Annotated in this window: 35 protein-coding genes and 1 riboswitch (1 of these 36 only partly in view); of the genes, 28 read left to right on the top strand and 7 right to left on the bottom strand. The window is 43.6% G+C overall.

Annotated elements, in window-relative coordinates:
* Positions 1–519: 519 nt before the first annotated feature.
* Positions 520–1,800: a sodium:proton antiporter gene (locus ACED48_RS05540; protein WP_017055921.1), complete on the bottom strand. Its 1,281-nt coding sequence runs from the start codon at positions 1,798–1,800 to the stop codon at positions 520–522.
* 168 nt (positions 1,801–1,968) lie between these two features.
* Between ACED48_RS05540 and metH the strand changes: the two genes are divergently transcribed.
* A complete protein-coding gene (metH, locus tag ACED48_RS05535; RefSeq protein WP_017055922.1) occupies positions 1,969–5,646 on the top strand; it encodes a methionine synthase in 3,678 nt (1,225 codons plus the stop codon).
* A 116-nt stretch (positions 5,647–5,762) separates the two neighbouring features.
* Here the strand turns inward: metH and lysC are convergent, their stop codons facing one another.
* On the bottom strand, positions 5,763–7,130 hold the full coding sequence (lysC, locus tag ACED48_RS05530; protein WP_017055923.1) for a lysine-sensitive aspartokinase 3: 1,368 nt from the start codon (positions 7,128–7,130) through the stop codon (positions 5,763–5,765).
* A 108-nt stretch (positions 7,131–7,238) separates the two neighbouring features.
* A riboswitch (Lysine riboswitch) is annotated at positions 7,239–7,416 on the bottom strand.
* Between the two features lie 176 nt (positions 7,417–7,592).
* Here lysC and ACED48_RS05525 point away from each other — a divergent pair.
* Positions 7,593–8,738 carry an alanine--glyoxylate aminotransferase family protein gene (locus ACED48_RS05525; RefSeq protein ID WP_017055924.1) on the top strand — a complete coding sequence of 382 codons (1,146 nt, stop codon included), beginning with the start codon at positions 7,593–7,595 and terminating at the stop codon, positions 8,736–8,738.
* Positions 8,739–8,994: 256 nt separating this feature from the next.
* Here ACED48_RS05525 and ACED48_RS05520 read toward each other — a convergent pair whose 3' ends face one another.
* The 4 genes from ACED48_RS05520 to ACED48_RS05505 all read right to left on the bottom strand — a co-directional run bounded on the left by ACED48_RS05520 (position 8,995) and on the right by ACED48_RS05505 (position 15,522).
* Positions 8,995–10,761, bottom strand: a complete 1,767-nt coding sequence (locus ACED48_RS05520) for a PglL family O-oligosaccharyltransferase (protein ID WP_017055925.1) — start codon at positions 10,759–10,761, stop codon at positions 8,995–8,997.
* Positions 10,762–10,857: 96 nt separating this feature from the next.
* A complete protein-coding gene (gene uvrA, locus ACED48_RS05515; RefSeq protein WP_017055926.1) occupies positions 10,858–13,689 on the bottom strand; it encodes an excinuclease ABC subunit UvrA in 2,832 nt (943 codons plus the stop codon).
* Positions 13,690–13,838: 149 nt separating this feature from the next.
* On the bottom strand, positions 13,839–14,711 hold the full coding sequence (gene galU, locus ACED48_RS05510; RefSeq protein WP_017055927.1) for a UTP--glucose-1-phosphate uridylyltransferase GalU: 873 nt from the start codon (positions 14,709–14,711) through the stop codon (positions 13,839–13,841).
* A gap of 163 nt (positions 14,712–14,874) precedes the next feature.
* Complete coding sequence (locus ACED48_RS05505; protein WP_017055928.1) at positions 14,875–15,522, bottom strand: LuxR C-terminal-related transcriptional regulator; 648 nt, start codon at positions 15,520–15,522, stop codon at positions 14,875–14,877.
* A gap of 278 nt (positions 15,523–15,800) precedes the next feature.
* Here ACED48_RS05505 and ACED48_RS05500 point away from each other — a divergent pair, with 278 nt between their 5' ends.
* The 26 genes from ACED48_RS05500 (at position 15,801) to tldD (ending at position 47,380) form a co-directional block, all read left to right on the top strand.
* Entirely contained in the window at positions 15,801–16,364 is a 564-nt protein-coding gene (locus tag ACED48_RS05500; RefSeq protein ID WP_017055929.1) for a single-stranded DNA-binding protein, read from the top strand.
* 175 nt (positions 16,365–16,539) lie between these two features.
* Positions 16,540–18,555, top strand: a complete 2,016-nt coding sequence (csrD, locus tag ACED48_RS05495; RefSeq protein ID WP_029626924.1) for an RNase E specificity factor CsrD — start codon at positions 16,540–16,542, stop codon at positions 18,553–18,555.
* A 2-nt stretch (positions 18,556–18,557) separates the two neighbouring features.
* Positions 18,558–20,000: an MSHA biogenesis protein MshI gene (locus ACED48_RS05490; RefSeq protein ID WP_017055931.1), complete on the top strand. Its 1,443-nt coding sequence runs from the start codon at positions 18,558–18,560 to the stop codon at positions 19,998–20,000.
* Positions 20,000–20,647 carry a type II secretion system protein GspM gene (gspM, locus tag ACED48_RS05485; protein WP_017055932.1) on the top strand — a complete coding sequence of 216 codons (648 nt, stop codon included), beginning with the start codon at positions 20,000–20,002 and terminating at the stop codon, positions 20,645–20,647. The genes ACED48_RS05490 and gspM overlap by 1 nt, the downstream gene beginning before the upstream one ends.
* On the top strand, positions 20,640–20,972 hold the full coding sequence (locus ACED48_RS05480) for a hypothetical protein (RefSeq protein ID WP_017055933.1): 333 nt from the start codon (positions 20,640–20,642) through the stop codon (positions 20,970–20,972). Before gspM ends, ACED48_RS05480 begins: the two co-directional genes overlap by 8 nt.
* A 15-nt stretch (positions 20,973–20,987) precedes the next feature.
* The gene (gene mshL, locus ACED48_RS05475; protein ID WP_017055934.1) at positions 20,988–22,625 is read left to right on the top strand and encodes a pilus (MSHA type) biogenesis protein MshL; all 1,638 of its coding nucleotides are present in this window, start codon (positions 20,988–20,990) and stop codon (positions 22,623–22,625) included.
* 53 nt (positions 22,626–22,678) lie between these two features.
* Positions 22,679–23,518: an ExeA family protein gene (locus tag ACED48_RS05470; RefSeq protein WP_017055935.1), complete on the top strand. Its 840-nt coding sequence runs from the start codon at positions 22,679–22,681 to the stop codon at positions 23,516–23,518.
* 2 nt (positions 23,519–23,520) lie between these two features.
* A complete protein-coding gene (locus ACED48_RS05465) occupies positions 23,521–24,678 on the top strand; it encodes a lipopolysaccharide assembly protein LapB (protein WP_017055936.1) in 1,158 nt (385 codons plus the stop codon).
* Positions 24,668–26,392: a GspE/PulE family protein gene (locus ACED48_RS05460; RefSeq protein WP_017055937.1), complete on the top strand. Its 1,725-nt coding sequence runs from the start codon at positions 24,668–24,670 to the stop codon at positions 26,390–26,392. Before ACED48_RS05465 ends, ACED48_RS05460 begins: the two co-directional genes overlap by 11 nt.
* A gap of 12 nt (positions 26,393–26,404) precedes the next feature.
* Complete coding sequence (locus ACED48_RS05455; protein ID WP_017055938.1) at positions 26,405–27,628, top strand: type II secretion system F family protein; 1,224 nt, start codon at positions 26,405–26,407, stop codon at positions 27,626–27,628.
* Between the two features lie 3 nt (positions 27,629–27,631).
* Positions 27,632–28,087, top strand: coding sequence for a hypothetical protein (locus tag ACED48_RS05450; protein ID WP_017055939.1), 456 nt, complete (start codon positions 27,632–27,634; stop codon positions 28,085–28,087).
* Positions 28,088–28,166: 79 nt separating this feature from the next.
* Positions 28,167–28,742, top strand: a complete 576-nt coding sequence (locus ACED48_RS05445) for a prepilin-type N-terminal cleavage/methylation domain-containing protein (RefSeq protein WP_017055940.1) — start codon at positions 28,167–28,169, stop codon at positions 28,740–28,742.
* Between the two features lie 35 nt (positions 28,743–28,777).
* Positions 28,778–29,248, top strand: a complete 471-nt coding sequence (locus tag ACED48_RS05440) for a type II secretion system protein (protein ID WP_017055941.1) — start codon at positions 28,778–28,780, stop codon at positions 29,246–29,248.
* Positions 29,249–29,400: 152 nt separating this feature from the next.
* Entirely contained in the window at positions 29,401–29,898 is a 498-nt protein-coding gene (locus tag ACED48_RS05435) for a type II secretion system protein (protein WP_017055942.1), read from the top strand.
* Positions 29,895–30,257, top strand: coding sequence for a prepilin-type N-terminal cleavage/methylation domain-containing protein (locus tag ACED48_RS05430; protein ID WP_017055943.1), 363 nt, complete (start codon positions 29,895–29,897; stop codon positions 30,255–30,257). Before ACED48_RS05435 ends, ACED48_RS05430 begins: the two co-directional genes overlap by 4 nt.
* Positions 30,257–30,979: a PilW family protein gene (locus ACED48_RS05425; protein WP_017055944.1), complete on the top strand. Its 723-nt coding sequence runs from the start codon at positions 30,257–30,259 to the stop codon at positions 30,977–30,979. The genes ACED48_RS05430 and ACED48_RS05425 overlap by 1 nt, the downstream gene beginning before the upstream one ends.
* On the top strand, positions 30,969–31,421 hold the full coding sequence (locus tag ACED48_RS05420; protein ID WP_017055945.1) for a hypothetical protein: 453 nt from the start codon (positions 30,969–30,971) through the stop codon (positions 31,419–31,421). Before ACED48_RS05425 ends, ACED48_RS05420 begins: the two co-directional genes overlap by 11 nt.
* Positions 31,422–31,632: 211 nt before the next feature.
* Positions 31,633–36,330 carry a DUF6701 domain-containing protein gene (locus tag ACED48_RS05415; RefSeq protein ID WP_017055946.1) on the top strand — a complete coding sequence of 1,566 codons (4,698 nt, stop codon included), beginning with the start codon at positions 31,633–31,635 and terminating at the stop codon, positions 36,328–36,330.
* A 150-nt stretch (positions 36,331–36,480) separates the two neighbouring features.
* Entirely contained in the window at positions 36,481–37,524 is a 1,044-nt protein-coding gene (locus ACED48_RS05410; protein ID WP_017055947.1) for a rod shape-determining protein, read from the top strand.
* A gap of 94 nt (positions 37,525–37,618) precedes the next feature.
* Positions 37,619–38,506, top strand: coding sequence for a rod shape-determining protein MreC (gene mreC / locus ACED48_RS05405; protein WP_017055948.1), 888 nt, complete (start codon positions 37,619–37,621; stop codon positions 38,504–38,506).
* A complete protein-coding gene (mreD, locus tag ACED48_RS05400) occupies positions 38,496–38,984 on the top strand; it encodes a rod shape-determining protein MreD (protein ID WP_017055949.1) in 489 nt (162 codons plus the stop codon). The genes mreC and mreD overlap by 11 nt, the downstream gene beginning before the upstream one ends.
* A 7-nt stretch (positions 38,985–38,991) precedes the next feature.
* Positions 38,992–39,573, top strand: coding sequence for a nucleoside triphosphate pyrophosphatase (locus ACED48_RS05395; protein ID WP_017055950.1), 582 nt, complete (start codon positions 38,992–38,994; stop codon positions 39,571–39,573).
* Between the two features lie 20 nt (positions 39,574–39,593).
* A complete protein-coding gene (gene rng, locus ACED48_RS05390) occupies positions 39,594–41,063 on the top strand; it encodes a ribonuclease G (protein ID WP_017055951.1) in 1,470 nt (489 codons plus the stop codon).
* A gap of 10 nt (positions 41,064–41,073) precedes the next feature.
* Positions 41,074–44,952 (top strand): YhdP family protein, encoded by a 3,879-nt coding sequence (locus tag ACED48_RS05385; RefSeq protein WP_017055952.1) that lies wholly within the window; start codon positions 41,074–41,076, stop codon positions 44,950–44,952.
* A gap of 150 nt (positions 44,953–45,102) precedes the next feature.
* Positions 45,103–45,915 (top strand): carbon-nitrogen hydrolase family protein, encoded by an 813-nt coding sequence (locus tag ACED48_RS05380; RefSeq protein WP_017055953.1) that lies wholly within the window; start codon positions 45,103–45,105, stop codon positions 45,913–45,915.
* 19 nt (positions 45,916–45,934) lie between these two features.
* A complete protein-coding gene (gene tldD, locus ACED48_RS05375; RefSeq protein ID WP_017055954.1) occupies positions 45,935–47,380 on the top strand; it encodes a metalloprotease TldD in 1,446 nt (481 codons plus the stop codon).
* Between the two features lie 108 nt (positions 47,381–47,488).
* Here the strand turns inward: tldD and ACED48_RS05370 are convergent, their stop codons facing one another.
* A protein-coding gene (locus ACED48_RS05370) for a PhoH family protein (protein ID WP_017055955.1) crosses the window boundary here: on the bottom strand, positions 47,489–48,550 show its 3' portion. The gene runs 318 nt beyond the window's last position; only the last 1,062 of its 1,380 coding nucleotides appear in the window; its start codon lies off the right edge, out of view; it ends in the stop codon at positions 47,489–47,491.

Raw genomic sequence — 48,550 nt, 5'->3', positions numbered from 1 at the left:
CCTTTTTACTTTTTGGTGTTGAAACATGTCATTAGCAGAGCAGCGGATTCCCCGATTTACCAAAACAGCGCGTGTTGGGAGTTCGAATTTCTCCACCCCTGCCATATTTAAGGCTCTAGTCGCAAGACTGGAGCCTTTTTACTTTTTGGTGTTGAAACATGTCATTAGCAGAGCAGCGGATTCCCCGACTTACCAAAACAGCGCGTGTTGGGAGTTCGAATCTCTCCACCCCTGCCATATTTAAGGCTCTAGTCGAAAGACTGGGGCCTTTTTACTTTTGGGGTTGAAACATGTCATTAGCAGAGCCGCGGGTTCCCCGACCTACCAAAACAGCGCGTGTGGGAGTTCTTGCGTTTAGCCCACATAGGCGCCTTTGATTGTTTTTATCATCCCTGTATATCTTTCATCTTGAGTTTTTTAATATATTTGTTTTGAGTGTGGATACTTGGAGTGGTTAGTTTTTAGCAGGCACAAAAAAGGCCACCTAAATTAGGCAGCCTGATTTAATATTTTTAGATGTTAATCTAGTTCTTTCTCAGCTTGTTTCGCCTTCTCTATCATTGGAGTAATGGTTGAGCCTTGAACTAGAATAGAGAATACAACAACGGCATAGGTCATGACGAGTATGATCTCTTTTACATCGATGAGCTTCTCTTCAACTACCCAAATACCAGAAGGGATTGAAAGTGCCATTGCTAGAGCCAAGCCACCACGAAGGCCACCCCAAGTTAGAATGTTAATTGACCATGGGTTATAAGTTCTAAAGCGTTTAAATCCGACATAGGATAAGAAAACACTTAGGTAGCGAGCGCTTAATACGAGGGGGACAGCGAATGCCATTAAGATCCAATCCTCTTGATGGAACTTAAATAGCAACATCGACATACCAATTAATAAGAATAATACGCCGTTTAAGAATTCATCTATCAGCTCCCAGAAATGGTCTAGATGATCCTCACTCTCTTTTGAAAAGCCAATGAACCTCGTCCAGTTTCCAATCATGATTCCAGAGACTACCATTGCTAATGGCCCAGATACGTGTAGAACCTCAGCGAAGGCATAGCCCGCAGTTGGTATGCCGAGCGTTAGCAGTAATTCCATTGAGTGATCATCGGTATTGCTGATTAGGTAGTGGAACAGTAAACCTAAAGCAAAGCCATAGACGATCCCCCCAATAGCTTCTTGGACGAATAGCATAGTTACACTACCAACTGTTGGAGCCTCTGTCCCGAATGCAATGGTAAATAGAGTAACGAATATAACTAAGCCAAAACCATCATTAAATAGAGATTCTCCCTCAATTTGAGTTGAGATCCGTTTTGGAGCATCGAGTTTTTTTACGATAGCTAAGACGGCGATTGGATCGGTTGGAGAGATTAAAGACCCAAAGAGTAAGCAATAAATCAGGTCAAATTGAATACCAATGAACTGACAGAACCCGTAGAGAACAAAGCCGATAAAGAATGTTGAAAACAGCGTTGCACCAAGAGCGAGTACTGTTATTTCCCACTTCTGGTCTTTTAGATTCGGTAATTTAATCCCCAGGCCGCCAGCAAAAAGTAAAAATCCTAGTATTCCTTTGAGTAGGAAGTCTTCAAAGTTGATACTGTCAACGGTTTCTGAGGCGATGTCAGCCAATTGGAACCAATTGTTTTGTCCTGCAATGATAATTAATAGAGATAACATCATCGAGCCAGCAGTGATGGCGATAGTTGTCTGCATTTTACCAATTTTACTATTGACGAAAGCAATCAGCATGGCTGCTGCAGACAAGAAACATAAGGTGTAGTAAACCGACATTGGGATTCCAATATGTAACAAAGTATAAACGTGAATTTTCGTTGTCTCATGCTCAAATAGCAAACACTTTTTGTTATTAGTCGGTAATCAATTTCCTGTTTTAGACGTCTAGACTCCTTTTTAATGTGTGATAGGATGGAGAGATAATTAAAGGAATGAGGTTGTACCGTGGGAAGTAATGTAAGGCAAAAGATTGAAGCTTTGTTGAAGCAACGAATTTTACTGATTGATGGTGGCATGGGTACCATGATTCAGGACTATAAATTGGAAGAACACGACTATCGTGGTGAACGTTTCGCTGAATGGCATAGTGATTTAAAAGGCAACAACGACCTATTGGTACTTACACAGCCCAATCTTATCAAAGATATCCATGAAAAATACCTGGAAGCAGGGGCGGATATCCTTGAGACCAATACCTTTAATGCTACAACCATCGCTATGGCTGACTACGATATGGAAGGTCTTAGTGAAGAGATTAACTTTGCTGCTGCTAAGCTAGCTCGTGAAGCCGCTGATAAATGGACAGCAAAAACCCCAGAAAAACCTCGTTTTGTCGCGGGTGTACTAGGTCCAACCAACCGAACTTGTTCTATCTCCCCAGATGTGAATGACCCCGGTTACCGTAATGTTAGCTTTGATGAACTTGTTGAAGCTTATTCTGAGTCCACTCGTGCTCTTATCAAAGGCGGCTCAGATCTTATTCTTATCGAAACCATCTTCGATACGTTAAACGCTAAAGCTTGTTCTTTTGCTGTTGAATCTGTTTTTGAAGAAGTAGGCATCACGCTTCCTGTGATGATTTCCGGAACCATAACTGATGCATCAGGCCGAACGCTTTCAGGACAAACGACGGAAGCATTCTACAACGCCCTTCGTCACGTTAAGCCTATTTCATTTGGTTTGAACTGTGCATTGGGCCCGGATGAGCTACGAGAATATGTCAGCGAGATGTCTCGTATCTCTGAATGTCATGTTTCTGCTCACCCTAACGCTGGATTACCTAATGCCTTTGGTGAGTATGATCTTTCACCCGAAGAGATGGCAGAGCATGTTAAAGAGTGGGCTGAAAGTGGCTTCTTGAACTTAATTGGTGGCTGTTGTGGTACCACGCCCGAACATATTCGCCAGATGGCTGAGGCTGTAGAGGGGGTAACACCACGTCAGTTGCCTAACCTATCTGTGTCGTGTCGCTTATCCGGTTTGGAACCTCTGACAATCACGAAAGAGTCTTTATTTGTAAACGTGGGTGAACGTACTAATGTTACTGGTTCTGCACGCTTCAAACGCTTGATCAAAGATGAGCTTTACGATGAAGCGTTGAGTGTAGCCCGAGAGCAAGTTGAGAATGGCGCTCAAATTATCGATATCAACATGGATGAAGGGATGCTAGACGCCGAGGCGTGCATGGTTAAATTCCTGAACCTATGTGCCTCTGAACCCGAAATCTCGAAAGTACCTGTCATGGTCGACTCTTCTAAGTGGGAAGTTATTGAAGCTGGCCTGAAATGTATTCAAGGCAAAGGTATTGTTAACTCAATATCTTTGAAAGAAGGCAAAGAGAAGTTTGTCGAGCAAGCTAAATTAGTTCGTCGTTATGGTGCAGCTGTCATTGTGATGGCGTTCGATGAAGTCGGGCAGGCTGATACTCGAGAGCGTAAAGTTGAGATCTGTACCAATGCCTACAATATTCTTGTTGATGAAGTTGGTTTCCCGCCAGAAGATATTATTTTTGACCCGAACATCTTCGCGGTTGCGACTGGTATTGATGAGCATAACAACTACGCGGTTGATTTCATTGAAGCGGTAGGAGACATCAAACGCGATCTCCCGCATGCGATGATCTCTGGTGGTGTGTCGAATGTGTCGTTCTCATTCCGTGGCAACAACTACGTTCGTGAAGCTATCCACGCTGTATTTCTATATCACTGTTTTAAAAACGGTATGGATATGGGCATCGTTAACGCTGGTCAGCTAGAGATTTACGATAACGTTCCAGAAGATCTGCGTGATGCCGTTGAAGATGTAGTATTGAACCGTCGCGATGATTCGACGGAGCGCTTGCTTGATATGGCAACCGAGTACCTAGAGCGAGCGGTGGGTAAAGTCGAAGATAAATCGGCGCTAGAGTGGAGAACATGGCCTGTAAAGAAGCGCTTGGAGCATTCTCTGGTTAAAGGTATTACAGACTTTATTGTCGAGGATACTGAAGAGGCTCGTGTTAATGCTTCGCGTCCTATCGAGGTGATTGAAGGCCCTCTAATGGACGGCATGAACGTTGTTGGTGACCTATTTGGTGAAGGTAAGATGTTCTTACCACAGGTTGTAAAGTCTGCGCGTGTGATGAAACAGGCGGTTGCCCATTTAGAACCTTTCATCAATGCATCTAAAGAAGTGGGCGCAACTAACGGGAAGATTCTGTTAGCGACCGTTAAAGGTGATGTACATGATATTGGTAAAAACATCGTTGGTGTGGTTCTACAATGTAATAACTACGAGATTATCGACCTGGGTGTCATGGTTTCTTGCGAGAAGATTCTTAAGGTAGCCAAAGAAGAGAATGTCGACATCATTGGCCTGTCTGGACTGATTACACCGTCTCTTGATGAAATGGTACATGTTGCTAAAGAGATGGAGAGACAGGGTTTCAAGCTGCCTCTTCTGATTGGTGGCGCAACCACCTCTAAAGCGCACACTGCGGTTAAGATTGAACAGAATTATTCTGAGCCAGTGGTTTATGTAAACAACGCCTCTCGTGCTGTGGGTGTGTGTACCTCACTACTTTCTGATGAATTGAAACCTGCTTTCGTCGAGAAGTTGGATATCGATTATGATCGCGTTCGTGATCAACATAATCGTAAGAAGCCTCGCACTAAGCCTGTCACGCTTGAAAAAGCTCGTGCTAATAAAGTGGCCATTGATTGGGATACTTATACACCACCGGCACCGGCGAAGCCGGGAGTTCACATCTTCAATGATTTTGATGTGGCGACTTTACGTAACTACATCGACTGGACTCCATTCTTTATGACATGGTCATTGGTTGGTAAATACCCTGCAATCCTTGATCATGAAGAGGTGGGCGAAGAAGCAAAACGTTTATTCAAAGATGCCAATGATTTACTGGATCGTGTAGAAAAAGAGAAGTTACTTGAAGCGCGTGGTATGTGTGCGATGTTCCCTGCCAACAGTGTCGGTGATGATATCGAAGTGTACACTGATGAATCTCGTACTGAGGTGTTAAAGGTTCTGCATAATCTTCGTCAACAGACAGAGAAACCAAAAGGCTTTAACTACTGCTTGTCTGATTACATCGCGCCAAAAGACAGCGGCAAAGCGGACTGGATTGGCGGTTTTGCAGTGACCGGCGGTATTGGTGAGCGTGAATTGGCTGATGAATATAAAGCCAATGGCGATGATTACAATGCAATCATGATTCAAGCCGTTGCAGACCGATTGGCTGAGGCGTTCGCTGAGTATCTACACAAAGAGGTGCGAAAGGACATTTGGGGCTACTCGCCAGATGAAGATTTATCGAACGATGATTTGATTCGTGAGAAATACCAAGGTATTCGTCCTGCTCCAGGTTACCCGGCTTGCCCTGAACATACCGAGAAAGGTACGTTGTGGGAGTTAATGGATGTTGAGAAAGCGATTGATATGTCTTTAACGACGAGCTACGCGATGTGGCCCGGCGCTTCGGTATCCGGGATGTACTTCTCACACCCAGATGCTCGATACTTTGCTATTGCACAGATTCAACAGGATCAGGTGGAGAGCTATGCTGAGCGGAAAGGTTGGGATATGTTGGAAGCTGAGAAATGGCTAGGTCCAAACATTAACTAGCTTCTAATCTATGACGAGTTTTGATTCGTAAAGTAAAAGAGAAAGGGTTGCTTATTATAGCAACCCTTTTTGTATTTGTGATTTAGTCATCTATCAGTCGATGATAAACGGACGATCTATTCAAATAACTCTTGATGAAGTTTTTGAATTGCCAGTTTAGACACTGACTCATTCAGCAGGAAGCACAGGTTGTGAGGGCTTGCTCCGTAACAAATCATACGTAGGTTGAAATCTTCAAGAGTACCGAATACCTGCTTTGCATAGCCTTTGCTTTCACTCATGTTATTACCAATAAGAGCAACGAGACAAAGATCGTGCTCAATATCGACAGAACACAGCTCTTCAAGCTCAATACGTGCGGCTTCTGGTAATTCAGGAGCACCACCTGATGTGTCAGTTTGATCTAAAGTCAGTGAAACACTGATCTCTGATGTGGTGATCAGATCAACAGAGATCTTATGTTTAGCAAGGATCTCGAACACTTTCGCAAGGAAACCGTAAGCATGGAACATGTTAGCGCTACGGAGCGTCACCATGGTTTGGTTGCAGCGTAGGGCAAGGGCTCTGAATAGAGGAGAGCTTTCCACCTGCTGACGAATCCATGTACCACCTAATTCTGGCGCTTTTGAAGAACCTACAAAGACAGGAATTTGATGGCGTAGTGCAGGAACCAGAGTCGAAGGGTGTAATATCTTCGCACCAAAGTTTGCCATTTCCGATGCTTCACTGAAGCTGATCTCCGGGATAGGCGAAGCTTTAGGTGCAATACGAGGGTCTGTAGTGTAGATACCCGGAACATCAGTCCAGATCTCTAAACCAATCGCTTGTACTGATTCTGCAATGAGTGCAGCTGAATAATCACTGCCACCGCGACCTAAAGTCGTGGTATTGCCTTCGCTATCAGCACCGATAAAACCTTGAGTAACGACAACTTGTTGTTGGCAAAGTGGAATCAGTTTCTGTTTTGCTAAGTCTGCAATATCTTCTAGTTGTGGTTCGGCTTTACCAAATTCATTATTGGTGCGCATGACTTCTCGAATATCAAAGCGAACCGCTGGTGTGCCACGTTCGCAGATAATCTGAGTAAGGATATGTGTCGACATCAATTCACCACACGCAACAAGGTGATCGGTTAACTTGGCACTCGTTTGGAAAGATGCCGCTTCGGCTGCGTTTGCAACATCATCGAGAATGCAGTGTATATCTTTTTCAATACTGATTGGGTCGGCGAGTTGGTCAAGAATGGCATTATGGATATCAGCTAATTGCGTCATCAATTGTTGGCGACGAGCTTTGTCTTGAACTCCATTTGCGAGTTCTACCAGCAAGTTAGTCACGCCAGAGCATGCACTGCTTACGACCAGTTTTGTATTTGAGTTGTTTTCAATAATGGCAGCACAACGGCTCATTGCTTCAAAGTTGGCAACACTTGTGCCACCAAACTTAGCGACATTAAAAGAACCAGCTACATTAGATGCACTCACGATATATCTCCCACGACTTCCTAAAATAAAATTACGGTTGGGTAATCCAACGTCCGATGTTTTTCGAAGAGAGTTTTAGAGCAAAAAGAGAGGAATTATTAGAATAGTAACCTCAGAAGCTCTTCACCATATAGAAATGGTGACAGTTGACGGGATTCAGCCCGCTCAACCGATAATAAAGGTCCTGCATCCTTTTATTATCTCGGCACTGCTCCCCATAAATGCTTTGTATTGGAAATGCGGTTCCACAAAACATCTGCCTGGGCAGTGCTCCTCTTCTGCTAGATAGCCGTTTCATTGAACGTTTTTGTGGTAACAATGTCAATCCGTAACTTGAGATAATTGAAAAATAATTTTAACAATAATGTGACAGTGGTTTGACCTCAATACTTATGGCTAATTGCTGAGGTAATCAATTTGCTTTAGGGTGGATTGTTCACAACATTAACGTAAGGGATGTACATGTCTAATTTAACACTAACTACTGCTATCGATAGCTTTTATCCACCACACCGAACGTTAATGGGACCAGGTCCTTCTGATATCTCGCCGCAAGTGCTACAGGCTTTGAGCCGTCCGACAATTGGTCATCTAGACCCGTTGTTTATTGCGATGATGGATGAGCTTAAACAACTTCTTAAGTATGCATTCCAAACTGAAAACGAATTTACGATTGCCGTTTCTGCACCGGGCAGTGCAGGTATGGAGACCTGTTTTGTTAACTTGATTGAGCCTGGTGAAAAGGTGATTGTTTGTCGTAATGGTGTCTTCGGTGAGCGTATGCGAGAAAACGTGGTGCGTTGTGGTGGCGAAGCCATTCTTGTTGATGACGAGTGGGGCAAGCCCGTTTCTGTCGACAAGATAGAACAAGCATTGGCGGAAAATCCAGAGGCGGTGGCGGTAGCATTTGTGCATGCAGAGACATCAACCGGAGCGCTATCGGATGCTCAAGCGATTTCTGCGGTTGCTCGACAGTTTGATGCACTCACAATTGTGGACGCGGTGACATCACTAGGTGGTGTGCCATTGCTGGTTGATGAGTGGCAGCTTGATGCGGTTTATTCTGGTAGCCAAAAGTGTCTGTCTTGTGTGCCAGGGCTATCTCCGGTGACTTTCTCTCAGCGTGCCGTTGATAAAATGAAAGCCCGCCAAGCTCCCGTACAAAGTTGGTTCCTAGACCAGAGCTTAGTATTAGGCTATTGGAGTGGCGAAGGGAAGCGTAGCTATCATCATACTGCACCTGTAAACAGTCTTTATGCGCTACATGAGTCTCTTGTACTATTGAAAAATGAAGGCTTAGATAATGCGTGGTCTCGTCACCATGCGATGTATCAAGAGTTGAAAGAGGGTGTCGAAGCATTAGGACTCAAGTTCGTCGTTGATGAAGAGAGCCGCTTGCCGCAACTTAATACACTTTATTTCCCTGAAGGGATTGATGAAGCTAAGGTAAGAACACAGTTGTTGGAAGAATATAATCTTGAGATTGGTGCGGGGCTTGGTTCATTGGCTGGTAAGGCTTGGCGTATTGGTCTGATGGGTTATGGTGCTCGAAAAGAGAACGTCGCCTTATGCTTAAAAGCGCTCAAAGATGTCTTATACCAATCGTAGTAAATAACTGGTCATCCTCGCTTGTTAAAATACTCGATAACATCGTTAGAAATTTTGATTGTAGAATAACTACTTATCGAAAATTTCTGCCTTGTTCTCAAGCCTTTTTCCTACGCTATTTATGACCATCTACTTACTGTGATTGGTATTAAAATAACCTTTCTCTATATGGATTAAAAAAGCGCACGATAGAACGTGCGCTTTTTTTGTGTCGCCTAAACCTCAATCCATGAAATTGGTTTTAGGTACTTTGAAATTATTGAGCAGAAGAGATGTTATTTTTAGCTTCTGAAGTTTTCTTATAATGTACCTTTGAGAAATCTCTATTTGGGAATAAAAACTTTGCTTCGCTACGAATCTGCTCAGCTTTACTTTCCTCCCCAATCCCTTGGTACGCCAGAATTAGGTTGCTATAGAAAGCCGGTCTTGGCTTACTCTGGATGATTTCTAACGACCAATCGATATAAGGCTGAATAAGGCTCGGCTCGGCTTTGTAGAGACCAATGTTTAGATAAGTACTGTATATATCCCAGTCATATCGATCCTTCCAAACCACAGGATTTGTCACTTGTTTGAGGATATCAGGATTTTTAGGCTTAGACAGTTCGAACTTAGTCAGTACATAGTTGGTGTGCAACGCACTCAACATATAAAAGCTTACCAAGATTGGTATCACTAAACTCGACACTCTAAATAGAGTTTTACTGATGAGACTAAACGGCTGTTGATAGTAGTGTCGGGAAGATCGTTGGTCGATCCAGTAAATCAAAATAATGAAAGTGATCCAGTGAATCGCTGAATGATAAAAAGGGTATTCAAGCTGTGAGTGTAACAATATTGGAATGAACAGTGCGAGCAGTGCTAGACGCGTTCCTTTCGCTGCACTCATGATGCGTAACACCACCAATGCCGCGGCCATTAAGAGCCCAAGGATCGGAACAATTCCACCTTCAACGCCCCAATACAAAATTTCATTGTGCGGGTGGTCCATCGAAGGAAGGCCTGGATGGTAATTTGAGTTTAGTTGGTGCTGGCGAGCAGTATACAGCGTATATTCGGATTCGAACTTTCCGTAGCCATAACCTGTAAAGGGCTTTTCTACCATCATGTCCAGTGCTTGTGGGAAGGTATAAGCTCGTGGGCTTTCTAAGTGAGTTCTTTTACTCGCTAAACTATCAGTGGCACTGAGATTAATCACTGAAAAAGCGACAACGATACCGACCAAAACCGATCCACACCAACCGTAAAACCGCTTCTTAGTCGAGAACTTGTAGAGATAAGGCAGAATACATATAAACCCTATTACAGCAGCTAACCAACCAGTACGTGATGCGATGATAATCAATAACGGCACGGTTAAGGTTGGGGTCAAATACAGTAGAATTGACTTGCTAATTTTATGATTATATTTAGCCGGCTGCCTGGCTAACAGATAAGCGGAAAGTACAAAACCAGTCGCTAGGAAGCTGGCCATAACGTTGGGTTGTTGGAAGATCCCGTAAGGCCTATTGGTCGCAGTGTTATAACCAAACAGGTTGCCTGGTTCTAATAAAAAATATTGCACATACCCAAATAAGGCTTGTAGGACGGTGGCTAACACAATGAACCACAGCATGCGCTGCTTATGCTCATTGCTGAATTTGAATTGCTGAAGCACTACGAATAAGGCAAAGCCTGCCCATAATCCAAGTAAACGCCCTGATGCCCCTTGAGGAGCGGCATTGCTGTATAAAATTGGTAGCGTGAGTATGATACAGCTTATCAACAAGCCAATCGTTAATTTGGAATACTTGAGTACTCGGTTTGTAGCGAGTTGGTAAAAACCAATGGCTAGCGTGAAGCTAAGAGCTAACCAAGTTGTTGGGTTAAAGGATAAAGAAAGGCCTGAACCACCAGGGTTAGGCATGAAAAAGTGCATGGCCAACAAGAATACGACAGCTAAAGAAGCAATAAATGCTCTGTTAAGCGGTAGCTGGTTTATCTGATTTTCTAGCTGGGTGCCGCTAGTATGTATTGTTGCCATAGATCCCTAACCTTATAAAAACAGAGCTTGTTCCTTATGAAACAAGCTCTGTTACTTTAACATTTTTATGTCTGTTCGTTGGGGGCTATTTTACACCTAGTTTAAATTTAACATAGGCTTAAGGAAGTGGGCAGTATGCGAACTTTCGACTAACGCCACATCTTCAGGTGTACCTTCTGCAACGATTTCACCACCGCCTTGACCACCTTCAGGACCTAAGTCTAAGATCCAATCTGCGGTTTTGATTACGTCAAGATTGTGCTCAATCACCACAACAGTATTACCGTGATCTCGCAGTCTATGCAGTACCGTTAATAGCTGCTGTATATCGTGGAAATGAAGACCTGTTGTTGGCTCATCGAGAATGTATAAGGTTTTTCCTGTATCGCGTTTAGACAGCTCACGCGCTAATTTAACTCGCTGTGCTTCACCGCCTGATAAGGTGGTTGCTGCTTGACCCAAGCGAATGTAAGAAAGACCCACATCCATTAGCGTTTGCAGTTTACGCGCAATCACAGGCACTGGATTGAAGAACTCGCGAGCATCCTCAACAGTCATCTCTAGAACTTCGTCTATGGTTTTGCCTTTGTAGCGAACCTCTAGAGTTTCACGGTTATAGCGCTTACCTTTACACACATCACAAGGCACATACACATCGGGTAAGAAGTGCATCTCTACCTTGATTACGCCATCGCCCTGACAAGCCTCACAACGACCACCTCGAACGTTAAAACTGAATCGCCCCGGCTTATAACCACGAGAGCGTGATTCCTGAGTGCCTGCGAACAACTCCCGAATTGGAGTGAAGATTCCAGTGTAGGTCGCTGGGTTTGATCTTGGCGTACGACCGATAGGGCTTTGGTCAATATCGATCACCTTATCAAAGTGTTCTAACCCTTTAATTTTCTTATGTGGCGCAGCGACCGCTGTGGTTGCACCATTGAGTAGGGTGTGAGCTATTTTAAAGAAGGTATCGTTGATAAGCGTTGATTTACCCGAACCTGATACACCCGTAATACAACTGAACAAGCCAACAGGAATCGTAGCGGTCACATTCTTTAGATTGTTTCCTGTTGCGCCAACGATCTCTACGACCTTTTTCTTGTCGATAGGTGTTCTCTTTTCTGGCACTGCAATTTCTTTAACGCCGCTTAGATATTGGCCTGTTAAAGAATTCGGGTTGTCTATGATATCTTGCATGGTACCTTCGGCGACCACGTGACCACCATGAACACCGGCACCTGGGCCGATATCGATAACATGGTCGGCACAACGGATAGCATCTTCATCGTGTTCAACGACAAGTACGGTATTACCTAAGTCTCTCAGATGTACTAAGGTTTGAAGGAGGCGTTCGTTGTCGCGCTGGTGGAGGCCGATAGACGGTTCATCGAGTACATACATCACGCCAACTAAGCCCGCACCTATTTGACTTGCTAAGCGAATTCGTTGTGCTTCGCCACCTGATAGCGTTTCAGCACTGCGCGATAGGTTGAGATAATTCAAACCAACGTTAACTAAGAAGTGCAGGCGGTCATTGATTTCTTTCATCACCTTTTCGGCGATCTGTCCACGTTGACCGCTGAGCGACAAGGTTTGGAAAAATTGCAATGCGTCGGCAATACTGAGCTCAACGATCTCTGGCAATGTAGTGTCACCAATAAATACATTTCTAGCTTCTAGCCTCAAGCGAGTTCCACTACAACTAGAGCAAGACTTGGTCGAAATGTATTTCGCTAAGTCTTCACGCACCGCGCTAGACTCGGTGTCATGATAACGACGCTCTAAAGTATTGAGTATACCTTCAAATGGATGACGCTTGACTCGAATATCACCACGATCATTGATGTATTTGAATTCCACTTCGGTGCGGCCTGAGCCTTTAAGAATGATCTCTTGAGTCTTTTTAGGAAGGGAATTAAACGGTGCATAAAGATCAAAACCATAATGTTCTGATAGTGATGTGAGCATCTGAAAATAGTAATAATTCTTTTGATCCCAACCTTTAATTGCGCCTTCTGCAATGCTTAGGTTTTCATCTAAAATCACTCGGCTTGGGTCAAAATATTGTTGAATGCCAAGGCCATCACAAGTGCCACATGCACCGGCAGGGTTGTTAAATGAAAATAGACGCGGCTCAAGCTCTTGCATACTGTAGCCACACTTAGGGCAAGCAAAGTTTGCAGAGAACACGATCTCTTCTTGTTCTTGGTCATCCATCCAACCAACCACGGCAATGCCACCAGAAAGCTCTAGTGTTGTCTCAAATGATTCCGCTAAACGTTGCTGAAGGTCTGGACGAACTTTGAATCTATCTACCACGACTTCAATGGTGTGCTTTTTATGAAGCTCAAGGGTGGGCGGATCGGATAAATCACAAGTTTCACCATCAATTCGAGCACGGATAAAACCTTGAGCTGCTAGGTTTTCCAATGTTTTTACATGCTCACCTTTGCGCTCTTTGACGATAGGTGCCATTAGCATCATCTTTGAACCTTCAGGGAGATCCAACACTTTATCGACCATTTGACTGATGGTTTGCGCTGCTAGAGGTGTGTTGTGGTCAGGACAACGTGGTTCACCAACTCGTGCATAAAGTAATCTGAGGTAGTCATACACTTCAGTGATGGTGCCGACAGTGGAACGAGGATTGTGAGAGGTCGATTTTTGCTCTATTGAGATGGCTGGAGATAACCCTTCGATGTGATCGACATCGGGCTTTTCCATAAGAGAAAGAAACTGACGAGCGTAAGCTGACAGGGATTCAACATAACGACGTTGTCCTTCTGCATAAAGGGTGTCAAACGCAAGTGACGATTTTCCCGACCCTGATAGTCCTGTGATAACAATGAGTTTGTCACGAGGAATGGTTAAGTTGACGTCTTTTAGGTTATGCGTACGAGCGCCCCTAATTTCTATTTTATCCATCTCAATAGACCGTGTAATTTTCAGTGGCTAAAGTATTACATAGAGTGAGATTCGTGCAAAGTTTTACTGGATAAAAAAACAGTAAACAAAAAGGGTGACTCAATGAGTCACCCTTTTATAATTCGAAACGCTATGTATTACACCAGTAGTTATACTTCTTTCTTCGTTGAGTGTTTACCTAACTCGATTTGCTTTTGGTCTTTCTTGTATAGGTTTTCAAAGCAGTAGTTGGTTGCTTCTATGTAACCTTCAACACTGCCGCAGTCAAAACGTTGACCTTTAAATTTGTAAGCCAATACACAACCTGCTTTTGCTTGTTTTAGCAATGCGTCGGTAATTTGAATCTCGCCGCCTTTACCAGGTTCTGTCTGTTCGATTAACTCAAAGATATCTGGAGTGAGAATATAGCGACCAATGATCGCTAGGTTACTTGGCGCCGTTCCTTTTTCTGGCTTTTCTACCATGTCATCGACACGGAATAGATCGTCTTTAATCATTTCACCAGAAATCACACCGTATTTGTGTGTCTCTTCTTCTGGAACTTCTTGTACTGCAACAATTGAGCAGCGGAATTGCTTGTATAAAGCAACCATTTGAGCCAACACGCCTTGTTGCTCATTGACACAAAGGTCATCGGCAAGCACAACTGCAAATGGTTCATCACCAACGAGTTCTCGACCGGTCAATATAGCGTGACCGAGGCCTCTCATTTCACGTTGGCGAATATACGTGAAGTTTGCAGCTTCGATTGTCTCACGAATATTGATCAGCAGGTCTTCTTTATTGGTACCACTAATTTGGTGTTCAAGCTCGTAGTTCTTGTCAAAGTGATCCATCAATGAATGCTTACCACGGCCGGTAACAATACACATTCCATCCATACCCGCTTCGATCGCTTCTTCAACACCGTATTCAATCAGAGGTTTGTTTACTACAGGCATCATCTCTTTCGGCATTGACTTAGTTGCAGGTAAAAAACGTGTACCGTAGCCAGCTGCCGGGAAAAGGCATTTTTTGATCATGGTAAGACCCTTTATCTATAATAATAATTATTATTAACTCAACTTGAGTAGTTGGTATTTATGAGGGCAACTCTAGCATAAGTTATGCATGCAATTCAGCAACAAAACGTATGGTTTACTAGAATTTACCTCAAAACTATCATCAGCTTAATCGCCCGCCTCATTATGCAAGTAAGTTCTGATTTGCCCAAGCAATGGCTTGGACTCTATTTTTAACCGCTAACTTGCGAAATATCTGATAGAGATGAGATTTGACGGTGAACTCGCTAATAAATAAATCATCGGCTATCTGAGTGTTTGATGAACCTGATTGAAGACAGCGAATAACTTGGATCTCTCGGATGGTTAAATCGACATTAGTGGGTGTTGTGTTGGTGTTGACCATGTTGCGGTAATAAAACAGCAGTTGGTTCGTTACCTTTCTCGGTAACCAGTTATCACCATCAATGACCTCTCGAAGACCTTTTGCTATTTTGATTTTTTTCTCGGAATCATAAAATAACCCTTTTAGTACGCCATAGTTAAGGAGCTCCGAGGTAGGAAGCGGCTGCGGAACATTAAATAAAAGGATCTCATTATTTTTCCATATAACGTACAAGTTAGGGAATATGGCAAGTAATTGTGGAACCGCTTTGTAATCGACGAGTAGAATACGGTTGCTCTGTTTCCTATCTACCAGCATCAAATCGTCCGTTGTCATTTTGTAGAGAGGAATAGACAAATGCTTTTCTATCGCTTTTATGTGTAGGTGAGTGTCGCTGGGATCGATGCACAGAAAGTGTAAAGTGCGAGCATATCGAGATTTTCTCATTGAAATACCTTGTATTAATGGAATGAGATTTAACGTTGTCATGCACGCATAGGCTTCTCTAGCGACATCGTTGTGTCTTGCGTTGAATATCAATTCTAAAAGTAAATGAGTGGTTTGTAAGTGGAGAAAAAAGCAACATCGCTCTGAATATCATGATTTGTTACGTTTTTATTCTTTGTTGTCGCGTGAGAATAGGAATGCGATTTATCACTGCAGAAAAGCATGCTATTCTTGTGCGCTAAAAATTTCTGATACTATGAATTTAGACGGAGCAAATCATGGCTAGCCGTGGAGTTAACAAAGTTATATTAGTGGGTAACCTAGGTAATGACCCTGAAATTCGTTACATGCCAAGTGGCAGTGCTGTAGCGAACATTACCATTGCAACGTCAGAGTCATGGCGTGACAAAGCAACTGGCGAACAGCGTGAAAAAACAGAATGGCACCGTGTTGCTCTGTTTGGAAAGCTGGCGGAAGTTGCTGGTGAATACCTGCGCAAAGGGTCTCAAGTTTACATTGAAGGTCAACTTCAGACTCGTAAATGGCAAGATCAAAGCGGTCAAGATCGCTACACGACTGAAGTGGTTGTTCAAGGGTTCAACGGTGTCATGCAAATGCTTGGTGGCCGTGCTCAAGGCGGTGCTCCTGCTCAAGGTGGTATGGGTAACCAACAGCAAGGTGGTTGGGGTCAACCACAGCAGCCACAACAACAGCAGCAATCACAACAACAGTACAGTGCTCCTGCTCAACAGCAGCCTAAAGCACCCCAACAAGCTCCTCAGCAGGCTCAACCTCAATATAATGAGCCGCCAATGGATTTTGATGATGACATCCCATTTTAGTCAACGTTTTTAATATATTATAAAGACAGTACTGAATTGGAAAAAGCCGCGTTTATCGCGGTTTTTTATTACCTGCTTTTTATTAACTATAATTATCAATGCTTTATTTAGAACTTCAATTTATAGTATAAGTAGCAATACGGTATAATATGAGTTGAAAAGGATTTCGTTATTCATGAGATATACCCCCACACTAAAATTGAGCACCCGACTGGTCGCATTTGTCACAGTGATAGTAATCAGTGCGATGTTCATTCTTTTTATAGGTGGCACCCTTTCGTTTAAGCGTCTTGGGCAGGACTATCTAGACCATTATTTGGTGGGTATTGTCGACGTTGTCGATCGAGAGATGGAAGAACCAGACGCCGCGTATTCGATGCAACGTTGGATGCCTAAGATGTTGCAAGCCAGTAATATTGTTGAGATGAAACTCTCGAATAAGAGCGGCATCGTCTATCGTTTCAAAGATACCTCCCCACAAATTGATCCTAATCGCCTGTATGAGAAAACCTTTGTTTTAGAAAGGAATGAAGGCTATCGAATCGAATTTAAATCCCTGCCTCCTTACATCGGTTATAGCTACTCAATGGAGGCGATGTGGTCGATTACTTTAGCGGTTGTTTTGATTATTTTCTGCTTGGCTCGTGGTGTTCGATGGTTGAAAGAGCAGTTAATGGGTTCTGAAATGTTGGAAGAGCGAGGAAGAATGATCCTCGCAGGGCAGGTTGAAGCTCATGCAAAAGGAGATGAACGTGAATGGCCTTATACGGCAAGTGAAGCTTTAGATGTATTGATAGAAGAGTTGCAAGATGCTCGTCAAGAAAGAAGCCGTTTTGATACCTTTATTCGTACGCATACCTTTTTAGATAAACTCACAGGAACGGCAAACCGAGTCTTATTTGACAATAAGCTGGAATCAGCACTGCATGAAAGCGGTGCTCGAGGAGGGGTTTTATTGATTCGTATCGACGAATGGGAACAGGTATGTGATGTTAATGACAAGCAAGTGACTGACGGCTTTATTATTGAGGTTGGCCAGGTACTGTCTAATATTGTTCAACGCTATCCTGATGTCATTTTTTCTCGCTATTATGAAGCGGACTTCGCTGTGTTTATCCCTCATCAAGGAACAAAAGACATCGCTACACTGGCAGCTCAATGTTTGAGGCAGTTAAGCAAGCTAACTCCCCCCGAGCCTCTTGAGCCTGATAATTGGTGTCATATTGGTGTAACCATGTACGTAGAAGGTGAGCGACATAGTCAGGTTATGGATGAAACGGAAACAGCACTAAAAAGTGCCCAGTTGGAGCGTATTAACAACTGGAGTCGCTACCCTAAGTTAAATAAAAATGAACTTGATAGAGGCAGTGTTCGTTGGAGAACATTACTTGATAAAGCTTTGCTTCCTGAAAATTTAGTAATCTTTGTTCAGCGATGTTATCTTATGTCAGAACGTGGTCAAGCTAATGAATTGCATAGAGAAATATTTACTAGAATTCAGGACCCAGATAAAGGCTTATTGAAATCCTCTCGATTTATGCCTGCGGTTGAGCAAGTGGGTTATCAAGCTCTAATGGATCAATCGGTTCTGAAGGTTGTGTTGACCTCGTTGAAAGAATCGACCCAACCTATCAATTATTCGGTTAACTTGAGTGTCCCTCCCTTTGCTAACAAACAGTATTTTAAGTGGTTCAGGAGCGAACTATTACAGCTTTCCACTCAGCATCGGGCTCAGCTTGCTTTTGAGTTTTCAGAAGGGCATCTCATTGCTCATCTTGATTATATGAGACCAGTAGCAAAGATGTTGAGGGGGTTAGGGTGTAAAGTTATTGCTGGTCAAGCTGGGCGAACCATCGTTAGCACTCACTACATCAAAGATTTAAAGGTTAATTATATTAAGCTTCATCGAAGTTTGATTAAGAAAATAGATCAACGGCATGAGAATCAATTGTTTGTCCGCAGTTTAATTGGGGCATGTGGTGACTCACCAACTCAAGTGATTGCGGTGGGAGTCGAAACAAAACAAGAAAAGAATACCTTGATAGAGTTAGGCATAAACGGCTATCAAGGGCGATATTTCGACGAAGAACAACAAATTATCCCTTTACCTGATCAAAAAGCAAAGGCAGTGAAAACTGAATCTGTTGTGAAAGTTGGTCGAAGAAACCGATGGCGCAAGAGTAATAGCTAAGCATGAATTTTAAAGCGATTTTAGACAAGATTAAGCCAACGAATAACAAAGGCAGCTCTCAAGTTGTCATGTTAGGTAATGATGCTGTTTATGTTTCAGTGACAGGGCAAGCACCGCAAGTAACTAGCACCCCTCTGGTGAATGGAGATTGGGAAAGTGCGCTGAAAGAATCGCTTAGCAGTAAAGTCTTTGATAGTAATAGCGTCCAATTAATTGTTTGTGCTAATTATTATCAAACTTATCAGATTGATAAACCGGATATTCCAGAGAGCGAATGGTCGGTTGCACTGCCTTTTTTACTGAAAGATCTTGTCTCTGAAAGAGTGACAGAGATTACGGCGAGTGCGGTTGCGCTGCCCACGTCGAACAAGTTACAAGTCTATGTTTTGCCCAAAAAACTGTTAGACAAGCTAGTGAAGATTACTCTTTCAGCACAAGTTGAGCTGAAAGGTGTTGTTCCTGAAGATGAAATCTGGGGTGACAGTGCCGGTGAACTTTCTAATTTTCTTCTTTTGCAGCGTAGTGCTAATACGCATTTTAAGCTGGGCGCATTTGTTGAAAATACCGTTTGTTTCCAAAGAACAATCCGTAGTGTAGTCCCACCTTTAACCGGTGTGGCATCAAGTGCCCTGCAGTTAGATGGGCTTGCTTTAGAGCTTCAACGCTCGATTGATTACCTTTCTTCTCAAATTAAAGGTACCCAACTTCATCAGCTAAAAATTTGCTGTGATGAAGAGGATGAAGCGGAACTACGAGACGCGTTAAACAATACACTAAGTTCGACGGTTTCTTTATTAGTTGAAGAAGAACGCGAAAATTCAGAAAGCTTACTGGTTAAACTCGCGGCTGAAAAAGAGGCTTTTAATGTCAATCTTTACCCTGAACACCTCAAGCCTAAGAAAGAATACTTTACGCTGACGAATGTTGTTGCGAGTTGGGGACTTGTTTTTGTATTGCTGCTTGGTGGTTATTTTTTGATGCAATATAAAACGTCAAATTTAGATAAAGAGCTTACGGTTTTACAGCATCAATCGAAGCAACTTAACCAACAAGTTAAGCAATTGAATAGTAAGTTGATTCAGCATAAACCGTCTCCTGATAAAGTGGCGGCCGTTGCTCGTCTCAAACGTGAGACTCAGGCAAAGAAAGAGGCGTTGAAGGCGGTTGGGCAATACGACCAATCACAACAAGTCGGGTATTCTGGCGTCATGAATGCCTTAGCCAAATTGGGCCGAGATGACATCTCGCTTTCGCAGATCTACATGACTCACAATACTTTAGATCTTAGTGGTTTTGCTCGTAACGCAAAGGTCGTTCCTAACTGGATTGGTCAGTTTAAAAGTGAACTGAATCTTGTTGGGCGTGCTTTTGAAAAGTTAAAGATAGGCCGCAATGACCAAGATGTTGTTACGTTTGAATTAAATACTCGCAGGGAGAGTAAATAGTGCAACAGTGGAATCAGCTTAGCGATAAGTTTCTTGCATTAAGTCAGAGAGAGAAATGGCTACTTTTTGTGTGTGGTTTTGTTGGCTTATTCATGTTGCTATTTAGCTTAGTGGTTGAGCCAGCTTATAACGAGTTGCAAGCTAAAGAGAATCAATTAATGAGCCTTAGCCAGTCGAATCAAAGACAGCAAGGTGAGTTGCTTGTGCTACAAGCGAAACTCAATAGAGACCCCGACAAAGACATTAATCTTGAGTATAAAAAGCTGCTGGTGGAGAGCCAAGAACTGTCGCTTCAGTTAGCAGAGGTTGTGGATGGACTGATCTCTCCCTCTCAAATGTCGCAGTTGCTGGAAAGTGTTCTCAATGCAGGCAATGGGCTTAAGCTAGAATCTTTAGAATCGTTAAAACCAGAAGCAATTTCAAACAATCAAGAAACCAGTGAATACTCTGGTTACTTTCTTCATCCTGTGAGAATGGAACTGACGGGCAGCTATTTTGATATTTCAGCTTACCTTCAATCGCTTGAGTCTCTCCCTGTGAGCTATTACTGGCGCACATTTCAGTATTCGGTCGAAGAATACCCTAAAGCTCGACTGGTGTTTGAGGTTTACACGCTAGGCACAAGACAGGAGTTTATCGGTGGTTAGAACGTTATTGTTGTCCTTACTTTTTAGTAGCCCAATGGCTTGGGCCGAACAGGATCCTACAGCGCCATTAGGTTGGCTAACGCCACAGCAAAAAACAACGCCAACTAAAAAGGCGCCAACTCATTACCGCTTGCCATCATTGGAAAGTATTGTTTGCAAAGGGGATACGCCTTGCTATGCGGTTCTGAATGGTCAGATTCTCGGCCAAGGGGAAACGATCACAGGGTATCGAGTTAAGAATATAGATCCAGAATACGTCACTCTGCAGAGAAGCTCTAAGCAGTGGAAATTAGAGATGTTCTCTTTAGATATTAAGAATAATTAAGGTTTGAGTGAAGACATGCGTAAACTTGTAGTAGCAATCTTAGTGTCCTCTTTAGTTGGTTGTTCGATGGGGCACCGTGATCCTGTTGAGATAAAAGAGTCTTTGAACGAATCGATCAATGCAGCGAATAGTAAAGCGCTTCATGATCTTCCTTCGTCGGTACAAGATGACCTGATGCCTCAGCTTAACTCTGATGCTATGTTACCGGGAATGGAAACGGCTAAACGTTTCCGTATTCAGGCGAAAGGGGTTGAGGCGAGAACCTTTTTTGCTAGCTTAGTCAAAGGCACCGAATACAGCGCGGCTATTCACCCAAGCGTTACCGGGAGTCTCACTTTAAACCTGACAGATGTGACGTTAGATGAAGTACTGTCTGTTGCTCAGGATATGTATGGTTACGATATTGAAAAGCGTGGCAAGGTGATTCAGGTATACCCTGCCGGCCTTCGCACTGTGACTATTCCTGTTGATTACTTACAAGTGAAGCGTTCTGGTCGATCATTGACGACCATCACTACCGGCACGATCTCCAACTCGGACAACAGCTCGTCGAACTCTTCAAGCTCCGACTCTAACTCGTCGAATTCATCAAACTCTTCTAACACATCAAACTCGACATCGAACGGTGGTACAGAGATTGAAACGACCTCTGAAAGTGATTTTTGGCCGCAACTTGAAGCGGCGGTTGCTCATTTGATTGGTTCGGGTAATGGGCAAAGCGTTGTCGTGACCCCGCAAGCGAGTGTGATTACGGTACGCGCTTACCCTGACGAGATTCGTGAGGTTCGTGAGTTCCTAGGTATTTCTCAGAAACGTCTGCAACGCCAAGTTATCTTGGAAGCTAAAATCATGGAAGTCACCCTGAGTGATGGTTATCAACAAGGTATTAGCTGGTCGAATTTATCTAAGTCGATTGGTAGTGGTGGTGTGGTTATAGACCGTCCAGGAGGAACATTACCTCCATTGGATGCCATCAGCTCTTTGTTAGGTGGACAAACCAACGTAACGATATCAGACGGTAGCTTCGAAGCGGTATTGAGCTTTATGGATACACAGGGTGACTTGAACGTGCTATCGAGCCCACGAGTCACGGCTGCAAACAATCAGAAAGCGGTTATCAAGGTGGGTACAGACGAATACTACGTGACGGATTTATCAAGCGCGGTAGGCAGTGGTGATAATGCTAATGTTGCTCCCGAAGTTGAGTTAACGCCGTTCTTCTCTGGCATCTCTTTAGATGTGACCCCTCAGATAGACGATAAAGGCAGTGTCTTTTTACATGTTCACCCAGCCGTTATTGAGGTAGAGGAAGAAGTGAAAGAGCTCAACCTAGGTTCAACAACGGGCGTGGTTCAACTTCCGCTGGCGAAAAGCTCTATTCGTGAATCAGATTCCGTGATTCGAGCGCGAGACGGCGACGTGGTTGTTATTGGTGGGTTGATGAAATCCAACACCAGTGATGTGACGTCTAAAGTTCCATTCCTCGGTGATATTCCTGCATTAGGCCATTTATTCCGAAATACCAACCAGTTGACGCAAAAAACGGAGCTCGTGATTTTGCTTAAACCAACGATCGTGGGTGTGAATACTTGGCAAACAGAGTTAGAGCGTTCTCGAGATCTTTTACAGCAGTGGTTCCCTGATGAAGAGTAATTGCTTACTTTCTCAATATAGAGTGGCAGTGTCTCACTAAGCTGGAGCGTCGAATGTATCAAGCTCACTTTGGTTTTGAACAACTGCCATTTACACTAACGCCGAATACCGATTTTTTTTATGGTTTAGCGCCTCATTTCGAGGCCATTCAAACGGTAATCTCGGCGTTAGAAATGGGGGAGGGCGTGATTAAGGTGACGGGCGAAGTGGGTACTGGTAAAACCATGGTTTGCCGGATGTTAGTCAATCACTTACACGACTGTACCGCCTTAATTTACCTGCCAAATCCGGTACTCTCTGGTGCAGACTTACGTCAAGCTGTTGCTAAAGAGCTTGGTTTGACCATCGATAATGAGGCCACTTTAGTCGATAACATTCAACATAAGTTGATTGAGTTGCACAATGCCGGGTTAAGAGTGGTCGCGATTCTCGATGAGGCTCAAGCGCTATCGGATGAAGCTCTCGAAACATTAAGGTTGTTCGGCAATCTTGAAACTGAAGACAAAAAACTGCTACAGATTGTTCTACTAGGGCAGCCAGAGTTGGATATTCGATTAGAGGCTTACCACCTCAGGCAATTTCGTCAGAGAATCACGTTCAGTTCGACATTGAGAGCGCTTACGCTCGATGAAACCGTTGCGTATATTGATAATCGGATCGTTAAGTCTGGCGGTAACCCTGGGCTATTCAGTTTGAATCAAAAAAAGGCGATTTGTCGCTCATCGTTAGGTATTCCTAGATTGATAAACCAACTTTGTCACAAGGCTCTGTTACTTTCGTTTAGTGAAGAGAAGAAAAGTATTGATAACCAACATCTGTTTTCAGCCATGCATGAAACGTACGATGTGTGTAAGCCTAAATTTAAAACGCCAATACTGTGGGGTTGGAATTAATTATGAGCGTCATTAACAACGCCTTGTCTGAATTGGCAAAGAAGAAATCAACAACTTCGATTGAAGCGGCCGTGGTACCTAAAGTCCGCTCGCGCTCCCCTTTGGTGTGGATAGCCGCGGGTTTTACTCTCAGTTTAGCGATGGGCGGTTGGGCTATCTCGCAAGGCCCTAGCGTCGACAGGTCAATATCGACTCGAGATTCACAAACCCAAGTGGCGCTTTCTGATAGCTCGGTAGACGTACAGAATGTGGCTACTCAAGCGATATTATCTCCCACCAAAAAGTTGGTGACGCTAGAATTAGTTAACCATTCTGTAGAAAAGGCAGCGACGGTAAATAGTGTTCAAGCTAAGGCTGTTTCATTTGATGTGGCAGATACTCATCAAGCAACACAGCGACAAACGGCACTTAAACCTTTGAATGCGTCAAAAGCAAATAAGCCAGCAATTCCCAAGCCGGTGTATGTTGCGAGTGTGGCAAAAAACAACTCGACGTCTATCCCTCGTGAGCACGAAGGTTCTGATGGATCCGAAAATAGTGGCATGCTGATTGAACAAGTGAATCTGACGCATGAACAATTATCACACAATGCACAAGGGCGCGCTCAAAAAGCCCTTGATGCAAACGATCTTACTGGTGCCTTGAAAGGTTATGCCGAGGCGCTGCGTTATACTCCTCAAAATGAGGACGTTCGCCAGAAACTCGCTATTCTCTATTTTGGTAAAGGCGATACTCGTAAAGCCTACGAACTTTTCCAGTCGGGTATTAAGCTTAATACTAACAGCGAGAAATTACGCTTAGGTTTATCTAAATTGTTAGTTAAAGCGAATCAAGCTGAAGCCGCATTGAGCCCATTAGTCCATCTGCCGCCGAACCCTACCCAAGATTATTTAGCAATGCGTGCGGCATTGAGTCAAAAATCTCAACAAGAAGAGATTGCATTAGAGAGTTATCAAAAGTTGGTTGAGATTAATTCGGATAATGCTCGCTGGTGGCTAGGTTTAGCCATCCAGCAAGAGCGTCAACTAGATTTGACCGCTGCAAAACAATCATATCAAGGTGCCTTAACCAGAGTCGGAATCTCATCTCAATCGCAAAACTTTGTCCGCGACAGATTAAAAATAATCGATGCCTTAGAGGAGAACGACGATGCAAATTAGATTAAGAAAAAGGCTTGGTGATTTGCTCGTAGAAGAAGGCATTATTACCGAAGATCAAGTTGCACAAGCCCTTGTCGCTCAGAAAAGTACTGGTCGCAAGCTTGGCGATACACTTATTGAACTTGGTTTTTTGTCTGAGCAACAGATGCTGAGCTTTTTGTCGCAACAGCTTGCCATTCCTCTTATTGATCTTAGCCGTGCAAATATCGATGTAGAAGCGGTTCAGCTTTTACCCGAAGTGCATGCTCGCCGCCTTCGAGCATTAGTTATTGGGCGCCAAGGCGATACGTTACGTATTGCAATGAGTGATCCTGCGGATCTATTTGCACAAGAGTCACTGCTTGGCCAGTTAGGTGATTACGCTTTAGAGTTTGTTGTCGCTCCTGAAAGGCAGCTTGTTGATGGTTTTGACCGTTATTATCGAAGAACCAAAGAGATCGCGTCTTTCGCCGAGCAGCTTGATGCTGAACACCAAGTCCATGATGCCTTCGATTTTGATATAGCCGAAGAGGACAGCGACGAAGTCACCGTCGTTAAGTTAATTAATTCGTTATTTGAAGATGCAATCCAAGTGGGCGCGTCAGATATCCATATCGAACCCGATTCTAACGTCCTACGTCTTCGTCAACGTATCGACGGTGTATTGCATGAAACTTTATTAAACGAAGTCAATATCGGTTCTGCACTGGTACTGCGTTTAAAACTGATGGCAAACCTCGATATCTCAGAGAAACGTCTTCCTCAAGACGGCCGCTTTAATATTCGCGCGAAAGGTCAATCTGTCGATATTCGTATGTCGACTATGCCAGTTCAACATGGTGAATCGGTGGTGATGCGTCTGCTTAATCAATCAGCAGGTTTGCGTAAATTAGAAGCATCAGGCATACCAAGTGATCTGCTGGTTCGCCTTCGTCATCAACTACGTCGTCCTCATGGCATGATTTTAGTGACCGGGCCAACTGGCTCAGGTAAAACGACGACCTTATACGGTGCGTTAAGTGAATTGAATGAACCAGGTAAAAAGATCATTACCGCAGAAGATCCGGTAGAGTATCGTCTTCCTCGTGTAAACCAAGTTCAGGTAAACCCTAAAATTAACCTCGATTTCTCAACTGTTTTGAGAACTTTTTTGCGTCAGGACCCAGACATCATTCTTATTGGTGAGATGCGTGACCATGAAACCGTTGAGATTGGTTTAAGGGCCGCATTAACGGGTCACTTAGTCTTAAGTACGCTGCATACTAATGATGCCGTAGACAGTGCGCTGCGCATGATGGATATGGGAGCGCCGGGTTACCTAGTGGCGAGTGCGGTTCGAGCCGTGGTCGCTCAGCGATTGGTTCGTAAAGTGTGCACCGATTGTCAGGTTGAGGATGAATTAGATGAACCTCGCAAGCAATGGCTAAGCGTACGCTTTCCGAATCAAGTGGGTGTGCCATTTATGAAAGGGCGTGGCTGTCAAAACTGTAACCTAACGGGGTACCGTGGACGTATTGGTGTCTTTGAAATGTTAGAGCTAGAACAGAATATGATGGATGCCCTTAGAGCCAATGATGCGGTTGGTTTTGCTCAAACTGCAAGACAGTCCAAAAATTACAAACCATTATTGGCTTCAGCTATGGAGCTGGCTCTGCAAGGTGTGGTGAGTCTTGATGAGATAATGCATCTTGGCGAGGGTGATGCGTCCGGTGCCACTGACCCAATTTATCTGTAGGGGTAGAATGATATGCCAACGTATCGTTATGTAGGTCGCAGCTCTGATGGGAGCCAAGTAAGTGGGCAATTAGATGCGAATAACGAAGATCTTGCTGCTGAAAGCTTGATGAACAAAGGGATCATTCCAACCTCTATCAAGCTAGGTAAAAGTGGCGGCTCTGTATTGGATATGGATGTATCTAGCCTGTTTTCGCCCAATGTCCCTCTTGAGGTGTTGGTTCTGTTCTGTCGACAGTTATACAGCCTGACGAAAGCCGGTGTACCACTATTAAGGTCGATGAAAGGTTTGACCCAAAATTGCGAAAATAAACAGTTGAAAGCAGCGCTAGAGGAAGTCGTCGCTGAGCTCACCAATGGTCGTGGATTAGCGGCGTCGATGCAGATGCACCCCAAGGCATTCAGTCCATTGTTTGTATCGATGATTGGTGTTGGTGAAAACACGGGTCGTTTAGATCAGGCTCTGTTACAACTCGCTGGGTATTATGAACAAGAGGTAGAGACTCGTAAGCGAATCAAGACCGCGATGCGTTATCCAACCTTCGTGATTAGCTTTATCTTGATCGCAATGTTCATTCTTAACATCAAAGTTATTCCACAGTTCTCTAGTATGTTCGCCCGTTTCGGGGTCGATCTTCCGCTGCCTACTCGTATCTTAATTGGTATGTCGGAGTTTTTTGTCAATTACTGGGGCCTAATGCTCGGCGTGATCTTTGGTCTTATCTTTGCTTTTAAAGCCTGGGTTAAGACAGGTAAAGGGCTAGAGAAGTGGGACAAAATGCGCCTAAGAATACCGGTAATCGGCGGTGTCGTTAATCGAGCATTGCTGTCGCGATTTTCACGTACCTTTGCATTGATGCTCAAAGCAGGTGTACCACTAAACCAATCGTTAGCTTTGTCGGCGGAAGCTTTAGATAACCGTTTCCTTGAGCTTCGAGTTCAAGCCATGAAATCGGCCATAGAGGCGGGTAGTACGGTCTCGTCTACGGCGATTAATAGTGAGATTTTTACACCTTTGGTGATACAAATGATTTCAGTGGGTGAAGAAACCGGTCGTATCGATGAGTTGTTGCTTGAAGTGTCCGATTACTATGATCGAGAAGTCGATTATGACTTAAAAACATTAACCGCTCGAATCGAACCCATTCTGTTGGTCATCGTTGCCGGTATGGTGTTGGTTTTAGCTCTGGGTATCTTCCTACCAATGTGGGGAATGTTGGATGCAATCAAAGGCTAATCAATGATAAATAACCTACAGCGCTCACGTTTTGCTGTCTGGAGTGTGGTTATTCTTTTTCTGATTGTAGGATTGCTCTCTGCGTGGGAAACGGTGGAAGAAGAAGCGGCCAACACTGCATTGATCGTGGCGAGTAAACGAATTGTAGAGCAAGCAAATTTGTACAAACAACAGTATCTGTTGAAGGGAAATAAGCAAAAAAACAGCTCCGAACAATCAAAGGCTTATAGTCAGACGGGATGGCTTATGCCGATTCAAGGCGAGTCGCGAGATTGCCGTTATTGGTTGGATCAATTATATCCCCAAGAGAGCATTTTAGGGCTAAGCTCTCCAAGTATTGAGGATAAAAGTGATAACATACAGTTTCATTGTCGTTATCATTATAGTGAACAGTATCAGATAGATATATTGCTTAAAAAAGAACGGTTTAGTGTTAAAGCCAATATTTTGGCTTTGTGAATATATTGACACTGTTTTTATGGTTTTATACGTGTGCAAATGTATAATGCGCGTTAGTGATTAGATGGGTAGGTAGAAAATGCTTAAAAATCAAAAGGGTTTCTCCCTTGTCGAATTAGTTGTCGTAATTGTCGTTGTTGGTTTATTGGCAGTGGCTGCTTTACCTCGCTTCTTAGATGTGACTGATGAGGCTAAAAAATCAAGTATTGAGGGCGTTGCGGGTGGTTTTGCAACCGCAGTGTTATCAGCAAGAGCGCAATGGGAAGCCGAAGCAAGACCCTCAGAGAAGATCGGCGCTGAAACATACAATACTGTAGATTATGATGGTGTTGATTTTTGGTTAACAAGATCAAAGAACAGTAGCAATGAAGATACTGACTTTCGAGACGGCTACCCATGGACTTTGAATAGCGATTCTTCAGTCGCACCTGGAGATATTTCTTCTGAAACTTGTGCGGAATTGATGAGAAACTTGTTGCAGAATCCGCCAGAAGTTGGCACGGTTGATGAAATTGATGACGACTCAAATTACAAATATTCAGCGCAAGCGAATTCTGGTGATGCAACCTGTACTTACATTCAATTAGAAGGTAATACCGAGCACCAATTTGTTTACGAAATTAAAACTGGTCGTGTGACCGTAACTTTGCAGTAAGTCTGCGTAAAATTAAACATAGAGAGAGCTAAACTATGAAAAGACAAGGCGGTTTCACCCTAATCGAACTAGTGGTTGTAATTGTTATTCTGGGTATTCTTGCTGTAACAGCGGCACCACGTTTCTTAAACCTGCAAGATGATGCGCGTGAGTCTTCTCTGCAAGGCTTAAAGGGCGCTATTGATGGTGCTGCGGGTATTACTTACGGTAAAGCCGCTGTAAAAGGTTTAGAAGCGGTATCTTCAGGAGAAAGTGTTGAAGGTATTGATATTGCTTTTGGTTATCCAACGGCAACATCTACAGGTATTGGAGCTGCGGTTGTTGGCTTAAATGAGGACTGGGAAGACGTTACTAGTGGTGGTTCAGGTACTATCTCATTCAGTTTCTCTGGAGCTGCTGATGGTGAAGATGAGTGTATTGTTACTTATACACAGGCTACTGGTAAAACAGCGGCTTCTGCTGCATCTACATCTGTGACTCTTGGTGCTGGTTGTAATGGTAACTAAATAGCTTGCTTCGGTAAGCTAGAGGCCAGCATTTGCTGGCCTTTTTTATTCAAATCATAAACTAGAATTAGTATTAAAACTCATATTAGAAACCTTCATTATTTTGAGTCTATCTTGTAATGTAGAGTCATAACTAGCTACTTTGGGTATATATGAATACAAAGCCAAACAGAGGTTTCACTCTTGTAGAGTTAATCGCAGTGATTCTTTTATTAGCTATTATTTCAGCGACGGCTATTAGTCGTTTTGGTGGACGCCAAAACTATGAACTTTATGCTCTTCAAAATCAGGTTTCTTCTGTCGTTCGGCAAGTTCAGTTGAATAGAATGCAATCGAATATAGACATGTCTGTGTCAGGCGCTGAAAGCTTACGTTTAGTGGCAGCGAACAATTGTATCGGTTCGCAATCTGCTTGTGACAACACATCTGAAACAAGAAGTGATGCTATCGCTAGTGATGATTATAGTTTCGCGTCTGTACCTACCTCTAGCTATTCTTCTCCAATCGAATTCAACCTTTTAGGTAACCCTGAAAACAGTGCTTCATCTGGTGTTCAAATTACTATCTCATCTAATAATAGTTCCGGCAGAGCTTGGGTTTGTATCAATTCTCAAGGTTTTGTTTATCCAAGTAATCAGGTATGCCCATGAAGTACGTAAATAGTGGCTTTACGCTTATCGAGTCGATCATTGTTATTGTACTACTTGGTTTTGCAATGCTCGCATTTTCTACTTTTCTTGCACCACAATCTGCGCTTTCAGGGCAAGTGAATTATTCCAACCGAGCTTCGGCATTAGGTCAAAGTATTATGACTGATCTGTTAGCTCGAGATTACGGAACGGTGAGCTCTGGTACTCCAATTGAACTCGGCAGCACTTATACTAATTTTGATGTGGATTTGGTCGTTGCCAACGATACGCCAACAGCTTCGATGCAGAAATTTACGTTAACAATCACCGCAAGCAATAATCCCCCTATCACCTTAGTTGCTTATAGAGGGGAGTATTAATGAAAGGGAAAGGGTTTACGCTTATAGAGATGATTCTAGCTATTGTGATCTCAAGTATTGTCTTGCTTGGTGTTGCGAACTTTACTGAGCTTGGAATGAGAGGCTATTTTGGTTCTGTAGAGCGCTTTCGACTCCAAACCGAAGCTAGATTTGTATTGGAAAAGCTTTCTCGTGAAGTGAGACATGCTGTACCTAATCTGTTTCCTGCTTCTGTAAGTAGCGGTTGCGTATCATTTTATCCAATTGTTGATTCAGGTTTTTACGCTACCTCGGGGGCAGATATTAATTTCTTAGTTAGTGATACTGGAGCGACAAGTAGTTCATTGCAATCTATGTCATTGGCTATCAATCCGACTAGGCCACATACAGATATCAGCAACCTCAATAATATATACCCCCTTGATAGTGTGGTTCCTCCAAGCGTATCTGCTGCTTACTTTTCTATTCCAAATGGAGCTAACACTCTTGTCAGTGAATCTGTAGGTAAAAGGCACTACATTTTTGACTCAAATAACCTTGTGGAGTATTGCCTTGCGAATAGTAATTTACTAACTCGTAATGGTGTCACAATAAGCGATCGAGTTATGAGTGAGAATAGTACTCTGAGTTATCAACCTGCGGATGTTCAGAGTAACGGTGTTGTTGAGTTGATTCTCGAGTTTGCAGAAAATAATGAGTCCACAGTGTTTGAGCAAGATATACAGGTGATTAATGTCCCGTAAATCAACCCAAAAAGGTAGTGCGCTAGTCATTGTCATCTTTGTTATCGTGGTGCTTGGTTTTTTAGCGACAAGTTTGAGTCGAACTAGTTGGTCTGATAATGATTCAAACACTCGAGTTGTGCTTGGCACACAAGCTTGGTTGCTCAGTCACTCTGTTAATGAGTATGTTATGACTCAGTTTTATCCGGACCTTGATCCTCAGGCTTCTTCTGCCGTTGCTAGTGTTTGTAGCAGTAATGATCTCCAACCTGGAGGTGGGATCTTTACGGTAGCAAGCTCTATGGTTAACACAGCTCCGGTGAATTGTTCTCTTGATCGAATACAGTGTTCCAATCGAGGAGAGCTTGATGGCTTTGTTTTCTATGTTCTAGAGTCTTCGGTAATTTGCGGTTCTGGTGTGAGCCAAGTACAGCGTATTCAAGAAGTTTGGGTGAGGGAGTAGTGACATGAATAGTATAAAGTTTCTAAGGTATTCTCCTCTCGTTTTTTTATTTTCGTGCTTGTCTTTTGATTCTTACGCTCAAACTAATTACAACTTAAATAATAGAGGGCACTTCGACTTTCTATGTTCTGGTAACACAAGTGTCAGTGGTGGAAATCCCAAAACCTATTCCTGTAACGGGGTGTTTGACGCGGATAATGCATATATAAAAATGAACAACAATGCAACATTGTGGGCGAGTGGTGGATTTAAACTGATCAACAGTGATATCACACACAATAACAATAAAGTTTTCTTAGAAGGTGGTGCCAACGGCTCTAGTTATTTTGAAAACTCAGACCTGCGTGCTGATATCGTTGTAAACAATAAGGTGACAATTAAAAATTCGATAATTAGAGGTTTAGTATCCAACGTTAGTAATCATGAGATTGTTTTAGAGTCGGATTCATGGGTTACAGAAAACGTTGATGGTGGTACTAAAATTACTATCTCTGATTCTCAAGTTAATGGCAGGGTTACTAATAGAACAAATAATGAGATAGAAATAAAAGATGAATCTGTTGTTTGGGGGCGTGTCGATGCGGGCTCAAAAATTACTATTGATGATTCCACCGTTAATAGTGATGTATCGAATCGAACTTTAAATGAAATAGAAGTAAAAAATGACTCTACAGTTCAAGGAGATGTCGACGGAGGATCAAAAGTTACTATTGATGATTCTGAAGTGGCGGGTGACGTCTCAAATAGGAGTAATAACGAGATAATAATTACTGATGAATCTCGCATCGGTGGGAGCGTTGTTGCAATTGGACAGTTAAGTATTTCCGAGTCAGAGATTATTGGTAATATTGATAGTACAAATCATAATATTAACTTAGATGATGACACTGTTATTCGCGGAAATGCGACTGCCGCTAATAATAATTGGGCAACGATATACTTTAAAGATAATGACAGTGTGGTTCATGGCACTTGCCTGTATAGAACAGATCCAGTTGATGCATGTTCAGGAACTCCCCCTGTTAATCAAAACCCTCAATTCGAGTTTGGTACTCTTACGGATAACAATTGTACGATTTCATCTCCAGGGCCTGAGAACAAGCAAGTCGTGACTTGTACGCTGAATTTTAATAATACCTATGACATAGCGAAACCTAAGCCGCTTGTGTTTGTTATGCCAACCATTGATGCAAGCTTATCCGTTAGAAGTAATGGGACAACAGAGCTTCCTTCTACAGCGTCTGTAATCAATACAACTTGGCAATCTGCGACAATAGTCCAGGAAATAGCACCGAATGCTAAGAAAAAGACAAACAACATTGCATATCTAGATGCTCCTATGAGTGGGCAAGGGAATCCTTTAAAAAGTAGTAATTATATTGATTATTTTGTTATCGAAGAAGGCGTTATCTCTTTAAATAATGGTGAAAGTCAAATTGTTGCTGGTCTTGTAGATACAAACACCGCCGCGTCTCAAACTTCTGGAGAAAGAAACAATGCAGATATTATTCGCTATGAGGATTATGGTTTAGACTCTTTTAATTCTAAGCCAGGAGTTTTAGTTCAACCTCAAACAAAAAATAACACATCGGCGTGGTTTACCGGAATGGCTCGCGGTGTGGGAGTTGAAAGCTTTTCCTTGGCATTAGAGAAATCTGAAGTCATCAAAAAGAACTCTATATCATCTAAAGAGAATGTAGCTTTTGTGGCTGGTGAAGGTTCAGGATTTATTCAAGGTGCTCGTTTTTTCCTTGGCAATGCTGAAACAAGAGTTACGACTACATTGAGTGAAAGAGTCATTTCTCCAATAGAAATCGGTTGTAAAGAGTTTACTTCGATAGCTGATGCAAGGTTTGATGCTCCTCCGATCTTAGTTGCTAATAAGAACTCTCGTGACGGTAATAATGGTGGCTGGATTCGTCGTTGTGATATCACGAAAGATAAAGTTTACTTTATTGTTGAAGAGGATATGGATAAGGACAGTGAAAGGTCTCACGTTGCTGAAGATGTAGGCTTTTTTATGTTTGATCGGCCTAATGACATCGGTATTTGTGAGGGCTTCAATAATAAAAGTCCAGTACAAACATGGAAAGGTTCGAATGGGAGTTTGGAAATCAATGGCTCTCCCAAAATAGTAGGGGCGCTCAGAGATAGCGGGAATCGTTACGTAGGCTTTTTAAATTCGAATACCAATGACAGAACTGGTTCCGCTTGTGAAGGCCAGGAATGTTACGGCTTGGATGACTTACTTATCGATAAAGAAGCATTAGAAGATGTTCCAGACAACTTAGGTAACTCATTAGATATCCCTTACACCCACAATGTCACTTCCTTACCTATCACTGTTGGTGGTGTGAAGATTTACGAATATGACAGCATCTCAATTGGTACTGGTGCAGTGGTTGAAATAGAGTCTGGTAAATATAAAATTGGCTCACTTAATATCAATGGTACAGGTAAATTACACGTAAAGAGTGGTGATACGGTTACGATCTTTACTAAAAACTTTTCTGTTAACAATGATGGTTATGCTGGAATTCCAATTGTTCGTTGGAATGGTGATAAACCCGTGCTTGCGGGTGACACACATTTTAGGGTGAACGTATTACAAAATGGTGGCCAACTTGTCAGCCTAAATGGAAGTGGCACGCTGGTCGGTTTACTTTACAGTGAAAGAAATGTTGATATGAGCGGAGCAGCTAGAGTATATGGTGCGGTATCTGCTAAATCAGTGAATATGTCATCAAGCGCTTTAATTCATGCTGAGACCAGTTGTATTGTGCCTGTTGATGACTATGAAATTGATATTTCCCCCGCAACCGATTTAGCTTTAATGTGTGGCGACGATTCCCCTCAATTTACCATTAATACCTCTAATAATGGTGTGGCGGAAAGTCTAGGTGTTACCGTAGGTATTGCGCCAGACGCTGATGAGTTCGACATTTCTGTACAGCAAGGTTCAGGTACAGGTGCATACCCGAATTATTTTTCTAATAACGATGGTGAATTAACTTTAAAAATTGTCGCTAAAGAGACTGCCAATATTGATTTTGACTCTGATTACACACTCACTGCAACATTAGTGGATGACTCTGGCAAAGAGGTTGAAAGTCAGTTCAAGTTCGTGCCGTTTAAATTCTCATTAGTGGATGGCAATACTCCAACCAATCGTCTTGACGTTATTGCTGGGCAGGCTACACCTACGGTAACTAAAGTTTTAGCCTGTGACCTAGGTGATTCTATTGTGGTTGCCGAAAACTATGTAGGTGAAGCCGAGAAGGAAGTTACCATTGCTCATGAGCTGGATAGTTCGTGGAATGGCTCTGATGGGGTGTTAACTTACTTGCCTGAATTTGAAAGTGGTAGTGCTACAACTGACTTAACTGTTTCTGAATCAGGTCTTTTCAACGTCACTTTAAAAGACAGTAGTTTTGATTGTACTGGTTTTGCTGGTTGTCCCGAAGATGGGAGTTACGATGTAGAGGGAAGTTTCTCTGTGTATTCTCGCCCTTGGAAATTTGCAATTTGTACTGATAATAACTCTGATGGTGATAGCATTGGTGGTGCTGCATTTGTTGCCGCTGGTGAGGCGTTTGATGTCTACGCTCGTCCAATCAAGCATACCAACTCATCTGATGTTTGTACTGATGATAACTTATTGACGAATAATTACTTTAAGTCTACAGCAAGCGTGCAAGTGACAACGACTTTAGAGACACCTTCAACTACGGATTACCCAGACGCTGAGTTAGGGGATTTAACCCCTGAAGTTCAACTAACTAAGCAAATTTCCCCGAATGATCAGACTAATAAAGGCTATAAATTCGAGAGTTTAAAATACTCAGAAGTGGGTAGCTTTAACTTTATTGCGACAGAGGCCGGTAGTTTTTATGGTTCAATTTTAAGTGGCTTTTCTGGTAGTAAATCGATAGGGCGTTTTTACCCTAAATACTTTGTCCAAGATACTCCTGAGTGGAATGTTGCAAATCAAAGTGATATTGCATACTTAGACCAACCTTATGATTCTGCAGTTCATCAAGTGTACCCAATGGCATCAGGTGAAAGCAGTGTTGACAACGTGCTTAACAATTATCGTTTCTTCCATCCAGACTTACAGGCAGAATTTGGTGTTCTAGATGATACTGCTGTCGATAATAGATTCTTGCTAGATACTGGATCAGGTACTTGGTCTACTGATCGCAAGCATTGGTTGTTGAACGATAGTGCCGCTGTTCTTGAGCGAGTTACGGATTCTGATAGTGTTAGCCGCAAGGATAATCCTTTTAATACATCGGATGCTAATTCTACTGTTACCCATTTCGGTTTGACGGTAGACGGTGTTGACCCTGTGTCATTTACTGATTCAGATACTTTGACAGACTCTGTAGAGTTTCTGGTTCAGCCCCCAGCTCGATATGGTCGAATGGCGCTAGATGATATTGGTGGCAATTCCGATACAACTTTAACGATTCCACTGCGATCTGAGTTCTGGGATGGTAATGAATTTGTTGTGAATGAAGATGATGACCGCAGTACCTTCAATGGTGCAAATGCCTGTAAGCAAGTCATTTGGCACAGTGAGGGAGCGACAACCACATTAGCTTCACTTAACGGCAGTGGCAGCGTCGATGATGGTGAGGAAAAGGTTACCGCGAATCAAAATACACCAACAGGTACAGATTCGCCACGTGAACAAGTCCGTCTGTGGCTAAGAATGGATGATTCTGAGCCTGAGAGTGATGATGGAAATAACATCTCATGTAGTGGCAGTGATCAAGATCAACCATGGTTGCGCTACAACTGGCGCCAGCTAGGTGATGAAGATCCCTCCACCGTCGTCACATTTGGTATCTACCGCGGTAACGATCGTGTGATTTACCGAGGTGAAAGTGGTTTAACAGGTCAGTAATAATATAATATTTGCCTCTTAAGTTAGGAATCTGTAAGAAATTGCGGGTTTCAGTCCATGTTTATACTTCAATGCCTTGCCGTGACAGCAAGGCATTGGTACATTTAGTGCAATTTTTGTCTTCTAATTCTTGCAGGATGAGCGAAGAATATGTTTAAAAAACTTCGTGGCATGTTTTCAAACGACCTATCGATTGATTTAGGTACCGCCAATACCCTTATATATGTAAAAGGCCAAGGCATTGTTCTTGATGAGCCTTCAGTTGTCGCTATTCGTCAAGATCGTACAGGGTCTGCAAAAAGTGTTGCTGCTGTTGGTCACGCAGCTAAGCAAATGCTTGGTCGTACGCCTGGTAACATTTCAGCGATCCGTCCAATGAAAGACGGTGTGATTGCCGACTTTTACGTAACGGAAAAAATGCTTCAGCACTTCATCAAACAAGTGCACGATAACAGTGTTCTTAAACCAAGCCCTCGTGTTTTGGTTTGTGTTCCTTGTGGTTCAACGCAAGTTGAGCGCCGTGCTATCCGTGAATCGGCGCTAGGTGCTGGTGCTCGTGAGGTTTACCTTATCGATGAGCCTATGGCTGCTGCGATTGGTGCTGGCCTGCGCGTATCTGAACCAACGGGTTCTATGGTGGTTGATATCGGTGGTGGTACAACTGAAGTTGCCGTTATCTCACTCAATGGCGTGGTTTACTCATCTTCTGTTCGTATCGGTGGTGACCGTTTTGATGAAGCTATTATCAACTATGTTCGTCGTAACTACGGCAGTTTGATAGGTGAAGCGACAGCAGAGAAGATCAAACACGAAATCGGTTCAGCTTACCCTGGCGATGAAGTGGAAGAGATCGAAGTTCGTGGTCGCAACCTTGCTGAAGGTGTGCCTCGTAGCTTTAGCCTAAACTCAAACGAAATTCTTGAAGCACTTCAAGAGCCTCTATCTGGCATTGTTTCTGCAGTAATGGTTGCACTTGAACAGTGTCCACCTGAACTGGCTTCTGATATCTCAGAAAACGGTATGGTATTGACTGGCGGTGGTGCATTACTAAAAGATCTAGACCGTTTGTTAACTGAAGAAACCGGCATCCCTGTTGTTGTTGCAGAAGAGCCATTAACGTGTGTTGCTCTAGGTGGCGGTAAAGCCTTAGAGATGATCGACATGCACGGTGGTGACCTGTTCAGCGAAGAATAATATTTAGTGTTAGGCTCTTTTCTTATCTAGTTTTATGTGAAGAGCCTAGGACCTTGTCTATAGGAACAAATGTAGCTCTAGGACCAAATATAGAATGAAGCCAATTTTTGGTAGAGGTCCCTCTCTACAATTGCGCCTGTTTTTTGCTGTAACTTTATCAGCCAGCCTTATGCTGGCTGATAGTCGTTTAGATGCTTTCTCAAATGTTCGCTATCTATTAAACAGCGTGGTTGCCCCTATTCAGTATGCAGCCAACTTGCCTCGCACTATGTTCGATGGTGTATACGACCGTTTTAGTACTCGTAAAGTGCTAGTCGAATCTAACCATAATATTAAACGAGAAGTCTTACGATTGAAGAGTGAGCTGATTCTGCTTGACCAATATCAAGAAGAAAATAAGCGCCTTCGTAAACTGTTAGGATCGCCGTTTATCCGTGATGAGAAGAAAGTTGTCACAGAAGTGATGGCAGTCGACACTTCACCATACCGTCATCAAGTCGTGATCGACAAAGGTCAGATTGATGGGGTGTATGAAGGGCAGCCGGTGATTAACGAGAAAGGCATTGTCGGCCAAGTGACGTTTGTTGCTGCTCACAATAGCCGTGTTCTACTGCTTATTGATGCAAACAACGCAATTCCTGTGCAAGTTATTCGAAACGATATTCGGGTGATAGCTTCGGGTAATGGCATGATGGATGAGATCCAGCTAGAACACATTCCAACCAGCACCGATATCCAACAAGAAGATCTATTAGTGACGTCTGGTTTGGGTGGGGTTTATCCTGAAGGGTATCCAGTGGCTCATGTTTCTTCGGTTGACTACGACCCGAAACGCGAGTTTGCCGTTATTAAAGCAGAGCCAGTGGTTGAGTTTGATAAGCTCAGATACTTGCTTCTTGTATGGCCTGATGAAAACAAACAGATGAAAGCAGAGCAATCCAGCATTGAACAAGTATTGTTAGAGGGTGAAGATGGCCAATAGTGTTTTAAGAAGTAAAATAGTAATTGGCTGCTCATTTTTGATAGCACTTATTCTGCAAACTATCCCTTGGCCTGGTAGTTTAGATCTTTTTAGGCCATCTTGGCTACTACTGGTTACCTGTTACTGGGTTTTGGCTATGCCTCATCGTGTTAACGTGGGTAGTGCTTTGATTCTTGGCTTATTGTGGGACCTCTTGATCGGTTCTACGCTAGGGATTAGAGGAATGATGATGGCAATTGTTATGTACATAATTGCGCTTAACTTCCTTGTCATTCGTAATATGGCATTGTGGCAGCAAGGCATGATCATTGCAGCGTTAACGGTGTTATTTGAAGTATTGATATTCTTTGGTGAATATTTGATTCAAGATGTCGTATTCAATCCATTGTCGTTATGGAGTGCACTGATAAACTGTATACTTTGGCCTTGGATGTTTTTATTAATGAGACGAGTTCGTCGTCATTGGCATGTAAGGTAGCGTGACGATGGAAAAGAAGTCTTTAGTATTAGCATCTGGTTCCCCGCGCCGCAAAGAGCTGCTATCTCAACTTGGTTATGAGTTTTCTGTTCTTGTGACTGATGTGGAAGAGTGTAAACACGCTCAAGAAACCGCCGAAGAATATGTTAAGCGGCTATCATTGGATAAGGCTTTAGCTGCTTTGTCTTTGTTAGGTGTTAGTGATCCTGAAAAGCAGCATGTCGTTCTAGGTTCTGATACCGTAGTCGTCAGTCAAGGGCAGGTACTCGAGAAGCCTGCGGATTTTTCTGATTCTAAGCGAATGCTTACTCAATTAGCTAATCATCGCCACCAGGTGATGACGGCTGTCTCTGTTGTCTCGGCTACACAACAAAATACAAAAATCGTTATTACCGACGTATGGTTTAAACCCCTCAGTGAAAAAGAAATAGAACAATACTGGGAAACAGGGGAGCCATGCGATAAAGCCGGTAGCTATGGGATCCAAGGTTTGGGTGGACGCTTTGTTACCCGAATCGAAGGTAGTTATTACGCCGTTGTCGGCTTACCTTTATTTGAAACGGACCAGCTACTGCAAGAATTCTTATAATTACAGATCTGAGGTGCACCATGAGTGCTGAATTGTTGCTGAACGTGACCCCGAGTGAAACTCGTGTGGCCATGATTGAAGGGGGAACTCTTCAGGAGATCCATGTCGAACGAGATGCTCGACGCGGCATCGTAGGAAATATCTATAAAGGACGTGTCAGTCGTGTTCTGCCAGGGATGCAGGCAGCTTTTGTGGATATAGGTCTTGAGAAAGCAGCTTTTTTACACGCCTCTGATATTGTTCCGCATACTGAATGTGTCGCTGAAAATGAAAAGAAACAGTTTCAAGTTCGTGATATATCAGAGCTTGTTCGCCAAGGGCAAGATATCGTGGTTCAAGTCGTCAAAGATCCCCTAGGTACCAAAGGGGCCCGGTTAACGACAGATATCACTCTACCATCTCGTTATCTGGTCTTTATGCCGGGTGCTAGCCATGTTGGTGTTTCTCAGCGTATCGATAGCGAGTCTGAACGTAATCGCCTTAAGAAAGTGGTCTCTCGTTACTGTGACGAACACGGTGGCTTTATCATCCGTACCGCAGCCGAAGGTGCTGATTCTAATGAGCTTGCACAAGATGCCGCGTTCTTGAAGCGACTTTGGCTAAAAGTGTTAGAGCGTCGTGGTAAGCACAAAGCACGCACTCGTTTGTACGGTGAGCTTTGTTTAAGTCAACGTATCTTGCGTGACTTTGTAGGAACTGAGCTGAGCAAGATCCAGGTCGATTCTCGTCTAGAATATGAAAACCTAAAAGAATTCACTTCTGAGTACGTGCCAGAGCTGACCGACAAGTTAGAGTTGTATGAAGGCGATAAGCCGATCTTTGATATGTACGATACCGAGAACGAGATTCAGCGCTCTTTGGATCGGAAAGTCGAATTAAAGTCTGGTGGTTATCTGATCATTGACCAAACAGAAGCGATGACGACTGTCGATATTAACACTGGCGCATTTGTCGGCCGTCGTAACTTAGAAGAGACGATCTTCAATACTAACGTCGAAGCGACACAGGCGATTGCCCGTCAGCTGCGTCTGCGTAACTTAGGCGGCATTATCATTATCGACTTTATCGATATGCTGTCTGAAGAGCACCGTAAGCGAGTACTAACTTCTTTGGAGGCGGCGCTGGACAAAGATCGTGTGAAGACCAATATTAACGGCTTCACACAGCTTGGGTTAGTGGAGATGACGCGTAAACGAACTCGTGAAAGTATTGAGCATATTCTGTGTTCGAGTTGCCCTGCCTGTGAAGGTCGCGGCAGTGTGAAAACGGTTGAAACGGTTTGCTATGAAATTCTTCGAGAGATCACGCGAGTGAATCGTGCGTACGACGCCGATAAGTTTGTGGTCTACGCAGCGGCAGCTGTGGCTGAGGCGCTAGAAGGCGAAGAGTCTCATGCGCTTGCGGAGCTTGAAGTCTTTATTGGCAAGCAAGTTAAAATCCAGGCTGAGCCTCTGTACATACAAGAGCAGTTTGATGTGGTTATGATGTAATGGAAATTTTGTGAGCTCAAGCGTTACTCTGATTCTACGTGCATGTTTGTGGTTAGTGGTTACTATCTTAGTAACGCTAGCCATTGCCGTTACTACACTACGTGTAGCTTTACCCAATTTAAATAAGTATCAATCTGAGATTGAGCTTTGGGTAAACCAACATTCCGGCTTTGAGTTTTCTATTCAAGATGTGAGTGGTTTTTGGCGTAACACTCACCCTTCCATTGCACTACAAGGTGTTAAAGCCAGCCTTCCTAACGTAGAAGATACGACTTTTTCTGTAGAGCGTGTTGAAGTTGAGTTCGACTTGATTCAATCACTTGTTCAAATGCGTCCTGTGGTTGCCGATCTTGTGATGAATCAAATGTATCTTGATATACGTTCAGTTGAGCTGTTTCCTGACCGGAATGAAGATGATAAGAATCCAACGAAATCAAACACTTCAAAACGGGTTATACAAGAGCTAGATAATTTACTGTTGAAAACGCTGGTGGACGTGACCGCTACAAATTCAACTCTCGTATACCGCACGATTTCTGACGAAGAGCGTCAACTCGATATCGAAACATTAAAGTGGCAAAACTCCGGTAAACATCACCTGGCAGAGGGCGTGGTGAGTATTAAAGAAGCCAACCTAAACTCTTTGTCAGTGAGTGCTAACTTTGTCGATGGTGGCTCGTTAGCCGATGTTACGGGTGAGTTCTATGTCAGCGCTGATAGTATCTCGGTGAATCCGTGGCTAACGCATTATATGCAAGCTGAATCCGGCATTGAAAGCGGAACAGTGAGCCTCAATAGTTGGTTAACTCTGCGAAACAGTCAGCCTGTGAGCGCTTATGTTGAGGTATTGCCTTCTGAATTGACGTGGAACGAAGATGGTCAGCATGACTTGATGGTTGAGTCGGGCATCTTTAAGTTGGCTCCAGTCGATGATGGATGGCAAGTGAATGGTCACTCACTCAATTTAAGAACGGATTTCAGACCTTGGCCTGAGTTTGACGTTGCGTTTAAGTGGATTAAAGGTTCATGGCAACTCAACGTGTCTGAACTTGATATTGCAACCGTTACCCCGCTGATTAAGTTGTTGCCAGATTCCGAGCAATCTACTCAAATGATTCATTCGTTGGCTCCAGGAGGCTCTGTTTCAGATATTCGTGTCTCGATGGGCTCAGAAATGGAAAGCTTACGTTATTCAGCTCGCTTTTCTGACCTTGCTATCGAGCAATGGGAATTAGTACCAGGTTTTAGCCAAGTTTCCGGCAGCGTGTTTGGCTCTGCAACAGAAGCGAAAGCTAGCCTACACGTTATCGACGATGTATTCCCTTATGGTGATGTCTTCCAAGCGCCGCTGAATATTAAACAAGGTCAGGTTGATATTGTTTGGCAACAAGATGAAAACGGCTGGAAGCTTTGGTCTGACAAAGTCACGGCAGCCACGCCAGATCTACAAGTACTAGGCGCATTCCGCTTAGACTTCCCAAAAGATGCGAGCCCGTTCTTATCCTTTTATGGAGAAGCAGACGCTTACAACGTCGGTGAAACCTGGCGTTACTTACCAACGTTGGCACTTGGCCAAGACTTAACCGACTACCTTTCCACTGCTATCCAAGCAGGTAAAGCCGACACCGTTAAATTACTTTGGCATGGTGAATTAGCTCAATATCCGTATACCAATCATGATGGAATTTTCCAAGTTTGGGTTGGTTTAGAGGACGCTAAATTTAGCTTTGACACAAGCTGGCCATTGATCACTGACCTTCAGCTTGATCTACTGTTTGAAAATGCTGCGATGCATCTGGATTCTCGTTCAGCTCAATTGATGGATGTCACTGCAGATCGTATTACGGGGCGTATTCCTTATTTAGGGGAAGGCGGCCATATCGAAATTGAAGCTAAGGCGACAGCGTCAGGTAATGCGGTACGTGATTACATGACGGCTTCGCCATTAGTCGACTCTGTAGGAGCTGCTTTAACAGCACTTCAGGTCAGTGGTGATGTTTCTTCTGAATTTCAGCTTAACATTCCGTTTGATGCTGAAAAAGAACCAAGGGCTTGGGGTTATGCCGACCTGAATGGGAATCATGTTGAAATTGAAGCGCCGCCGATAGTGCTTGAAAACACCACTGGACGCATTGAGTTTGATAATGATGTGGTAACGGCACATGGCCTAGCGGCGGAGCTACTTGAGCAAGGGGTTTCGATTGACTTCAAAGGATTGAATGATGGCCCTGGCTATGCAGTCGATATCGATGTGTTAGGAGATTGGGACGTTAAGCCTCTAGAACCTTATATCGGAGAAAAGTGGTTAAGTCGCCTATCCGGTCATGCGTTATGGCAAAGTCAGATTGATATACAGCTCAATGATATCGGTTTTAGTTATCAATTGGATTTACAGTCCGATCTTAAGTATCTGGCGAGTGATTACCCATATCCATTAGCGAAGAAATCTTTAGAAAGTGGCTCTGCGCGGTTGCAGGCGTCGGGTAACCAAGAAGCTATTACTGCACGTTTACAACTGCCTAGCACCAAATATCAAGCTGAGATTGATATCACAGGTGATGTTCCTGAGCTAACTGCCACCAATTTAGTCCTTGGTCGTGGCGGTTATAAAATTAGCCCTGTTGTAGGGCATCATGCGTTAATTCGTACGGACAAATTCAATGCCGATGATTGGTTATCGGTCTTGATGAACTCCAGTAGCCAACCCTCAAATGCAGTGCTTAGCCAGATGGACACACCAAGCATTCCGGCACCAAGCCGTGTGACTTTCGAGAGTAAAGAGTTGATCTTAGGTGGTATTTCTTGGAACGATGTCGACTTTAGCGCTCGAAAGAATAAGCAAGCGTGGCAAATGGAAATCTCTAGCCAAGAGTTAGAAGGTGATATTAATTATCTCCCTCCTTATGATTTAACGGTTTCACTTGACCGCCTGCACTTATTCTTCCCTGAGTGGAGCGAGAAAACAAACCAAGAGACTCTGCTTCGACGAAAAGAGAAAGAGGCTCCATTGGTCTCTGAATTAGATAAAAAGATTCATGATTCGATGCCTAACTTGACGATGACACTTAACGACTTTTGGTTGCAAGGTTATAAGGTTGGCAAGGTGGACGTCGAAATGACCAGAAAAGAAGATCGCATTGAGTGGAACAAGATTCAGGTTCGAAGTGGCGGCAACAAAGCGGATGTAAGTGGTTGGTGGAAGCTGAAAGGCGACACAAGCCATTCATCCTTAACCGTTGATTTTGAAGGTGAAAACAATAGTGAGTTAATGGAGCGTTTTGGAATCACTTCCGGGATTCAAAAAGCACCTTTTGCGTTAGAGGGGAAGCTGGACTGGGATGGTTCACCTTGGGGGATCAAAATAGATACCCTTAGTGGTAATGTTGAAACTCAGTTTGGTAAAGGCATTATTTCTGATGTAAGTGGTGCCGCCCGCTTACTGGGTTTGTTTAGCTTAGATTCCATACTTCGTAAGATGCAACTCGATTTCTCAGACGTGTTTGATAAAGGCATGGCATTCAATAGCATCACAGGAACTGGCGAGATCCAAAATGGTATCTTCCTGACTAATGATCTGAATATGGATGCGGTCGCGGGTGAGATGAAGATCAAAGGTATCGCTAACCTCAATACTCGTCAGGTTGATGCTGAGGTGAACTTTACTCCCGATATTACCTCGGGTATTCCTGTGTTAACAGCCTTTGCGGTCACCCCACAAACCGCTTTGTACGTATTGGCGGTGACGACGGTTATTTCGCCTGTGGTTGAGGTATTTACTCAAGTTAACTACTCGGTTAAAGGGCCCTTGGATGCGCCAACGGTGAGTGAGCTTTCCCGTAGTTCTGGTGAGTTCAAGTTACCAGAGAAGCTGAGAAAGCTGGCGCAATAGTCGTGAGTACACGAGTTGTTTATTTATGAGCTAGTTAATAGTCGAGCTAGTGAAGATGGTCGTCGCTTGGTACGGTAAGTGGTTAATATCGTAAGTGGTTAATACGGTCAATGCTGGTTTCTGAATCAAATGAATGGAGGAGTAATACGCATGGATTGTGTTGGATTGATTCAAATGACATCTGGCCCTAACCCTGAGCTAAACTTTGATTACCTTGTTCAAGAAGTTGCAAAGTGCAAAGCTTTAGGGGCTAAGTGGGTGGTTTGCCCTGAAAACGCGTTAGTTTTTGGTAGCAAGGCTGATTATCACAAATATGCGGAACCTTTAAATAATGGTCCATTGCAAAATAAACTGTCTGAGCTAGCAAAACGTCATCGAGTTTGGATCGTAGTTGGCAGTATGCCAATAAGTACGACAGAAGGTGTGACGACCACAACCTTGGTGATTGATGATTTTGGCAGTTTAGTGACTCACTACGACAAGTTACACATGTTCGACGTGGATGTCGCTGATGCACACAAGTGTTATCGAGAGTCCGATATTTTTACGCCGGGTGACCGAGTTGTGACAACGGAAACGCCTTTTGGTCGCTTAGGTTTGAGTATTTGTTATGATGTGCGCTTTCCACACTTGTATTCAGAGTTACGTAAGCAAGGTGCGCAAATTATAGTTGTACCCGCTGCGTTTACCGCAGTGACAGGTCAAGCGCACTGGGAAGCATTATTGAGGTGCCGTGCGATCGAAACACAGTCGTGGGTTGTCGCGGTGGGGCAAGGGGGGAAACATCCTTGCCAAAGAGAAACATGGGGACACTCAATGGTGGTTGATCCATGGGGACGAGTGGTCTCACAGTTAGGCCAAGATCCTAAAAGTATGGTGGTTGAGATAGATATATCCAGTTGCGAATCTATTAGGCAAAATATGCCAATCGCGCAACACTCTCGATTTACCAATCAATTTTAATTACAAACAAGAGCCATTTATGAGCATTAATCAAATTGAAGAAGCGCTACTGAACCCAACAGGGCTTACGGAGCAGAATATCGCAGATACATTGGCGAGCATTGCTACCCGCCAAATTGATTATGCTGATATCTACTTTCAGTCAAGCTGGCACGAGTCTTTAGTGCTAGAAGACAGCATTATTAAAGACGGCTCTTTCAATATCGATTGCGGTGTTGGCGTTCGTGCAGTATCGGGTGAAAAAACCGGTTTTGCTTACGCAGACCAAATCCAATTGGATGGACTTAAACAGAGCGCGATTGCGGCTCGTGGTATCGCTAAGCAAGGCCAAAACGGCAAGGTACAGGCTTTCAAACGTAACTCTAACCAAGCTTACTATGACGCGGTAAACCCACTAGCAAGCTGGGAAAAACAGCAAAAGACAGAACTGCTTAAAGCGCTTGATGCTTACATTCGTACTAAAGAGCCGATGGTGACTGAAGTATCGGTAAGCCTAAGCGGTGTGCATGAGCAGATGCTGGTTGCCGCGACTGACGGCACTTACGCCGGTGATATTCGACCGTTGGTTCGATTATCGATTAGCGTGCTTGCTCAGAAAGGCGATCGCCGTGAACGCGGTAGCGCGGGTGGTGGTGGCCGCTTTGGTTACGACTTCTTCCTAAGTGATGACAACGGTACTCAAGTTGCTTACCAATTTGCTGACGAAGCGATTCGTCAAGCTCTCGTTAACCTTGAAGCGGTGGCTGCGCCTGCTGGTGCAATGCCTGTTGTCCTTGGTTCTGGTTGGCCGGGCGTTCTTCTACACGAAGCAGTAGGCCACGGTTTAGAAGGTGACTTCAACCGTAAAGATTCTTCGGTATTTTCTGGTAAAGTTGGCGAGCAAGTAACGTCAAGCTTATGTACGATTGTCGATGACGGCACATTGACCGATCTTCGTGGTTCATTGAATGTGGATGATGAAGGTGTTAATGGTCAGTACAACACGCTAATCGAAAACGGTATCCTAAAAGGCTACATGCAAGATAAGCTGAACGCTCGTCTAATGGGTGTGGCACCGACAGGTAATGGTCGTCGTGAGTCGTACGCGCACCTTCCAATGCCGCGCATGACCAATACATACATGCTACCGGGTGAGCACACGCCGGAAGAGATCATTACTACGGTTGAGAAAGGCATCTACGCGCCGAACTTCGGCGGTGGTCAGGTTGATATCACCTCTGGTAAGTTTGTGTTCTCTGCTTCTGAAGCGTATATGATTGAAAACGGTAAGATCACCCACCCTGTGAAAGGCGCAACGCTGATCGGTTCTGGTATTGAAGCAATGCAGCAGGTGTCTATGGTCGGTAATGACCTAAGCATCGACCGTGGTGTTGGTGTGTGTGGTAAGGCTGGTCAAAGTGTACCAGTGGGTGTTGGTCAACCAACATTGAAGCTAGACTCGCTAACCGTCGGTGGTACTGAGTAATTCAGGCTAATCTCTGCCAATTTACTTTAAGATATTAAATTGAAAAGCGCCTCCAATGTGAGGCGCTTTTTGTTTTTAGATTACTGATTCAGTGAGCGTATAGAGTCACTACATGTTCTCTTCAGCAAACTCTGCCAGTCGGCTACGTACTACACCGTTGAGGTGGATATTGGCGCTGCCTTCGAAGTTTTTAAAACGCTCGACCATATAGGTTAAGCCAGAAGTCACAGGGGTTAAGTAAGAAGAATCTATCTGTGCTAGGTTACCAGAACAGACAATCTTGGTGCCTTCACCACAACGGGTGATGATGGTTTTTATTTGTGATGCGGTCAGGTTCTGACACTCATCCAGAAGCACAAAGGCATTCTGGATTGAACGGCCACGCATAAAGTTAATCGATTTGAACTGAATGTTGGCTTTGTCACAGATGTATTTCATTGACCCTTCGGTGCAGTGGTCATTCTTGTGCAGTGCTTCGAGTGTATCGGTCACCGCGGCCAACCAAGGCAACATCTTCTCTTCTTCGGTACCCGGAAGGAAACCAATCGACTCACCGATATCCGGTGTATTTCGGGTTACGATGATCTTATCGAACTGTTTACGTTCGATGGTTTGTTCAAGCGCAGCAGCCATGGCTAACAGTGTCTTACCACTACCCGCGGCGCCAGTGAGAATTACCAGATCAATATCAGGGTCGAGCAGGGCATCGATCGCCATACCTTGATAGATGTTCTTTGGTGTAATGTCCCATGCTCTGCGATTCATTAAGCGTTCTCGGCTTAGATCGCGAAGCGTGATCGTTTCGGACTCAATCTCTTCGACTCGAGCGGCAAAGTCACTCTCTTCGTCAATCACATATTGATTGAGGAAGGTGGGCTCGAAAGGGGCTCTTGCTAGAGTGTGTAACGTCTTTCCCCCTAGAGCCTTACTCTCGACATTATCAATGCCATCCCAAAATGCCCCTTCGAGTTGTTGAAAGCCTTTGGTGAGGTATTGGATGTCATCAATCAGCTGATCGGTTTGATAATCTTCAACAAAGCGAACACCAGCGCCTTTGGCTCGTAAGCGCATGTTGATGTCTTTGGTGATGAGAACCACTTCGCGTGGTGCGCGTTTATTCTGAAGATAGAGGACAGCGTTGAGGATTCGGTTATCACCTGCCTTATCGTC

Origin of the sequence: Vibrio sp. 5S239 (assembly GCF_041439575.1) — a bacterium.
Classification (GTDB): Bacteria; Pseudomonadota; Gammaproteobacteria; order Enterobacterales; family Vibrionaceae; genus Vibrio; species Vibrio kanaloae.
The sequence above is the reverse complement of the archived record's forward strand: the minus strand, read 5'-3'. Positions and strand labels throughout refer to the sequence as shown.

Bases quoted from the DNA above. Each gene is read 5' to 3' on its own strand.
- ACED48_RS05435 (WP_017055942.1), top strand. From the start codon at position 29,401: ATGAATACAAAGCCAAACAGAGGTTTCACTCTTGTAGAGTTAATCGCA.
- ACED48_RS05455 (WP_017055938.1), top strand. From the start codon at position 26,405: ATGCCAACGTATCGTTATGTAGGTCGCAGCTCTGATGGGAGCCAAGTA.
- ACED48_RS05380 (WP_017055953.1), top strand. From the start codon at position 45,103: ATGGATTGTGTTGGATTGATTCAAATGACATCTGGCCCTAACCCTGAG.
- ACED48_RS05470 (WP_017055935.1), top strand. From the start codon at position 22,679: ATGTATCAAGCTCACTTTGGTTTTGAACAACTGCCATTTACACTAACG.
- csrD (WP_029626924.1), top strand. From the start codon at position 16,540: ATGAGATATACCCCCACACTAAAATTGAGCACCCGACTGGTCGCATTT.
- ACED48_RS05520 (WP_017055925.1), bottom strand. From the start codon at position 10,761: ATGGCAACAATACATACTAGCGGCACCCAGCTAGAAAATCAGATAAAC.
- mreC (WP_017055948.1), top strand. From the start codon at position 37,619: ATGAAGCCAATTTTTGGTAGAGGTCCCTCTCTACAATTGCGCCTGTTT.
- mshL (WP_017055934.1), top strand. From the start codon at position 20,988: ATGCGTAAACTTGTAGTAGCAATCTTAGTGTCCTCTTTAGTTGGTTGT.
- ACED48_RS05425 (WP_017055944.1), top strand. From the start codon at position 30,257: ATGAAAGGGAAAGGGTTTACGCTTATAGAGATGATTCTAGCTATTGTG.
- galU (WP_017055927.1), bottom strand. From the start codon at position 14,711: ATGATCAAAAAATGCCTTTTCCCGGCAGCTGGCTACGGTACACGTTTT.
- ACED48_RS05525 (WP_017055924.1), top strand. From the start codon at position 7,593: ATGTCTAATTTAACACTAACTACTGCTATCGATAGCTTTTATCCACCA.
- ACED48_RS05540 (WP_017055921.1), bottom strand. From the start codon at position 1,800: ATGTCGGTTTACTACACCTTATGTTTCTTGTCTGCAGCAGCCATGCTG.
- ACED48_RS05395 (WP_017055950.1), top strand. From the start codon at position 38,992: ATGGAAAAGAAGTCTTTAGTATTAGCATCTGGTTCCCCGCGCCGCAAA.
- ACED48_RS05505 (WP_017055928.1), bottom strand. From the start codon at position 15,522: ATGAGAAAATCTCGATATGCTCGCACTTTACACTTTCTGTGCATCGAT.
- ACED48_RS05410 (WP_017055947.1), top strand. From the start codon at position 36,481: ATGTTTAAAAAACTTCGTGGCATGTTTTCAAACGACCTATCGATTGAT.
- tldD (WP_017055954.1), top strand. From the start codon at position 45,935: ATGAGCATTAATCAAATTGAAGAAGCGCTACTGAACCCAACAGGGCTT.
- ACED48_RS05440 (WP_017055941.1), top strand. From the start codon at position 28,778: ATGAAAAGACAAGGCGGTTTCACCCTAATCGAACTAGTGGTTGTAATT.
- ACED48_RS05465 (WP_017055936.1), top strand. From the start codon at position 23,521: ATGAGCGTCATTAACAACGCCTTGTCTGAATTGGCAAAGAAGAAATCA.
- ACED48_RS05450 (WP_017055939.1), top strand. From the start codon at position 27,632: ATGATAAATAACCTACAGCGCTCACGTTTTGCTGTCTGGAGTGTGGTT.
- rng (WP_017055951.1), top strand. From the start codon at position 39,594: ATGAGTGCTGAATTGTTGCTGAACGTGACCCCGAGTGAAACTCGTGTG.
- ACED48_RS05460 (WP_017055937.1), top strand. From the start codon at position 24,668: ATGCAAATTAGATTAAGAAAAAGGCTTGGTGATTTGCTCGTAGAAGAA.
- ACED48_RS05415 (WP_017055946.1), top strand. From the start codon at position 31,633: ATGAACAACAATGCAACATTGTGGGCGAGTGGTGGATTTAAACTGATC.
- ACED48_RS05490 (WP_017055931.1), top strand. From the start codon at position 18,558: ATGAATTTTAAAGCGATTTTAGACAAGATTAAGCCAACGAATAACAAA.
- ACED48_RS05500 (WP_017055929.1), top strand. From the start codon at position 15,801: ATGGCTAGCCGTGGAGTTAACAAAGTTATATTAGTGGGTAACCTAGGT.
- ACED48_RS05445 (WP_017055940.1), top strand. From the start codon at position 28,167: ATGCTTAAAAATCAAAAGGGTTTCTCCCTTGTCGAATTAGTTGTCGTA.
- uvrA (WP_017055926.1), bottom strand. From the start codon at position 13,689: ATGGATAAAATAGAAATTAGGGGCGCTCGTACGCATAACCTAAAAGAC.
- ACED48_RS05430 (WP_017055943.1), top strand. From the start codon at position 29,895: ATGAAGTACGTAAATAGTGGCTTTACGCTTATCGAGTCGATCATTGTT.
- mreD (WP_017055949.1), top strand. From the start codon at position 38,496: ATGGCCAATAGTGTTTTAAGAAGTAAAATAGTAATTGGCTGCTCATTT.
- ACED48_RS05420 (WP_017055945.1), top strand. From the start codon at position 30,969: ATGTCCCGTAAATCAACCCAAAAAGGTAGTGCGCTAGTCATTGTCATC.